The following is a 56,096-nucleotide window of genomic DNA, read 5'->3' as shown; positions in this document are numbered from 1 at the left end:
TGTCAGGCCACGAGTCGCTCCTACCTTTCAGGGGATTGACTAGAATTTTTTTATTTTCGCACTACAGAAGCAGCGCGAAGATCGTTTTCGCTGACGCAGACCCGTCGGCAAGCTGCGAAACGGACGGATCGGGCTCTACCGCTCGCTCTCCGCACTGTCAAGTGACGTGTGGCAGCAACTCACTCGTCCAGTGGGGCGCCTTGCCAGCGCCAACCTGTCTGGAGTGAGCGGCCAGGGACCTCTGCGCGGTCCGTCGCCCACAGCAGCGCCGTCCATGGGTCCAAGTCCGCGACGTCACCCACGTGCGGGAACAGCCTTGCCACCGTTCGGGCGCAAATCTCGCGGGGTGGGTCCAGCGCCAAGCCGAGGCCGCGGGCTATGTCCTCGCCGTGGACCAGCACCTCCGCGCAGCCCATTGCCGCGAAACCGGCTGGGTCCGCCATGCCCGTCGGGTGGTATGCGCGGGCTTCCGGAGGCGCCGAACGGACCACCGCCGCGAGGATTGCGCTGCCCGCCAACGCGAACTCCAGCGCGTCGGCCGATGATGCGTCCTTCTCCAACGCTGCCAGGAAAGGCACGTAACCGCTGGGACGGCGTGAGACCAGTTGCGCCGCGTACGACAACAAACAGTCGCCGATGTGCTCCGCCGTGCGGAAACCGTCCAGGTCGCCGGTGCCGGGCACCGTGGTCCAGTCTTTCGCGACCGCCGGACGTAAAGCGTCGGCCAGGCAAGCTATGGCCGCGTCGAGGTCCGCGGCGGAAACCGGCTTCATGATCGCGACCCTAGCCGGTAGGTTCCCGGGGCGACACCGAACTGGCGCTTGAACGCATGCGACAACGCGAAAGGCGAGCCATAGCCGACTTTCGAAGCGATCGACGGCAGCGGAAGGTCGGTGTCCTGCAACAGCCCCGCCGCCGTGGTGAGGCGCCACCACGTCAGATACGCCATCGGTGACTGGCCCGTCAACGCCGTGAATTTGCGGGCGAGCGTCGCGCGGGACAGGCCCGCCCGGGACGCCAGATCCTCGATCCGCCACGGTGCCTCGGGATTCTCGTGCAGGGCCTCCAGCGCCGCCGCGATCGAGGGGTCGCGCAACGCCTGGGGCCAGCCCGCGCCCGGCGTCCCCGTCAGCCACGCGCGGATCAGGTAGACCAGCACCAGATCCAGCAGGCCCGTCAGGACCGTGGCCGAGCCCGGACGGTGGGACGTCACCTCGGCTCCGAGCAGGTCGATCGCCGCCCGGAGCTCCGACGAGCCGCCGACCTGGGCCGGGATGTGCACCACCTCCGGCAGGCTCGCCAGCACCGGGTGGCGGCGCGCGCGGGACAGGCGGTACTTGCCGCACAGGAACTCCGTCCGGCCGGCCGGCTCGGGCACCGCCGTCTCGAACGGCACCGCGCCCGACGCGTCCGGGCGCGACGACAACGTGTGCGCGCTGCCGTGCGGGACCAGGACCACGTCACCCGCTCCCAGGGGCACCGGCTCGCCGCCGGGTGGGATCAGCCAGCCGCTGCCGCGCAGCAGCACGTGGAAGCCCGCGCCCTCGTACGGCGCGAAGCCGTAACACCACTCGGTGCCGGCGCACAGCCGGTTCGACGTCGGCTGCCCGATCCGTACCGCGGCGATCGCGTCACTCAGCAGGTCCACATCGAAACCCTAGTCTCTGAGACGTCCAAGCATCAAATTGAGCTACCAGAGCATTGGAAAGCTCAGACAAGAGCTTCAGAGTGGAGGCATGCACATCGGTGACGTCGAAGTCGTGAAGGTCCTCGAGTGGCAGGGCGAGATCGCCCCCGCGCGGACCATCGTCCCCAGCCCGCCCGAGCTCTGGCAGGACAACGCCCACTGGCTCGCACCCGACCACTGGAACCCCGGCACCGGCGGCTACCGCGGCACGGTCCAGACCTGGGTGCTGCGCAGCGAGGGCCGGGTCATCCTCGTGGACACCGGCGTCGGCAACGACCGGGACCGCCCGCAGATCCCGCTGTTCGACCACCTGGCGACGGACTTCCTCGGCCGGCTCGCCGAAGCCGGAGTCCGGCCCGAAGACGTCGACGTCGTCGTCAACACCCACATCCACTACGACCACGTCGGCTGGAACACCTTGCTGCGCAACGGCGAATGGGTGCCGGCCTTCCCCAACGCCACCTACCTGATCCCCCGCGCCGACCAGACGTACTTCGACCCGCGCAACGCCCACCGGCGGCCCACCCCGCGCACCGAGCACGAGCACCTGCGCCGCGAAGGCAGTCTGCTCGTCTACGCCGACAGCATCGCCCCCGTGCTCGGCAAAGCCGTGCTGTGGGAGGGAAACCACCGCATCGACCGCAACCTGACCCTCGAACCCGCGCCCGGCCACACGCCCGGGTCGTCCGTCGTCCGCCTGGCCTCCGGCGGGGACCGCGCCGTGTTCGTCGGCGACCTGCTGCACAGCCCCGTCCAGATCCTCGAGCCTCAGCACAGCAGCTGCTTCTGCGAAGACCCGCAGCAAGCCGCCATAACTCGGCGCCGCGTCCTCGAACGCGCCGCGGACGACCACGAGCTCGTCGTCCCGGCCCACTTCGCCGGCCCCGGCGCCGCCGAAGTCGAGCGCGACGGCAGCCGGTTCGCCATCCGTCGCTGGGCCGGCGATCCTGTCGAAAAGCTGTGAACCGGACGGATCCGGCACTGCCAGGCACCTCCGCGCGTTGTCAGGGGGACAAGGAGGAACCATGGGTGCACTTGGGACGCTGCTCGGCCTCTTGCTGAGCCTGTACCTGCTCGTGCTGATCGCGCGGATGGTGCTGGACTGGGTCGGGATGCTGGCCGACAGCCCGCCGTGGGCGCGGCGGGCGCGGAGCCTGGCCTACTCGGCCACCGAGCCGGTCATCGGGCCGGTGCGGCGGGTCGTGCGGCCGGTGCGGATCGGCGGGATTTCGCTCGACCTCGCCTTCACGCTGGTGTTCATCGGGGTGATCGTGCTGCGGGGAATCGTCTTCGCCCTCTAGAGACTGCCGCGGAAGCCCGCGGCGAGCCGGTCGATGCTGCGCTCCAGCTCGGTGCGGACCCCGCGCAGGTCGATGCCGTCGGGGTCGATCAGGGCCTGCATCGAGATCCCGCGCAGCTGCGCCAGCATCGCCGACGCGTACGCGTCCGCGTCGCGGACGCCGGTGATGGTCCCGTCCGCGACGCCGCTGGCCAGGGTCTGGGCGATGGCGAAGCGGAACCGGCGGTCGGCCTCGGTCAGCGCGCCGCGCAGGGCCGAGTACTCCGCCGCCGCGTCCCCCCAGCACGCCAGGAACGCCTGGTTGAGCGTCGGCATCGTGCGGATCAGCTCGAAGATGATGTCGACGAGCGCGCGGAGCATGTCCATGGGCGTCGCGGTGGCCGACCCGGTCCGGGCCGCGACGGCCTCGCTGTAGGCGGTGGTGAACTCCTCGACGGCGTACTCGACCAGCCGCTGCCCGAGCCCGTCCTTGTCGCCGAAGTGCTGGAAGATGACGGACCGCGCGTAGCCGGACCGGGCGCAGACGGCCCCGATCTTGAGCCGCCCGAACCCCTCGTCGGCGATGAGGTGCGCGGCGGCGTTCAGGATGCGCGCCTCGACGGCGGCTTCCTCGCCGTCCTGCGGGATCCGGTCTGCGGCGGAGCGGTCCACGCGCGTCATGCTAGCCACTCGAACCGGACGCCACCGGCCGAACCGTCAGCGGATCGTGCGCGAACCGTCAGCGCGAGGGAGCAGCTTGGGGTCATCACCACCGACCCGAGAGGAACCTCCGATGACCGCCAAGACCGTGCTCGTGTCCGGGGCCAGCATCGCCGGCCCGTCCGCGGCCTACTGGCTGCGCCGCCACGGCTACCGCGTGACCGTCGTCGAGACCGCGCCCGCCCTGCGGCCCGGCGGGCAGGCCGTCGACTTCCGCGGTGAGCAGGTGAAGCTCCTGAAGGCCATGGGCATCCTCGACGACGTCCGCCGCCAGGAGACCGCCATGGGCGACCAGACCGTGCTCGGCCTCGACGCGCGGCCCCAGCTCACCGTGCCCGGCGCCGCCTGGAGCGGGGAGGTCGAGATCCTGCGCGGCGACCTCGCGCGGATCCTCTACGACCACACGAAGGACTACACCGAGTACGTCTTCGGCGACCGCGTCACGAGTCTCACCGAGACCGCGGACGGCGTCGACGTCACCTTCCGCCACGGTGCGCCGCGGAGGTTCGACCTCGTCGTCGGGGCCGACGGCGTGCACTCCGGGGTGCGGGCCGCCGCGTTCGGGCCCGAGCAGGATTTCCGGCACGACCTCGGGTTCGGGATCGCCGGGTTCACCGCGCCCAACCACCTCGGCCTCGACCACACGAGCGTGATGTACAACGAGCCCGGTCGCGGCCTGACCGTCGGGAGCCACCGGCTGCCGGACAAGCTGCACGTCGGCCTGGTCTTCGCCGCCGACGGCGTCGAGTTCGGCCGCCGCACCCCCGACGAGCAGCGCACCCTCGTCGCGCGGCTCTTCGCGGACACCGGCTGGGAGACGCCGAAGCTGCTCGAAGCTCTGCCGGAAGCGGACGACCTGTACGTCGATTCGATCAGCCAGATCCACCTCGACCACTGGTCGAAGGGCCGGATCGTGCTGCTCGGCGACGCCGCCTGGTGCGCCGGGCCCGGCGGGTCCGGCACCGGGCTCGCCATGATGGGCGCCCAGGTGCTGGCCGGCGAGCTCGCGGCGGCCGGCGGCGACCACGTGACCGCGTTCGCGAAGTACGAGGAGCGCCTCCGCAAGCCGGCCACGGTCGGGCAGAAGAACGGCAAGGGCTCGGGCAACTTCCTCGCGCCGCGCACCGCCGCGAAGATCCGCAGCCGCAACCGCGCCTACCGGATGCTGAGCACGCGGTTGTTCGGCAAGGTGTTCACCTGGATGACGGACCGCGCGGCCAACGCGCTGGAATATCGTGAGTACCCCGCGCTCACGTCCGCGTGAGGCGACGATCTTCGTCTCATCGGGCGACTCGGCTGGCGACCCGGCGTGGCGTGCGTCACTCTTGACGCCATGTCAATACGTCGGGCCGCCGACGCCCCGGTCCGGACGGCGCTCGTCGGCCTGACCGTGCTCGCCCTGGGGGTGCTCACGGCGCTCAACGCGCGCTCCCTGCCCGTCATCGGCGACGGCACGACCTACTCCGCCGAATTCAGCGAGGCGGCCGGCCTGTTCGAAGGCAACGACGTCCGCATCGCCGGCGTTGAAGTCGGCCGCGTTTCGGACATCGAGCTGCGCGGCGACCGCGTAGTGGTTTCCTTCCAGGTCAAGGGCGCGTGGCTGGGCGACACGACGGGCGCGGCGATCCGGCTGAAGACCCTACTCGGCCAGAAGTTCCTCGCCCTCGACCCGCGGGGCGACGGGACGCTCGACCCCGGACGGCCGATCCCGCGGTCCCGCACCAGCGTTCCCTACGACATCCTCGCGGCGTTCGGGAAGCTGTCGTCCACTGTGGACAGGATCGACACCACCCGGCTGGCGAAGAGCTTCGACACCCTGTCGGCGACGCTCGCGAACACGCCGCAGAGCGTCCGGGCCGCGCTCACCGGGCTGTCGCGGCTTTCGGACACGCTCGCCACGCGCGACCAGCAGCTCGCCACCCTCCTGGGCAACACGCGGGTCGTCTCGCAGACGCTCGTCGACCGCGACACCGCCGTGCGGCAGCTCCTGGACGACGGGAACCAGCTGCTCGCCGAGGTGAGCGACCGCGAACAGGCGATCAGCTCCCTGCTCGACGGCTCGCGCCGGCTCGCCACCGAGCTGTCCGGGCTGATCAGCGAGAACGACGCCCAGTTCGGCCCGCTGCTCACCCAGCTCGACCAGCTGACGTCGATGCTGCAGCGCAACCAGGACGCGCTCGCCGCCGGCATCAGGGGGTTCGCGCCGCTGGTCCGGCTCGGCACCAACCTCTCCGGGAACGGCCGGTGGATCGACGGCTACCTCTGCGGGCTGATCCTGCCGTCGTTCGGCCCGCTGAACGAGGAAGGCTGCCACGGCTGAGCGCGCGTGGCATGCTGGCGCCGTGCGATACCTGCTCCTGCTGTGCGGTGACGAAAGCGCCGCGGAGGCGGCCGGCCCGGAGATGGCGCGGCGCTGCCACGAATGGGCCGCCGAGGCCGAACGGCGTGGCGTCCGGCAGGGCGGCACGGGCCTGCACCCGCCGGCCGAGGCGAAGACGATCCGGGTGCGCGACGGCGAAGTGCTGCTGACCGACGGCCCGTTCGCCGAGACCAAAGAACAGGTCGGCGGCTACAACATCCTCGAGTGCGCGGACCGGTCGACGGCCCTCGAAGTGGCGTCGCGGCATCCGTGGGCCGAGGTCGGCACGCTGGAGCTGCGCGAAATCCTCGACGGGCCGCCTACGGCTTAGTGATCTTCACCGTCACCTGGTTGTCGCTGTAGGTGTAGGCGACGTACTCGAACTCGACGCCGGTGCGCTCGACGTACTCCGTCCAGGCGCGGTACTCGTGCCGCTTCCAGCCGGGGAAGTTGAAGAACTCGTCGAAGTGGACGATGCTGCCCGCGCGCAGCCGCGGCCCGCACAGGTCGAGCACGGTCTTGGCCGAGCTGTAGAGGTCGCCGTCGACGTGCAGGAAGTCGACGTGCGTTTCGTGCTTCTCGAGGAAGCCCGGGAGGCTGTCGGCGAACAGGCCGACGACCAGCTCGGCACCCGGGACGTCCGGCAGGTCGTCGCGGGCGAAGGCGCCGGCGGGCATGCCGTTCAGCCACGCTTCGGGCAGCCCGTCGAAGGAGTCGAAGCCGTAGACCTCCCGGCCGCCCCGGGCGGCGGCGATCGTCCGCAGCGTGTTGCCGGACGCGACACCGAACTCCAGCGCCATCCCGCCTTGCGGCGCCAAGGACAACGCGTACTCGAGGGTTTCCTTCGGCCGGCCGAAGTGCTGCGCGCCGACCAGGTTCTCCCGGGCGAAGACGTTGCTCTCCAGCGCGGCGTCCTGATCGCCCGCGTAGACGATGTCGCGCCGGCTGCGGATCTCGAACTCCACCACCCGATCGAGGACTCGATCACCCTGACGGACGATCTCCTCGCGGAGCTCCGCGGTCATCCGGTTCAGTCGATCGGTGTACGGGTCGTGCACTTTCGAGGCCGCCCGGTAAAGCACCTTACCCAGGGTGCGCCGCAGGGTTTTCGTTACGGGCGAACGGTTGTCCGTGTCGTTCATCTCGGGACGGTACCCCAGCTCACCCGACGACGAGCCGGAACCCCGCGTCCCACTCCGGCAGGTCCAGCAGCGCCGCGTGCTCTTCGTGCCAGCGCCCGGATTCCAGGTCGGCCCGCAATCGGGCAATGCCCCGGGACACCGCCTCGGGCGACGTCTGCGCGAGCGCCGAGCACGACCGCCGCACCGCCGGGTCGAGGTAGGCCTCCGGGCGGCGCCAGTACGCCGGGAAGACGCCGTCGGTGAAGTCCCACGGCACCGGCAGCTCGAGCACCGAAGACGCCCCAGCGCGTCCGCGATCTCCGGCGCCGACGGGCGCGAAAGCTCCAGCGCGGCGACCTCCGGCACGTACTCCCGCACGAGCCAGAAGTCGTTGTGCAGCGCGGTGTCGTAGGCCAAGACGACCCGACGACGCGCGACCCGGCGAAGCTCGGCGAGACCCCGTCGCCAGTCCGGCCAGTGGTGCACGGTCAGCACCGCCAAAGCCGCGTCGAACGCGCCGTCGGCGAACGGCAACGCCTCCGCGACCGCGCGCACGACCGGCGCGGCGCCGGACGGACGTTGCCGGATCATCTCCGCCGACGGCTCCACCGCGGTGACACGGCGCCCGGGCGGCTCGTACGACCCCGTCCCGGAACCAACGTCGAGCACGGAAGCGGCCGAGCCCAGCGCGTGGAGCACCGGCGTCAGCCATCGCGGGTCGGTACGCCTCCCCCGTGCGTAGCCGACGCCGATCTCGTCGTAGCGCGTCATCAGCGCTCGGGTCCGTCGCCGCCGTTCTGCTCGGCCAGGAACCGCTCGAACTGGGACCCGAGCTCCTCGGCGGTCGGCATGTGCTCGACCGACTCCGCGAGCAGTGATCCCCGCTCCGACGCCTCGATGAACGTGTCGTACTGCCGCTCCAGCGCGCGGACGACGTCGGCGACCTCGTCGGACTCCGCGACCTGGCGGTTGATCTCGGCGTCGGCGAGCTCCGCCGCCGCGCGCAGCTCGCCCTCGGCCAGGCTCAGCCCGGTCGAGCGGCCCAGCGCGTCGAGCACGACCAGCGACGAAGCCGGGTACGTCGACTGCGCCAGGTAGTGCGGCACGTGCGCGGCGAACCCGACAGCGTCGTGGCCCCACTCGCCGAGCCGGTACTCCAGCAGCGCGGCCAGGCTGCCCGGCACCTGCAGCCGGTTCGGCAGCGGCTGGTGCTCGCCGACCAGGTCCTTGCGGGTCGCGTGCGCGGTGACGCCCAGCGGGCGGGTGTGCGGCGCGCCCATCGGGATGCCGTGGAAGCCGGCGGTGAGCCGGACGCCCCAGCGTTCGATCAGGTTCCGGACCGCGCGGCAGAACCGCTCCCAGTCGTGGTCGGGCTCCGGGCCGGACAGCAGCAGGAACGGCGTCTCATCGGCGTCGTGGAGCAGGTGGACGACCAGTTCCGGCGCGTCGTAGTCCTCCCAGTGGTCCACGGCGTAGGTCATCGTCGGACGGCGCGAGCGGTAGTCGATGAGCCGGTCGACGTCGAAGCGCGCGACCACCCGGTGCTCGCCGCCGAGCAGGTGCTCCGCCAGCAGACGGCCCGCCGAGCCGGCGTCCATGAACCCCTCGAAGTGGTGCATCAGCACCGCCCCGGTCAGGTCCGGGACGTCCGAATCCACCTCGTACAGGTCGTCGGGATCGAGTCCCACCGGGTCCTCCTGCTCGCTGCCACAGCCGACATGTCAATCCTTCAAGCACAACACACCCCGGCGGCCAATCCATTCCTCCGACGGTGTGGCCGATCGTAACGGCACGCGATCGAAGCCGGACCGGATCGGCATCGTGACACTTGTCGTGGGCACGCAAGGCGCCGATCGGGCACGCTTGACCTGTGAGCGAACACAGTACGAACACAGCGGCAGTGCGGCTACGGCCGCCCGCGCACCGCGTCAGCCGCCGGGCCATCGGCTACTGGACGGCGACCGCGGCGATCCTCTGGATCGTGCTGATCGGGGTGCAGACCGCCATCGTGGTGACCAGCGACGACCCGCCGACGTTCCTCGACGTCACGCTGGTGATCTCGTGCGTGCTCGCCCCGCTGCACCTCATCGTGATGCCGCAGTGGCGCTACCGCGTGCACCGGTGGGAGGTCACCGGCGAGGCCGTCTACACGCAGGCCGGCTGGCTGAAGCAGGAGTGGCGGATCGCCCCGGTGTCGCGGATCCAGACCGTCGACATCGAGCGAGACCCCTTCGAGCAGCTCTTCGGGCTGGCGAAGATCACCGTGACGACGGCGTCCGCGGCCGGCCCGCTGCGCATCGCGGGCCTGGCGCACGGCCGCGCGCTGGAGCTGGCCGACGAACTCACGAAGACGACCCAGGCGGTCCGGGGCGACGCGACGTGACCCCCGCCGACGCCCTCTCCCCCGTGACGGAAGCCGCCGTGCCGCCGCCCGCCGAAGGCACGCAGGAGGCGCCTTGGCACCGCCTCGACCGGCGCATGCTGCTCATCCGGCCGGTGCTGGACCTGGTGCGGTCGCTGCCGGTGCTGCTGGGCGCGCTGCTCGTCGGCCACGGCGAGCCGTGGCAGTGGATCGGTCTCGTCTTCACCGCGATCGCCGTGTTCACCGGCGTCTCGCATGTGCTGACTTCGCGCTACCGGGTCACCGAGACGCAGGTCGAGTGGCACACCGGGCTGCTGCTGCGCAAGCAGCGGGCCATCCCCCGCGACCGGATCCGCACGGTCGACGTCACCTCCGAGCCGAAGCACCGGCTGTTCAAGCTGGCCGCGGCCCGGATCGGCACCGGGCGGCACTCGGGCGGCAAGGGGCCGGGCAAGGACGACCTCGTCCTCGACGCCGTCACGATCGCGGAAGCCCAGCGGCTGCGGACGCTCCTGCTGCACCGCAAGGCCGTGGAGACGACGACCGAAGAGTCCGCCGCGCCGCCTGAGCAGCTGGTGGCCGCCGTCGACAAGAAGTGGCTGCGCTACGCGCCGTTCACGCTGTCCGGGCTGGCGGTGGTCGGCGCCGCCGTCGGCACCGTCTACCACTTCGCGCACGAACTGCACTTCGACCCGATCCAGTTCTCGCTGGTCCAGACGGTCGTCGGGCACTTCGCCGACACCCCGACGTGGGTGAGCCTGGTGCTCGCCGCGGCCGGGCTGCTGGTGCTCGTCTCGCTGCTGTCGATCGGCGGGTACGTGCTGTCGTTCTGGAACTTCCGGCTCACCCGCGAACCCGCCGGCACGCTGCACATCCGCCGCGGCCTGATCACGACGCGCTCGGTGTCGATCGAGGAGGACCGCCTGCGGGGCGTGGAAATCCGCGAGCCGCTGCCGCTGCGGCTGGCCGGCGGCGCCCGCTGCGTGGCCATCGCCGGCGGCCTGCGCGAGGGCAAGGGCGCGGACAAGAGCGGCGGGCTGCTGCTCCCGCCCGCGCCGCTCGCGAAAGCGCACGAGGTCGTCGCGGAGGTGCTCGGCGAGGACCCGGCCGCGACGCCGCTGGTGCGCCACCCGCGCCGGGCGCTGTACCGGCGGCTCTCGCGGGCCGTCGTCAGCGTGCTGCTGCTCGCCGCGGCGCTGTACGGCCTCGCGTGGCTCGGCGCGCTGCCGGACTGGCCGTGGCAGGCCGCGCTCGTGCTGCTGCCGTTCGCCGCGCTGGTCGGCTGGGACCGCTACCGCGGGCTCGGGCACGCCTTCACCGGCCGCTACCTGGTGACGCGCTCGGGTTCGCTGGACCGCGGCACCGCGGCGGTCCGCTGCGACGGCATGACCGGCGTCGTCGTCGAGCGCTCGTACTTCCAGCGCCGGGCCGGGCTGGTCACGATCATCGCGCCGGTCGCCGCGGGCAAGGGGCACTACCGCGTTCTCGACGTCGCCGAGGCCGACGGGCTCGCGCTCGCCGACCGGGCCGTTCCCGGTCTGCTGACACCGTTCTTGACCGATCAGCGGGATCGAGGTTGACGCTTCACCCGCGCCGCTCGTAGCGTGAAATCCGCCGTCCGACACTCGATCGCAGTTCGCGTTCACGAGAGGACGGCAGGATGTTCCGCAAGCTCCTTGGCGTGCTGGCCGCGGGAATCGTCGTGGGTTCGGCGCTGGCGCCGGCCGCAGCGGCCACCGAAAACCCCTACGGCGACCCGAACCTGGTGCCGATGTTCGACGGTACGGATCTGAGCGCCTGGACATCGTCGAAAGCCGGCCTGTGGTCGGCGAAGAACGGCGTCATCCACGGTAATGGCACCGCGCGCGGCTGGTTGTACTACAACAAAACGCAGGTCGGCACGTTTCGGTGGATATTCAATGTCCGGCAGGTCAAGGGCAACCACAAACCGACCGTGCTGATCTGGGGCACCACCGATCCGATCCGCGACGCGCTGAGCGCCATCCAGTTCCAGCCGCCGAACGGCGGCCACTGGGACTACCGGCCGGGCCACAACGACGGCGGCGGCAAACTGTTCACGCAGCTGCCGCACACCACCATCGACATCAAGAAGTGGGCCCAGTGCGAGCTGATCGGGGACGCGACCACCGGCGTGGCCCGGATGGCCTGCTGCCCGCTCACCGGGACGGCCGTGACCTGCAAGGGCGTCGAAGTGCTGCGCTTCACCGACAAGACCGCCGGGCGCACCGGTCCGCTCGCGCTGCAGGTGCACAACTCCGGGATCCAGGACGAGTACCGCGGCCTCTACGTCGAGTCACCGGTGGTGACGAAACCGGGCGAGTTCCTCACGCTCTGACCCGCGGTTTTTCCCTGGTGCCGAACCGTCGGCGGAATACTGGCCTTCGTTTAACACTACGTGCTAATTTATTCACCCCGTGTGATAGTGAAGGTCGTTTTTGTCCCACCGAGAGGTCATGATGACGCCTGCCGTCAGTGCCGCCAGTGCCGTTGACGGTTCCGCCACCACCGCACCGCGCCGCACCCCCGGCGCCAGCAGTTCCCGGAAGGTCCTCCAGCTGCTGCTCGCCTTTTCCGAAAGCCGCTGGGAGGCCAGCGTCGCCGAGCTCGCCGCGACGATCGGCACCCCGGTCGCGACGACCTACCGCTACGTCGCGCTGCTCAAGGAGCTGCAGCTGCTCGAGGAGGGCCGGGCCGGGCACTACCACCTCACCAGCCAGGTGATGCCGCTCGCGCGCGCCGCGCAGCTGGCGAACGACCTCGTGCGGCTGGCGAAGCCGTCGATGGAGGAAGCCGCGCGCGAGCTCGGCGAGACGGTGATGCTCTTCCAGCAGTTCGGCGACGCCGCCGTGTGCGCGGACCGCGTCGAGTGCGACCGCGCCATGCGGTTCACGTTCGAGCCGGGGCATTCGCTGCCGCTCGGCCTGGGCGCGTCCGGGAAGATGCTGCTCGCGCTCCTGCCGGAGATCGAGCGCGACCGCCGGCTGGCGCCGATCGTCGAGCAGCGCGGCAGCTTCGTGCGCGACGAGCTCAAGCACGCGCTGGAGAACCGGTTTTCGGTCAGCTCAGGGGAAATCGACGAAGGCGTTTGGGCGTGTTCGGTGCCGGTGCAGGCTTACGGGCGGCGGCCGACCGTGCTGAGCCTGGCCGGTCCGGCCGCGCGGATCACCGAGGAGGCCCGGCGCACCGCGATCACCGCCCTGCAGGGGTACGCGACCCGCATCCAACGCACGATTTCGTCTTATTCGCTGTGAAAATCCCGGCCGGGCGGGTACGAATGCCTTCGTGATCCGGCTCGCGCGCCCCGACGACCTGCCCGCGTTGATCGACATCGAACGCGAGGCGGGCAGCCTGTTCCGTGCCCTCGACATGGCCGCGATCGCCGACGACGACCCGGGCTCGGTGGCGGAGCTGGCGGTGTACCAATCCGACGGCCGCGCGTGGGTGAGCGTGGACGACGGCGACCGGCCGGTGGCGTACCTCATCGCCGAGGTCATCGACGGGCACGCGCACGTCGAGCAGGTCTCGGTCCGGCCCTCGCACGCGCGGCGCGGGCTCGGCAGCGCGCTGATCGAGACGCTCGCCGAGTGGGCGGCTTCTCGCGGGTTGCCGGCGCTGACGCTCACGACGTTCTCCGCCGTGCCGTGGAACGCGCCCTACTACGAGCGGCTGCGGTTCCGGGTGCTGGCGGACGTCGAAATCACCGACGGGCTGCGCGCGATCCGCCGCGCGGAGGCGGCCCGCGGCCTGGACGCCTGGCCGCGCGTGGCGATGATCCGACCACTCTGACCTGCAGTTTTGCCTTTTTCTCCCCTAGCTGGGGGATCCACTGGCGCACCGGGTCGAACATGTGTTCTACTGTGCTCGCCGGCCTCGGAGGGGGAAGCTCCTGGGCCGGCTCACAGACTTCGGAGGTTGTCATGGCGGTCAAGATCACCCACCTGACGAACGGCCAGCAGGTGCGGTTCGCCAACGCCGACGGCGCCCGCCGCTACGCCGAGATCATGGGCGGCGGCGTCGACAAGTGGCGCTTCACGGTCGTGCCCGAGGACTCGATGCTCCGGAAAATGTCGGACTCGGTCGTTAACGTGCCCGTATGGCGCATGACTTCCAGGTAGTGGTGGATACGGCCGACCCGCACGCGCTCGCCGAGTGGTGGGCCGAGACGCTCGGCTGGCCCGTGGAACCGACCGACGCGGACTTCATCCGCGAGATGATCGCGAAGGGGTACGCGAAGGAAGAGGAAACCCGGACGTACAACGGGGCATTGGTGTGGCGGACCGGGGCGGCGATCCGCCATCCGGACTCTCCACCCGACGGTCCACCTCGCCGGATCCTGTTCCAGGAGGTACCGGAACCGAAGACGGTGAAGAACCGGCTCCACATCGACGTGTGGGTGGGCGCGGACAACGTCGAGGCGACGCTGGAGAAACTGGCGGCGCGCGGGGCGAAGTTCCTGCACCGGGGGCGGCAGGGGCCGCACAGCTGGGTGACGATGGCGGACCCGGAGGGCAACGAGTTCTGCATTTCGTAAGGGTGCCCGGCGCTGGACATTCGGTGCCGGTGCTCGTTGCTGGTGCTCGCGGTCGGCGGGTTGGAGGGCAACCCGCCGCCCACTTCAGCTCCGCACCGAGCTACGCGGGGGCGGGCTACCGCAGGACTGGCGAGTTCCGGCTCAAATCACGCGAGTTCCGGCCCCAGTCACGCGAGTTACGGCTTCAATCACGCGAGATCCGGTCTCGATCACGCGAGAACCGGCCTGAGTCACACCAGCACCGGCCCCAGTCACGCCGACCCCGGTGCCGGTGCCGGTGCCGGTGCACGAATGTCATGAACGACTCTTTCCTGCCGTCGGAGGACAGGAAGAGTCGTTCATGACCCCGGCGTGAGCCGACCAGGGTGAGCCGGTGTCAGACCTGCGCCGCGAGGCGGTCCAGCGCCTTCGGGAGCGCAGAAGCCAGCAAATCCAGCTCCGTCTCCCCCGCGACCAGCGGCGGCGACACCGCGATACCCCGCCCGAGGTTCCGCACGATCACGCCCTCGTCCCGGCATGCGCGCTGCAGCTTGACCGGTGCGCCCGGGTCGGCGTCCATGACCTCCGCCGTCAGCTCGACCGCGGCCAGGAAACCCAGACCCGCCCGGATTTCCGCGACCAGCGAGTGGTCGAGAACCCCGGACACCGCGTCGGCCAACGGCTTTTCCAGCTCGCGGCCGCGGGCAATCAGGCCGTCGCGCTCGTAGATGTCCAGCGTTGCCAAGCCCGCCGCGCAGGCCACCGGGTGGCCCGCGTACGTCGCGCCGTGGCGGAAGATCGGGGCGCCCGGCGCGCCCGTGAAGAACGGCTCCGCCACCCCCGGCGCCACGACCAGCGCACCCAGCGGGATCGTGCCGCCGGTGATGCCCTTCGCCGTCGTGATCATGTCCGGTTGCACCGCCCAGCGGTCGATGCCGAACCACGTCCCGAGCCGGCCCCACGCCGCGATCACGCAGTCCGCGACGAACAGCACGTCGTGCCGGCGGCAGATCGCGGCCACCTCCTCGAGGTAGCCCTCCGGCGGGAGCAGCACGCCGCCCGCGCCGATCACCGGCTCGCAGAAGAACGCCGCGACCCGGGACGCGCCTACGCGGGAAATCTCGGCCTCCAGCGCCGGGGCGCTGTCGAACGGGACGTGCGAGAACTCCGGCGGCTGCGGCCCGACGCCGGCCGCGTTGGCCGGGATGCCGCCGACGGCCGTGCCGAAGCCGTGCGTTCCGTGGTAGCCCTGCGCACGGCCGATGACGTGCGTCTTCTCCGGCCGCCCGGTCTGCGCGAAGTACGCCCGCGCGAGCTTCACAGCGGTGTCGATGACGTCCCCGCCGCCCGAGCCGAAGAAGACCTTCGACCCCGGGGTCGGCGCCAGCCCGGCGACGCGGTCGGCCAGCTCGATCGCCGGCTCGTTCGCGTTGTAGCCGAACAGGTTGTACGAGTCGAGCTTCTGAAGCTGCTTGCTGACGGCCTCGGTGATCTCGGGGCGCCCGTGGCCGAAGTTCGCGTACCAGAGCGACGCGGTGGCGTCGAAGTACCGGCGGCCGGCGTCGTCCCAGACGTAGGAGCCCTCACCGCGGGTGATGACCATCCGGTCGCCGTCGACGGCGCCCATGTCGGCGAACGGGTGCCAAAGGGCGTGCTGTGCTGACATCGGTCCTCCTCAATCCTCCCCCATCCCTACCAGGGCGACGCCGAGAGCGCGAACACTCCATCGTGCACACTTCGGGCCGCCGGACTGGACCGGATGGCAGCGCAACCGGTAACGGCCACGCCGCCCGGCCGACCTCGGGGACGCGAACCAGCACGGTCACCGACTACCTGCACTGGAAACCCGTCACGCGCCAACCTCACAGAAACTCCGCGATCTCCTCCGCCGAGTACCCCAGCTCCGCCAGCACCTCCGCGGTGTGCTGCCCCAACGTCGGCGGTGCCGAAGTCGGACGCGCCGGCGTATCCGAGGCCTTCACCGGGAAGCCTGTCCCCACATACGTCCCCACCGTCGGGTGCGGGAGGCGAACCACCTGGTCGCGCGCGGCCGTCCACGGGTCCGCGTACACGTCGTCGATCTCGTTGATCGGGGCCGCCGGGATGCCCGCCGCGTCGAAGGACTTCATCCAGTCCGCCGCCGTGCGCGTCAGCAGCACCGGCTCCAAAAGCGCATTCAGCTCGTCACGGTGAGCGGCCCGAAGAGCGTTCGAAGAGAACCGCGAGTCCGAAGCGATGTCCAAACCGAGCACCCCGCAGAACGCGTGCCACAGCTTTTCGCTGCCCACCGCGATGATCAGCCAGCCGTCCGAAACGTGGTACGCCTGGTACGGGACGATGCTCGGGTGCGCCGACCCCATCCGGCGCGGGCGTGGCGCGTCGTAGAACACAGCGCCTGCCGCGTACACATGCCACGCCAGCTGACTGTCCAAAAGGGACACGTCGAGGTACTGGCCGCGGCCAGTCGTGTGCCGGGCCTGCAGGGCCATCAGCACCGCGATGATCGCCCACGTCCCCGCGTTCAGGTCCGCCACCGGCAGCCCGACCTTCGCCGGCGCGCCGTCGGGCTCGCCGGTCAGCGACATCACGCCGCCGAGAGCCTGCGCCACCAGGTCGTAGCCCGCGCGGTCGCGGTACGGGCCCGTCTGCCCGAACCCGGTGATCGACACGTGGATCAGCCGCGGGTTCAGCTCCGACAAAGCCGCGTACCCGAGACCCCACTTCTCCAACGTCCCCGGGCGGAAGTTCTCGACGAGCACGTCCGCGTCGGCCACCAGACGTCGGAGGGCTTCGCGGCCGCGGTCGCTCTTGAGGTCGAGCACGATCCCGCGCTTGTTCCGGTTCGCCGCGAGGTAGTACACGGCTTCGTCGCTCTCGCCGACGAACGGCGGCCCCCAGCCGCGGGTGTCGTCGCCGTGGCCGGGCGGCTCGACCTTCACCACGTCCGCGCCCATCTCGCCGAGGTACTGCGTGCAGTACGGCCCGGCGAGGATGCGGGACAGGTCGACGACCTTGATCCCGTCCAGCGGGCGGAAACCGTCGCGGTCAGCAGGCATCGAAGTCACGGCCCTTTCTCTCCCACGGCCCGGGATTCCGCAAGGTGTTCCTCCTAACGGCCGTAGACATCCGACCTCTCCATGGTGTTTGTTGTTGAGTGAGTTTGTGCAGAGTTGCGCACTCCTGGAGGGATCATGCGTCTTCTTGTCGGGCTCGCGGCCGCCGTCGTGGCCGCCGCGATCGTGTCTCCCACCCCGGCCCGAGCAGCCGAATCGCCACCGGCGCAGCAATTGGGCGAGCGTCCGCCGATGGGCTGGAACAGCTGGAACAAGTTCCACTGCGACATCAACGAAGAGCTCATCCGCGAGACGGCGGACGCCATGGTGAGCTCCGGACTGAAGGCGGCCGGCTACCAGTACGTCAACATCGACGACTGCTGGGCCGAACAGAACCGCACCGCCGACGGCAAGCTCGAGGCCAGCCACGCGCGCTTCCCCAGCGGCATCAAGGCGCTGGCCGACTACGTCCACGACCGCGGCCTCAAGCTCGGCATCTACACCAGCGCCGGCACGCTGACCTGCCAGAAGACCATGCCCGGCGGCCTCGACCATGAGGACGTCGACGCGCAGACGTTCGCCGACTGGGGTGTCGACTACCTCAAGTACGACAACTGCAACAACCAGGACCGCCCGGCGATCGAGCGCTACACGAAGATGGGCGAAGCGATCAAGAAGACCGGCCGCCCGATCCTCTACGCGCTCTGCGAGTGGGGCCAGAACCAGCCGTGGCTCTGGGGCAAGGACGCCGGCGCGCAGCTGTGGCGCACGACCGGCGACATCAGCGACAGCTGGAGCAGCATGACCGGGATCCTCGACAAGCAGGTCCCGCTGGCCGGGTACGCCGGCCCGGGCGGCTGGAACGACCCGGACATGCTGGAGGTCGGCAACGGCAAGATGACGACCACCGAGTACCAGGCGCACTTCGCGTTGTGGGCACTGATGAACGCGCCGCTGCTCGCCGGCAACGACCTGCGATCGATGTCCGACACCACGAAGAAGATCCTGGAGAACAAGGACATCGTCGCGCTCGACCAGGACTGGGCGGGTAAACAGGGTTACAAGCTCCGCGACGACGGCGACACCGAGGTCTGGACCAAGCCGATGTCGGACGGCTCGGCGGCGGTCGTGCTCTTCAACCGCGGCCTGACCGCGGCGCCGATGTCCGCCACGACGGCTGAACTCGGCCTCGGCAAGGCCCGCGACTACCGCGTCCGCGACCTGTGGACCGGCGCCGAAACCGAGTCCACCGGCACGCTCCGGGCGTCGGTGCCGAGCCACGGCGCCGCCGTGTTCCGCGTCTGGCCGGCGAAGTTCCCGAACGCGGCCCCGCTGTCGACGCTCACCGTGCAGGCGCCCGACTTCGCCGACGCCGCCAAACCGTTCACGGCCACGCTGAAGCTGGCCAACGACGGCAGCACTCCGCTCGTCGCCGCGCAGGTCAAGCTGACCGCCCCGGCCGGCTGGCAGCTCGACGGCCGCGGTGACGCCCTCGTCCCGGCGGTGGCGCCCGGCCGGTCCTGGCAGAAGTCCTGGACCGTGCGGCCGGACACCCCCAGCGGCGACCGCGTCGCCCTGACCGCGACGGCGAACTACTGGACGGCCTGGGGTAAACGCTCGCTGACAGCCGACGGCGGCGCGCCGATCGTGGTACCGCCGGCGAAAGGCGTGACACCGCTGTCGAAGGCGACCTGGCTGTCCGCCGAGAACGGTTACGGCCCGGTCGAACGCGGCACGAGCAACGGCGAGTCGAAAGCCGGTGACGGACACAAGATCACCATCGGCGGCGTGCCCTACGACGACGGCCTCGGCGTGCACGCGCCGTCGCGCGTCCGGTTCTACCTGGGCGGCGGTTGCACGGCGTTCGGCGCGTCCGTCGGCCACGACGACGAAAAGGCCAAGGGCAGCGTCGCGTTCCAGGTCCTCGGCGACGGCAAGGAGTTGGCCGCAACCGGCGTCATGACGGCCGGCCTGCCCGCGCAACAACTCGCCGCGAACCTGAGCGGGGTGCAGGTGCTCGACCTCGTCGTCACCGACGGCGGGGACACGAACGACTCCGACCACGCCGACTGGGCGGACGCCACGATCACCTGCTGAGAGCGGGGAAATCACCCACACCGCGCCGTCCCCGGCCACTCGTCCGGGTGCGGCGTTTTCTCCCTTGTGCCGGTTTACCCTGGAGATCTTGTCCGTGGCCCCGGGGAGGGACCCATGCGCCGGTTCTGCGTTCTGCTGCTCAGCCTGCTCGGCCTCGCCGCCGCGGTCACCGCTCCCGCGAACGCCGCCGCCGAAGAGCCCGTCATCGCCGCGACCCCGCCGATGGGGATCTCGTGGTCGCGCGGCTGGAACCAGTGCCCGCGGATCGACGACGCGAAGGTCCGGGCCGCCGTCGACATGCTGGTGAGCTCCGGACTGCGGGACGCGGGCTACACCTACGTCAACATCAGCAGCTGCTGGGCGGCGAAGACGCGCGCCGCCGACGGGAAGCTGCAATCGGACACCGCGAAGTACCCGGACCTGCCCGGCCTGATCGCGTACGCGCACGCCAACGGGCTGAAGTTCGGCCTGCACAGCGGCACCGGCGCGCTGATCTGCGGCAGCTCGATGCCCGGCTCGCGCGACCACGAAGTCGTCGACGCGCAAACGTTCGCGGACTGGGGTGTCGACTACCTCGAGTACGACACGTGCGGCGGCGAGAACGGCGCCGCGGCGGCCGTCGGGAAGATGAGCGACGCGCTGAAGGCGACCGGCCGCCCGATCACGCTCGCGACGCTCGACATGCTGCCGCCCGGCTACCGCCAGTGGGAGTGGGCGCCCGGCGCCGGCGCGCACACGTGGCAGCTCAACGCCGCCCTCACCGAACCGCTCGCGGCCGTGATGAACGAGGTCGACAAGCAGCCCGCGCTCGCCGGCCACACCGGCCCGGGCGGCTGGAGCGACCCCGGTCAGCTCAACTTCAGCTTTCTCGACCTGCCGGTGCGGCGCGCGCAGTTCTCGTTGTGGGCGCTGCTGAACGCGCCGCTCATGCCGAACGAGTCGTTCCCGCTGGACACGATCGGCAACTGGGACGTCATCGCGGTCGACCAGGACTGGTCCGGGACGCCGGGCCGCAAGGTCCGCGACCTGAGCGACGGCGAGGTCTGGGCGAAACCGATGACCGACGGCTCGGTCGCCGTGCTGCTGCTCAACCGCGGCGGGTACGCGCGCACGATCCCCTTCGACCTCGCCGAGTCCGGCATCGCGGCGGCGCCGGCGTACCGCGTCCAGAACCTCTGGACCGGCGCCGAACTGACCAGCACCGGGACGCTGCGCGCGTCCGTGCCCGGGCTGTCCGGGGTCTTCCTGCGCGTCTGGCCGGGGCTGCCCGCCCCCGCCGAACCGCTGGTGACGCTGGGCGTGCAGCTGCCGGAGGGCTTACTGGCCGGTCAGCCGGTCGACGGCACCGTGGCGCTGACCAACGACGGCGACACCCCGATCACCGACGCGCAGTACACGATCACCGCGCCGGCCGGCTGGCAGCTGGACGGGCCCGCGCAGGTCACCGTCCCGCGCGTCTCGCCGGGCAGCACGGTGACGCGGGACATCACGCTCCGGCCGGCCGCGGCGCCGGCCGCGAAGACGCTGGTCACGGCGAACGGCACCTACACCACCGAAGCCGGCCCGCGCACCGCCGCGGGCTCGGCCGAAGTGCCGCTGGTGAGCGCGCCGTCGACCGGCACGACGTACGTGTCCACGCGGCCGTGGCTGTACTCGGAAAACGGGCTCGGCGTGGTCGAACGCGGCAGCGTGGCCAACGGGCGGGCGATGTCCGTCGGTGGCGTCGGCTACCAGCCGAACAGCGGCATCGGCGTGCACGCGCCGTCGGTGATCCGGCTCTACCCCGGCGGTAAGTGCAAGACGTTCTCGACGCAGTACGGCGTCGACGACGCGGCGAGCCCGCAGGCCACCGTGTCCTTCCGCGTCCTGGGCGACGGCCGCGAGCTGTTCGCGACGGGACTGGTCCGTCCCGGCACCAAGGCCCAGAAGGTGACGGTGCCGGTCACCGGCGTCCAGCAGCTGGCGATCGCGGTCGACGACGGCGGTGACGGAGCGGCCGGCGAGTTCGCCGACTGGATCGCGCCGAACGTCACCTGCTGAACGCTCAGGCGCCTTCCAGCAGGACGACGGCCTGCGGGGTCCGCCGGTACAGCACGTAACGGCCGTCCCGGACCTTGCTGACGAGACCCGCGCGGTGCAGCGCGGCGAGGTGGTAGGAGATGGTGCCCGCGGCGTACCCGGTCCGGGTGGCGAGCTCCGCCGTCGACCGTGCGGTTTCGAGGTCGGTCAGCAGCGCCGCCCGGGCGGCGCCGACCACCGGTGCGATGCGGCCCGGCTCGTGCGCCCCGCCGGTGCCGATCCCGTGCGCGGGGTAGCAGAGCACGACCTGGCCGGGCACGTCGACCTGGATGCTGGTGCCGGGCCAGCTGAGCACGCCGGGGGCGAGGACCAGCTCCCGGCCGGCGACGTCGACCTCGCCGTCGAACGGCATGGCGAGGGTGATCGCGTCGCCCGCCCAGCCGATGGAGGGGTGCAGGGACCCGAGCACCGCCCCGACACCGTGGCCGGCGATGGTCCGCGCGCGGTGGGTGATGTCCCGGTCGAGCACCGCCTGCAGTCCCGCCCAGTCCTCGGCCAGCGCGTCGCGCCAGAACCGGGCGAGGCCGTTGGCCAGGCGTCGCGGCATCGACCCCGACTCCGCGACGCGGCGGGCCTTGACCGGCAGCGGCCGGCTCCAGTGGACCTGCGTGTGGGAGAGCACCTGCTCCTCGAGGTCGTCCTGCGGGGTCGCCTCGATCCGCGCGATCTGCTCGTCGAGCAGGTCGCGGTGCCGGGTGGCCGTGCCGGGCTGCGGGGTGAGCAGGTCGGGGGTGTAGACCTCGCCGGTGCGCGGCAGCAGGTCCAGGAGCAGGGCGACGTCCGGGTGGGTGAGGGACGCCCGGGCGAGCGGGCCGGGATCCCCGAACACGGGGTGACGCGCCGAGCCGGCGACGAGCTTCAGCCAGGCCAGGGACTCCGCCGCGAGCGACGGCGAAAACCGGGTCCTGGCCACTGTCTCCGCGTCGACGCGCAGCGTGAACACCCGATCGACGGTAACAGCCGCCGCGGTGGATTTGAACCGGCTCGAATCCTTTCCGGTCGGCGGCTCCGGCGGGGTTGACTTGTGCCGTGCCCTCAGGACGCGCGACAACCCTGGCCGCCGTGGCCGCCGTGCTCCTCGCCTCGGCACCGCCCGCCGCGGCCCAGCCCGCCCCGGCGTACGCCGAGTCGTCCGTCGTCCGGACCATCGCCTGGTACAGCTGGTCGGCCGGCCCCGATGGGAGGTACCGGGTCACCGTCTTGCTGCGGCCGTACGCGTTCAAGGTCGTGTTCCCGACGGTCCTGTCCCCTACGTCGCGGGGGTACTGAGCGCCAGCAGCCGGGCTTCGGCGTCGCGGAGGTAGCGGTCCAACGCGGCCTCGGCGACGCCGAACCGGCCGTACCGCAGGTCGCGCAGGATCTGTTCGTGGCAGCCGAGGAACGGCTCGTAGAACTCGCGCGTGTTCTCGTTGAGGACGAAGAACAACCGCGTCTCGGCGAGCACCTGGCGCATCGTCGCGGAGATCCGCTCGCTGCCCGCCAGGTCGGCGAGCGCCTGGTGGAAGTGGATGCTGGCGGTGCCGACCGCCGGCCAGTCCTCGGCCGCTGCCGCCGTACGACCGTCGCGCAGGGCCTGCTCGACCGGCCCCAGGTCCACAGTGGACAACTCCGCCGCCCGCCGCAGGGCACCGCATTCGGTGGCGCGGCGGACGACGTAGAGGTCTTCGATGTCCTCGATGGTCAGTTCACGCACGAACACGCCGCGGTTCAGCTCGTGCACCGCCAGCCGTTCGTGGGCCAGCAGCTGGAACGACTCGCGCAGCGTGTTGCGCGAAACGCCGAGCGCCGAGCTGATCACCGGCTCGGACAGCCGTTCACCGGGAGCGAAGACGCCGTCGGTGATGTACTGCCGCAGGATCGCGGCGACCCGTTCGGCCGTGCCGCTGCGCTCGAGCAGGTGCCGCTCGCTCTCCAGCCCCGAGGGATCGACGGACACGGCGCTACCTGACGCCGAGTTCGAAGTCGAGGCTGTAGCGGTTGCCCGGCATCGCGCCCGCGGCCTTCGCGCCGTCGATCGGCAGCACGACGCCGTTGATGAACCGCGACTCGTCGCTCGCCAGGAACACGATGGCCTTCGCGACTTCCCACGCCTCGCCGACGCGCGCCGCGGGCGTGCTCGCGACCAGCTGGTGCTGCTTGGTCTCGAACTCCTCGGGCGAATTCAGCGTGCTGCGCAGCATGTCGGTGTCGATCGCGCCGGGGTTCACCGTGTTCGCTCGGATGCCCTGGTGGGCGTGGGCGACGGCGATCGACTTCGTCAGCCCGACCAGCGCGTGCTTGGTGGCGTTGTACACCGGGTCGCCGGGGCGGCCCATCACGCCGCCGTTCGACGACGTCGTGATGATGCTGCCGGCCTTCCGCTCGATCATGTGCGGCAGCACCGCGCGCGTGCCGAGGAAGGCAGCACGCACGTTGAGCGCGAAGATGTTGTCGAACTCGGCCAGCGTCGTGTCCGCGAGGGTCTTGCCGAGGTGGATGCCGACGTTGTTGACCAACACGTCGATGTGGCCGGCTTCGGCGAGCACGCCGTCGACGAATGCCGCCACGGCGTCCTCGTCGGTGGCGTCCACTATGGAGTGGCGGTAGCCGTCGACGGCTACCGCGGGCTCGCGGATGTCGGAAGCGAACACCGTCGCGCCCTCGGCGAGGAACTCCTTCACCGTGGCGAGGCCGATGCCCCGCGCGCCGCCGAAGACGACCGCCACCTTGCCGGCCAACCGACTCATGTCACTTCCCCGCTCTCAGTCGTGCTGTCTGCTCTTCGTCCACCGCGTAGTCCCCGGGCAGCCGGACGAGCGCGGCCGGGTCGCCGAGGTACCGCACCTCGACGCCGTACACCTCGCGCGCCGCCTCCACCGAGACGTACCCCTCGACGACGTCGTCGAGGACCGCCGCCACCGGCCGCGCGAACGGCGACCCGTGGCCACCGCCACCGGGCAGCGTGATGTCCACAACGGACTCACGCGTCAGCGCTACCCGGCTCTTCGCCGGCAGGTCATCCCCGTCACGCAAGCCGAAGCGCCCGGCCGCGCCGGCCTCTCCGCCGTCCACCCCGGACGCCGCGGCGCGCAGGCGGTCGACGTTCCCGTTGACGCTCCAGGAGTCCTGGCCGCGCGCGGCCATCGTCGTCACCTGGCCGAGGCCGCCGCGCCACCGTCCGGCACCGCCGGAGTCCACCCGCAACTCGCGGGTGTACTGGACGAGCGGCGCCATGGTCTCGATGACTTCGGTCGGCGTCGAGCGCAGGCCGCTGGGAAACCCGGTGGTGTTCAGCCCGTCCTTGCCGGCGCGCGCGCCCATGCCGCCGGTCTGGAAGACGTTGAGCATGAACCCCGGACCACGCCAGATCGTCATCCACAACGCGTCCGCGCTCGGCGCGATCGCGGCGCCGGGCAGCGCGCCGATCAGCAGCGACGGCAGGAAGTGCCCGATCAGGTGCCGGGACGCGACCGGGGCGGGCGGCAGGCAGTTCAGCACCGAACCTTCCGGCGCGGTGACGTGCACCGGCCGGAACGACCCGGCGTTGTGCGGCACCTCCGGCGAGATCGCCGCCTTGACCGCGAAGGACGCGTACGCCCGCGTGTAGTTCAGGACGACGTTGATCCCGCGACGGCTCTGCGGCGACGACCCCGCGAAGTCGAGGTGGATCTCGTCACGGTCCACAGTGGCCGTCACGCGCAGGACGATCTCTTCGTCCCCGAAGCCGTCGGTGACGATCTCGTTGGTGTAGACGCCGTCCGGCAGCTCCCGCAGCGCGTCGCGCAAGGCCTTCTCGGAGCGGTTCATGATCTCGGCGGCGACGTCGTCGAGGGAGTCGAGCCCGAACTCGTCCAGCAGCCGCAACAGGCTGGCTGCACCGACCTCGTTGCCGGTGACCTGCGCGTACAGGTCGCCGATGGTCTCCTCCGGCGTCCGGACGTTGGCCCGGATCAGCCGTTCCAGATCGGCGTTGACGATGCCCGCGTTCAAGAACTTCAGGATCGGCAGCCGCAGGCCTTCCTCGAAGACCTCGTGGGCTTCGGCCGAGACGAGCCGGCCGCCGATGTCCGGCGCGTGGCAGCAGGACGCGAACCACGCGACCAGCTTGCCCCGCAGGAACACCGGCGTCGCGACGGTGATGTCGTTGATCTGCCCGGCCGTCTGCCACGGGTCGTTGGTCAGCAGCACGTCCCCGGGTTCGAGCTGCTCCGGCGGGTAAGCGGCGACGAAGTGGTGCATGCCGGTCGCCATCGCGTTGATGTGCCCGGGCGTGCCGCCGACGGACTGGCCGATCATCTCGCCGCGCGAGTCGAACACCGCGCAGGCCAGGTCGAGCGATTCGCGGACCACGGCGGAGAAGGCCGTGTTGACCAGCGCGTTCTGCTGCTCGGCGAGGATGGAGTGCAGCCGGTTGCCGAACAGCCCGACGAGGATCGGGTCGACGCTCACACCGTCACCTCCAGCGCCGCGTCCTCCCGGACGACGCAGTGCGCGCCCGGTGGCACGACCACTGTGGACTCGCGTTCCTCCACGATGGCCGGTCCGTCGACGCGCTCACCCGGTGTCAGGAGGTACCGGTCGAACACCGCCGTGTCGACAAATCCCCCTGCCGACGGGAAGTAGGCCTGACGCGTGCCCTTCCGCGCGTCTCCGGCAGTGTTCGACGAGGTCAGCCGTAGTGTCACGGCCGGCACGGGGCCGCTTGAGACGACCCGCCAGTTCAGCACCTCGACGCCGACCTCGGGCCCGGTTCGCCGGTACAGCGCGCGGTAGGTGGCGGTGAACTCGTCGATCAAGGCGTCCGGCCAACTGCCGCCGTGGACCGGGACGCGGATCTCGTACCCCTGCCCGGCGTAGCGCATCTCGGCGATCCGCCGGTGGGTCACCTCGGAAGCACCGGACTTCGCGAGCAGCGCCGCGCCCTCGGCTTCCATCTCGGCGAAGAGCGCGTCGACCTGCTCCCACACGAGATCGTGCACGGCCGCGCGCGCCGACCGGACGAAGTCGAACGCCAGCGGCGCGGTGAGGAACCCCGCCGCGCTCAGCACGCCCGCGGCGGGCGGCGCGACGACCGACGGCGCCCCGAGCGCGCGGGCGACACCGACGCCGTGCACCGGGCCCGCGCCGCCGAACGTGTACATCGGCAGCTTCGCCGGATCCTGGCCGCGCTCGACGGCGTGCACGCGGGCGGCGTTCGCCATGTCCTCGTTGACGCTCGTGTGGATGCCCCACGCAGCCTCTTCGACGCTGACACCGAGCGGCTCGGCGATGCGGCTGATCGCTTCGCGCGCTGCCGCGGCATCGAGCGTCATCCCGCCGCCGAGGAAATAGCCCGGGTCGAGGTAGCCGAGGACCAGATCGGCGTCGGTCACGGTGGGCTCGGTGCCACCGCGGCCGTAGCAGACCGGGCCGGGCTCGGACCCGGCCGAATCGGGGCCGACAGTCAATAGGCCGAGCGCGTCGATCCGGGCGATCGAGCCGCCGCCGACGCCGATCTCGATCATGTCGGTGACCGGCACCTGCACCGGCAGCCCGGACCCGGGCAGCAGCCGGTACTTGCGGTCCACTTCGAACTGGTGCGTGACGAGCGGCGCGCCGCCGGCGATCAGGCACAGCTTCGCCGTCGTACCGCCCATGTCGAAGGCCAGCAGATCGTCCGGCCCGATCGACGCGGCCGCCAGCGCTCCACCCGCCGGGCCGGACTCGAGGATCCGGATCGGGTGCCGGGCCGCGGTGTCCACAGTGGCCAGTCCGCCGTTGGACAGCATGATGTGCGGCGCGCCGGCGATCCCGAGCCGCCGCAGCCGCTGTTCGAGGTCGCGCAGGTAGCACTCGGTCAGGTCCTGGACGTAGACGTTCGCGACCGTGGTCGACGTCCGCTCGAACTCGCGGATCTCGGGGACGACGTCCGAGGAGAGTGCCACGCGCAGTCCGGGCGCCACCTCGGCCAGGACCTCGGCCGCGCGCCGCTCGTGCACCGGGTTCGTGAACGCGTGCAGGAAGCAGACGGCGACCGCTTCGATGCCGCGTGAAGCCAGCTCACGACCGAGCCGGGCTACGTGCTCCTCATCGAGTCCAGTGTGGACGGATCCGTCGGCGAGGATCCGCTCCGGGACGTCGAACCGCAGGTGCCGTGGGACCAGCGGCGCGGGCAGCTCGATCTGGAGGTCGTACAGTTCGTACCGGTGCTCGCGGCGCATCTCCAGGACGTCCCGGAAGCCGGCGGTGGCGAGCAACGCGGTCCGCGAACCCTTGCGCTCGATCAGCGCGTTGGTCACCAGAGTCGTCCCGTGCACGACCTGTTCGACCGCGGAAGCGGCGATCCCGGACTCCGCGAGCAGCGCGTCGAGGCCCTCCTCGACCGCCCGCGCGGGTTCGTCATGCGTCGTCAGTACCTTGCCGACCGCGACGATCCCGGTCTCGTCCACCGCGCAGAGGTCGGTGAACGTGCCACCGATGTCGACGCCGATCCTCATGTGCGATACCACCGCGGCGAGGTGTTCAGCGGCGGCTTGAGCTTGGCCTTCACGACCAGGACGTTCGGCTCGTCCGACTCGACGAACTCGCCGAGCAGCCGCCGGAACGCGCGCCCGAACCCGGACACGCGGTCGGCGTGCACGCCGAAGGACCGGGCCAGGCCGACGAAGTCGGGGCTGTCCCAGTCGACCCCGCGGTGCGGCAGGCCCTCGCGATCCTGGTCGTAGCGCAGCATCCCGTAGCCGCCGTCGTCGACCAGGACGACCGTGACCGGCAGCTGTTCCTGCGCGAGCGTCGCCAGATCGCCGCAGCCGTAGAGGAAACCTCCGTCGCCGGTGATACAGATGGCGCGCCCGACACCCGCCGCGGCGGCGCCGAGCGACGCCGGGAAGCCGTAGCCGAGGGTGCCCCAGCCCATCGGGTAGGCGAGCTTGCGCGGCGCCCGCACCCGGTGGAAGCCGCCGACCCAGTAGCCGGCGACGCACATGTCGGACACCAGCACGGCGTCCATCGGCAGCACTTCGTCCAAAGTGGACAGCAAGTCGTAGGCCTGCGGCTCTTCGTCACGGATCCGCTGGCGGACCCGGCGGCCGATGCCGGCCAGCCGCAACGTGATGTCGTTCAGCCCCGGCCGCTGCTTCGGCAGCAGCCGCTCGACGATCGCGCGCGCGTCGCCGACCAGAGTCAGGTCGGGCGGGTAGTTCTTGGCGGCGTCGTCGGCGTCGACGTTGATCGCGACCAGCTTGCGCGGCTTCGGCATCCGCCAGTTCTGCGTCATCAGGCCGTCGAAGTCGGTGCCGATGGCGAGCACGACGTCGGCCTCGTCCCACAGCTCGCCGACCTCCGGCGTGTGCACCGGGTTCGGGGCGAGGCACGGGTGGTCGAGCGGGAGCAGGCCGCGGGCGCCGAACGTCGTGATGACCGGCGCGGCGATCTTCTCGGCGAGCGCGCCGATGGCGTCCCCGGCCCCGGATCGCAACGCGCCGCCGCCGGCCCAGATCAGCGGGTACTTCGCATCGGACAGCATCGCTTCCGCGCGGGCGAGGTCGGGGACGTCGCCGTCGGGCTTGCGGTGCGGAGCGGGCGGACGCCGGTGCGGCACGGTCTCGCGCAGGTAGTCGGTCGGCACGCCGAGGTAGACGGGGCCGCTCTGGGGTTCCAGCGCGAGCCGCGCCGCGCGGTGCACGGTGGTGCCGATCTGGTCGGCGGCCCGCACGGTGAAGACACCCTTGGTCACCGGCGCGAACATCGCCTGCTGGTCGGACGTCTCGTGCAGCACGCCGCGGACGACGCCGGGGCGCCGCAGCGTCGAGGGGATGTCGGTGGCGATGATCAGCACCGAAGCGGCCGATGCCATGGCTTCGCCTACCGCGCCGAGGGTGTTCGCCGCGCCCGGCCCGGTCGTGACGAGGGCGACGCCGAGCTTGCCGGTCGCGCGCGCGTACCCGTCGGCCGCGTAGCCCGCGGTCTGTTCGTGGCGGACCCCGACGAGCTTGATGCGGGTCTCGGCGAGCGCCTCCCACAACGGCAGGTTGTGCACCCCCGGAAGCCCGAAGACGATCTCGGTCCCCAGCGATTCGAGCGCGTCCACCAGTTCCCGAGCACCACTCACAGCCACGGCTCGGATACTGCCAGATCGTTGAACGATCTGGCAATCAACCCCTAGACGATGTTGTGCTCGACCGGTGCGCTATCGGCGCCTTCGAACCGCCGGACGTCGAGCTCCGCGATGTCCACGGCCGGCTCTTGTCCGAGGTAGAGGTCCCGGATCAGCTCGCCGGCCGCCGGTCCCATCTGGAACCCGTGCCCGGAGAAGCCGGTCGCGTAGAAGAACCGCGACAACAGGACGCTTTCCCCCACGATCTGGTTGCGGTCGGGCGTCACTTCGTACAACCCGGCCCAAGCCGTCCGGATGCCGGCGTCGAGGACGGCCGGGATGCGACGCCCCGCCAGCTCGGCGAGCCGCGGCAGCCACTCGCCCGCCTCGTAGTGGGTGCCGAAGCCCGGGAAGCCGTCGTCCTCGCAGAACGACATGGCCAGGCCGGGGCCCTCGCGGTGGAAGTAGAACGCCGACGGCATCTCGATGGTCAGCGGCACCGCGTCCGGCAGCCCGGGCACCGGCCCGGTGAACACGACCTGGCGCCGGAACGGGCGCACCGGGAGGTCGAGCCCGGCCAGCTCGCCGACCCGTCCCGACCACGCGCCCGCCGCGCACACGACCGCGCCGGTCCGGACGAACCCGGCCGTCGTGTTAACGCCGGTTAACGTGTCGTCATCACGCTCGATCCCGGTGACCTCGACGCCGGTCCGGAGCGTCGCGCCACACGCGCGGGCCGCCTTCGCATAACCCTGGACGACGGCGTCCGGCGTGGCCTTCGCGTCGTCCGGGGACCACAGCGCGGCGACGAGCCCGTCCGTCTCGAGCAGCGGGAGGAGGTGCTTCGCCTCCGCGGGATCCAGCAGGTGACTGCGAACGCCGTACTCGCGCTGCAGCTCCGAGCAATGTCCGATTGCGGCAACATCCGCCGGGTCGGTGAGCAGGTAGAGGTAGCCGTCGCGGCGGAAGTCGATCTCGACGCCGAAGTCGCGGGAGAAAGCGCTGTACGCGGCGAGCCCGCGCAGGCCGAGCTCGACGTTCACGCGGCTGGTGAACGACGACCGGATGCCGCCCGCGGCCTTCGCCGTCGAGCCTTCGCCGAGCCCGCCGCGCTCCAGCAGCAGGACGTCGACGCCGGCCTCCGCCAAGCGGAACGCGCAGCTCACACCGATCACACCGCCGCCGATCACGACGCACTCGGCCATCGGTGGCAAGGACGTTTCCCCGGTGCCGCGGACGGTCATACTCGCCAATGTAGAACGTGATCCACCCACGGCCGCCGAGCGCGTAGAGTCCGGCGTGCCGAGTGCGGAAGGTGATGTCCCATGGCGATGATGCCCGTGACCGACTCGATGTTCCTCCTGGTCGAAACGCGCGAGCATCCGATGCACGTGGGCGGTCTGCAGCTGTTCAAGAAACCTGACGGAGCCGGGCCGGAGTACCTCCGCGACATCCGCCGTTCGCTGCTGGAATCCGAAAATCTGCGCCCGGTGTTCCGGCGCCGCCCGGCCCGGCCGGTGAACACGATGGGTCACGTCGCCTGGCGCGCCGAAACCGACCTCGAGCTCGACTACCACTTCCGGCACTCGGCGCTGCCGCAGCCGGGCCGCATCCGCGAGCTGCTGGAACTGACGTCACGCTGGCACAGCACGCTGCTCGACCGGCACCGCCCGCTGTGGGAGACGCACCTCATCGAGGGGCTGTCCGACGGCCGGTTCGCCGTCTACACCAAGGTCCACCACGCGCTGATGGACGGCGTCTCGGCGCTGCGCCAGCTGCAGGGCACGCTGTCGGACGACCCCGCGGACATGGACTGCCCGCCGTGGTGGGGCACCCGGCGCGAACCGGGCGAAGGCCGCGTCAAGCGCCCGCGGTCGTTCCTGCAGACCGCCGGCAAGACCGCCAACCAGCTCGCCGGGCTGGCGCCGGCCGCGATCAAGGTGGCGCGCGAGGCGTTCGGCGAGCACACCGTGACCCTGCCGGGGCAGGCCCCGCGGACGATGTTCAACGTGCCGATCGGCGGCGCGCGGCGGTTCGCGGCGCAGTCGTGGTCGCTCGACCGCGTGCGTCAGGTGGCCACCGCCGCCGGGGTGTCGCGCAACGACGTCGTGCTCGCGATGTGCTCGGGCGCGCTGCGGGACTACCTCATCGAGCAGCGCGCACTGCCGGACGCGCCGCTCGTCGCGATGGTCCCGGTGTCGCTGCGCCGCCAGAACGACCCGGGCGAGGCGGCGGGCAACAACATCGGCGCGCTGCTGTGCAACCTCGCCACCGACCTGCCGGACGCGGGCAAGCGGCTCGTCACCATCCACCAGTCGATGCGCAACGGCAAGCGGCTGTTCTCGGAGCTGACGCCGCTGCAGACGCTGTTGTTATCGGCCGTTAACGTCGCGCAGCTCGGTGTTTCGCCGATCCCGGGCATCGTCAACAACACGCGGCCGCCGTTCAACCTGGTGATCTCGAACGTGCCGGGGCCGCGCCGGCAAATGTACTGGAACGGCGCGCAGCTCGACGGCATCTACCCGGCGTCGGTGCTGCTCGACGGCCAAGCCGTGAACATCACGCTGACCAGCAACGGCGACAACCTCGACTTCGGCGTCACGGGCTGCCGCCGCAGCGTGCCGCACCTGCAGCGGATCCTGACCCATTTGGACACGGCGCTCGTGGAGCTGGAGGCGGCGGTCAAGTAGCCCCGCTGATCGGCACCCCGCTGCGCCATCGGAAGGAAACTTTCCGAACTGCTCTGGCCAGTCCGGTCGTCCCCTCCTACCGTGGCGACGACCAGTCCGGGAGAGGAGCAGGAAATGACCGAATCCGTTGAGGTGTGGACGACCCCCGACTTCGTCGAGTACGAAACTCCCATGGAGGTGACCGCCTACGCGGCCCGCATGGCGGACTGACCGATGCCCGTCGAGCCGCTCGCGGAAAGCGCATTCATCGCGGCCCTGCGCGGTCTTTCGGACCGGTACTGGGGCACGCACCCGTTCCACCGCCGCCTGCACGCGGGCGAGCTCGACGAGCGCGGGCTGCGCGTCTGGGCGGCCAACCGCTGGTACTACCAGTGTCAGCTGCCGCGGAAGGACGCGGCGATCATCAGCAACTGCCCCCTGCCGGAGATCCGGCGCCAGTGGCTCGACCGGATCGTCTACCACGACGGCCCGCACGCCGGCACCGGCGGAATCGAGCGGTGGCTGCGACTGTGCGAGGCCGTCGGCCTGTCGCGGGACGAGGTGCTCGACGAGCGGCACGTCGCTCCCGGCGTCCGGTTCGCCGTCGACGCCTACGTGACGTTCGCACGGACGAAGCCGTGGTGGGAGGCCGTCGCTTCCGGACTCACCGAGATGTTCGCCGGGCACCTGATGCAGCAGCGCGTCGCGGACATGCTCGCGCACTACCCGTGGATCGCGCGCGCGGACCTCGACTACTTCACCAACCGCATCGACAAGGTCTCCGGCGAGGGCAAGGACACGCTCGACATCGTCGTCCGCCACTGCGTCACGCGCGAGCAGCAGGACCGCGCGATCGCGGCCCTGTCGTTCAAGTGCGACGTGCTGTGGTCAATGCTCGACGCGATCGAGCGCGCATGATCGCCGCCGGCTCCGTTCCCGAGCTGCGCCGCGGCGTGCGGCTGTCCTTCGACCACGTCCGGGAGACGCACGTCCTGCTGTTCCCCGAAGGTGTGTTGGTCCCGAACGTCACCGCGGCCGCGGTGCTCGAACTCTGCGACGGCGCCCGGACCGTCACCGCCATCGCCGCGGTGCTGGGAAAGCGCTTCACCGGCGTCCGGGAACAGGACGTCCTCGACGTGCTGGCGCGGCTGGGCGAACGGCGGGTCGTCGCATGGACGTGACCCCGCCGCTCGGCCTGCTGGCCGAGCTGACCCACCGGTGCCCACTGCACTGTCCTTATTGCTCCAACCCCGTCGAACTCGTTTCGCGCGCCGCGGAGTTGTCCACTTCGGACTGGATTTCGGTCCTCTCGCAGGCGCGCGAGCTGGGCGTGCTGCAGGTGCACATGTCGGGCGGCGAGCCGCTGGCCCGGCCGGACCTGCCTTCGCTGGTGGCGCACGCGAGCTCGCTCGGGTGCTACGTCAACCTCGTCACCTCCGGCCTCGGCCTGACATCCGCGCGGCTCGACGACCTGGTCTCACGCGGGCTCGCGCACGTCCAGCTGTCGGCGCAGGGCGCGACGCGGGAGCGTTCCGATCAGCTGGCCGGTGCGCGGGCGTTCGACCACAAGCTCGCCGCGGCCGCGGCGGTGAAGTCGTCCGGGCTGCCGTTGTCCTTGAACGTCGTGCTGCACCGGCGCAACCACGACCAGCTGGCCAGGATCATCGCGCTGGCCGAGCGGATGGGCGCGGACCGTCTCGAACTGGCGAACACCCAGTACTACGGCTGGGCGCTGCGCAACCGCGAGGCGTTGATGCCGACGCCGGCGCAGCTCGCCGCGGCGGAACCGGTGGTGCGCGCGGCTGTGTCGCGGTTGCGGGGCACGATGGAGATCGTCTACGTCGTCGCCGACTACTACGAGCCGTATCCGAAGCCGTGCATGTACGGCTGGGGCGCGCGGCAGCTGACCGTGGCGCCGGACGGGACCGTGCTGCCGTGCCCGGCGGCGTCGGCGATTTCGACGCTCACCCTGGACAACGTGAGAGAGACGCCGTTGGCCGACATCTGGTACCGCTCCTCGTCGTTCAACGCCTACCGCGGCGAGGACTGGATGTCCGAGCCGTGCCGGACGTGCGACCGCCGCGGCGTCGACTTCGGCGGCTGCCGTTGCCAGGCGTTCCTGCTCACCGGCGATGCCGCGGCCACCGACCCGGTGTGCTCGCGGTCGTCTCGGCGTTCCGTCGTCGATCTCGTTTTGGCCCGGCCCGCGGAGTCCGAACCGGTCATGCGCCGGTGAAGGTGATCCTGCTCGGTACCGCGGCGGGCGGCGGGTGTCCACAGTGGAACTGCGCGTGCCGCCTGTGCACGGCCGGGCTGCCCCCGCGTACCCAGGACTGCGTCGCGATCAGCGCGGACGGCGCCGGCTGGTACCTGCTCAACTGTTCACCGGACATCCGTTCCCAGATCCTCTCCACGCCGGCGTTGCTCGCGGGGCCGGGCGCGCGCGAGACCCCGTTGCGCGGGGTGCTGCTGACCGACGCCGAACTCGACCACTCGCTGGGCCTGCTGATGCTGCGCGAGGCCGGCGGACTCCCGGTATACGCGCCGGACACGGTACTGGACGCACTGTCACCGGTTCGCGCGATCACCGACGGCTACGGCGGCTGGACGTCTCTTGTGGACCTTCCCGGACTGCGGGTCGACGTACTGCCGGTGAGCGACAAGAAGCCGAAGTACGTTTCCTCCACCGGGCACGGTCCGTGGGCGTTCGCTTACCGGATCTCGGACGTCCTGACCGGCGGTGTGCTGGTGTACGCGCCGTGCTTGAAGAGCTGGCCGCCGGGGTTCGACTCCTTTGTCGGAGATGCCTCTTTGGTACTGCTGGACGGAACGTTCTACGCGCCGGACGAGATGGCCGGCGTCGGCGGGCCGGACCAACTCGCGATGGGACACCTGCCGATCACCGCGAGCCTGGCCCGCATCGCCGGGCGGCCCGGGCGCTGGGCGTTCACGCACCTCAACAACACGAACCCGGTGCTGGACCCGGTGTCGGAAGAACACGCCGCCGTGCTGTCCGCGGGCGCTCTGCTCCCGGCGGACGGCACGGAGTTCACTGTGTGACCGCGCGACTCCTTTCCGCACACCGTCACGATTGCGTCGCGGACGTAAACCTTTTGGATCCCTCCGGCGACTACCTCTCATGAGTACTTCGCTTTGAAGTTCCTGGGGAGGAAATGTTCATGAGCACCGAACTCGCCCAAAGCGCGGCAACCGCCCTCACCCTGCAGCCGGGGTCCGGCGCACCGACGGCGGTCCGGCGGTACTGGCACCCGACGGACAAGGACTGGCTGTCGGTGCCGGCGCACGGCAACCAGCCCACCGCCGCGCAGCTGCAGGGCTACGGGTACCAGACCCCGACCGGCCCGCAGTTCTACGTCAGCCTGGTCGGCAACAGCGACATGGTCGAGGTCTCCCGCTGGTGGCACCCGGCCGACAAGGACTGGATCGACATGCCCGCCGGGATGGCCTCCGACACGCAGATGGCCAACTGGGGTTACCAGAACAAGACGTTCCAGTACTACGCGTTTCCGACGCAGCGCACGGGAACCGTGGCGGTGTACCGCTGGTGGCACCCCACGGACAAGGACTGGCTCACGGTCCGGGACGGCGAGTTCACCGACGCCCAGCTGCAGTCGTTCGGCTACCAGAACAAGACCCTGCTGTTCTACGCCTTCGCCCAGCAGTCCCCGACGACGGACCTCGGCTACTTCGCCTTGGGCACACCGCAGAAGTCGGTGCTCAGCCCGGTGTCCTGGAGCGGTTCCGGCGATCACCCGCACACCTTCAGCGTGCTGGAGGTCAACCCCACGCAGTCGCCGTCGATCAACCAGGGCTTCCGGTACATCGGCTACTACGGCCACCACAACTGCTCGGGTCTGGGCATCGCGCGGACGAACGACCTGAACACCACCGCGTGGACGCAGGAATCCACCCCGCTGTTCTCCGGCACGGGTGAGCGCTGGGGGAACGCGCTGCTGAACCCCGACAACACGATCGGGCTGGTGCACAACGTGTACTGGTGCGGCGGCAACCCCGACGGCGGCGCGTACTACATCGTCGGGCGCAAGAGCACGGACGGGATCAACGGCACGCAGTTCACCTCGTTCGTGCCACTGGTCAAGGAAATGACCGTGATCAACGGCAACCCGACCCTGTTCCGCGACCCGGACACGCAGACCGTCTACCTGTACTGGTTCCGCGACGCCAACGGCCGCAAGGAGATCCGCGTCAAGAGCGCCGCCACGTTCGACGCGCTGCTGCAGACCAGTCCGTCGGATCTCGGCACGCTCATCGCGTACTCCCACGACGTCGTGGCCTCGCCCCAGGTGATCAAGGTGGGTTCCCTGTACTACCTGGCGGTGGAGACTCTCGAGCAGAACAACGTCTGGAAGACGCGGGTGCTCACCGCGGCGGCCCCGACGGCGCAGTTCTTCGAGATCCCCGCCGGGCCGCTCTACGGCAACGGGTCGGCGTGCGTCTTCCAGCACGTCTTCGGCAGCACCCTGCACACCTACTTCGGCAACGAAGGCACACCGGGCGTGAGCAACTGGACGCTCGACCACGTGAGCGCGCCCCTGCCGTGACACCGGCGGCGCCGGAGGGCTGCAATGCCCTCCGGCGCGGCCCCGGCACCCTGGCCGGCGAGACCCCCAAATAACTCTTTGACGGTCGTGGCAGACTGACGTCATGCCCCACGACAACCTGCGCGTACTGGCGCACCCGCTCCGCATGCGGATCCTGTCGCTCCTGACGGGAACGGCGATGAGCGCAGCCGAGGCGGCGCGCGAGCTGGGCGACACGCAGGCGAACATCAGTTATCACTTCCGCCGCCTGCACGAGGCAGGCCTGCTGGACGTGGCAGAAGAGGTCACGATCCGCGGCGGGCGGGCGAAGCGGTACCGCCACGACCCGGACTCGGGCCGTCGCCTGACCACCCGCAACCCGGCGGAGCAGCAGCTCCTGACGAAGGCGGTCGCTAGCGAACTCCTGCGGCGCGCCGGATCGCGGGCACCCGGTCGGCGAGCATCGTTGACGGACGCGGAGCTGTGGGTGGACCCCGCCATCTGGGCGCGCCTGCTGGAGCGGGCATCGGAGCTGAGCCAGGAACTCCACGCGGCGGCCCAGCCACCGCGGTCACCGGGGACGGTGCGGGTCAGCGCGAGTGTGGCGCTGTTCGAGCTCGCGGAGGCGGGTCCGGAGGAAGCTCCGTGAGTGCTTTCCTGGGGGAAGGTTCGCTGTACGGGGGTCGTGTGCGGGCTCGCCGTGCTCCGCGACGTCGGCTCCGCTGCCGCAGGCCGCGCCTGCCTCCGGGTGTGTGGCGGCGCCTGGCAACAGCGGCTCACCTGTGGCGCGGACTCGGCTCCGCAGCCGCGCCGGCGTTGCCGGGCCGCGCGTTCGCCTCGCGAGGCGAACGCGGCGCCGCCCCGCCAAGTCGGCGGCTCACGCCGCCACGCCAATTCAGCTCCGCAGCCACCCTGTCGAGCCATCAGTCCACCCCGCCACGCCACTCGATGCCGCAGCCGCCCCGCCAAAGCCGTCGGTCCACCCCGCCACGCCAACTCGACTACGCCGCCACCCCGCCAAGCCTGCGGCCCACCTCACCACGCCAACTCGACTACGTCGCCGCGCCGCCAAGCCAGCGCCCCACCCCGCCACCCCAACTCGACTCCGCCGCCGCGCCGCCAAACCTGCGGCCCACCCCGCCACCCCAACTCGACTCCGCGGCCACCCCGCTGAGCCGTCGGTCCACCCCATGCCAACTCGACTTCGCAGCCTTGCCGACGTTGCCGAGCCGCAAGCCCGCCCCGTGAAGCGACCACGCGAACCCGGCTCCTCGCCCGTGTCCGACCGCCGCCATCGCGTCCACTCGCTCTCCCTCACCGTCCCGCCGGAGCCGCTCCCATGACCACCCCGCTCCTCACCCCGCTTCGCGAACCTCGCTTTCGCGCCCTCGTCACCGGGCGGACGTTCGCCGACTTCGCCAATGCCGTCGCTCCCTTCGCGCTGGCCTTCGCCGTCGTCGATCTGACCGGGTCGGCCGTGGATCTCGGGATCGTCGTCGGGGCGCGATCGATCGCCAATGTGCTGCTCGTGCTCTTCGGCGGGATGCTGGCCGACCGGCTGCCGCGGTCGGTGATCCTGCAGGGCACCGAAACCGCCGCCGCGCTCACCCAGGCCGCCATCGCCGCGAGCGTTCTCTGTGGATTCGCCTCCATCCCGCTGCTGGTCGGGCTCAGCCTCGTCAACGGCGCCGTCTCGGCCATCTCGCTGCCCGCGGCCGCGTCGCTCACGCCGTTGACCGTGCCCACGCCGCTGCTCGCCCAGGCGAACGCGCTGGTCAGGCTGCTGTCCAACGTCGGCCGCATCGCCGGGGCCGGGCTCGCCGGAATCCTCGTCGCGTTCGCCGGCTCCGGGTGGGCGCTCGCCGGCAACGCCGTCCTGTTCCTCGCCGCCGCGCTCTCCTACCGCCGGATCCGCCTCCCGCGCGGCGAACGGATCCCGGGCAGCCGCCCCCTCGCCGAGCTCGCCGAGGGCTGGCGCGAGTTCCGCGCCAGGTCCTGGGTGTGGCTGGTGGTGCTGCAGTTCATGATCGTCAACGCAGTCAACGCCGGCGCGCTGCGGGTCATCGGCCCGCTGGTCGCCGACGACACGTTCGGCCGCACCGGCTGGGGCCTCGCGCTGGCGATGCAGACCGCCGGGGCGCTGCTCGGCGGCGTCGTCGCCGCACACTGGCAGCCACGACGGATGCTGCTGTTCGGCGTCGCGCTGGTCACGGTCGACGCGCTGCCGATGCTCGCCCTCGGCAAGACGCCTTACCTGCTGCCGCTGCTGCTCGCGATGTTCCTTTCCGGGGTCGCGATCGAGCAGTTCGGGGTCGCCTGGGACGTGTCGCTGCAGGAGAACGTGCCGCCCGAGAAGCTCGCCCGCGTCTACTCCTACGACATGCTCGGCTCGTTCGTCGCGATGCCCCTCGGCCAGATCGCCGCCGGTCCGCTGGCCGAACACGCAGGCCGTTCGGCGACGCTCTTCGGCGGCGCGATTCTGATCGTCGGCGCGACGGCGGTCGTGCTGCTCAACCCGCAGGTGCGCGGACTGGTCCGCCGCGCGCCGGTCAGCCCGGGCGCACCAGGCTGAGATCCGGCGGGCTCGCGCTGAAGACGACGCCCTCGACGCGCGTCCCCACCGGTTTCGATGGCCGTCGCCCGGTCACCGGTTTCAGCGGCCGGCGCGGGGCTCCGGGGTCAGGTCGCGGTGGCCGTCGAGGCGCCACCAGCTCTCCAGCGTCTCCCTCAGCGCCTTCAGCAGCTCGCCACCCATCTCCAAGGGGACAAGGGCCGCCTTGCCGTCGTCCACCCGGAGTGCCGCCGTCAGGCGGTCGCCGTGTTCGATCAGGCCCACCACCACCCGGGTCGGCTCGCCTGCGACGTCCACGGTCGGAATGGCGCGCTCGTACCGCCAGCCTTCAGCGTTCACCCGGCCGACAGTGGCACAGCTTCCCCCGCCCCGGCCCGGCGTTCACCCTCACGTGTGGTCAGGCCGGTGCCCAGGGCCGCACTTCCTCCAGGAGCTTCGCCACCGCCAGCACGAGGTCGTCCGAGTGCCGCGGCCCGATGATCTGCAGGCCCACCGGCAGCCCCGCCGACGTGTGGCCGGCCGGCACGCTGATCGCCGGCTGCTGGGTCATGTTGAACGGGTACGTGAACGGCGTCCACTCCGGCCACTCGCTCAGCCCGCTGCCCGGCGGCACGTCGTGCCCGGCTTCGAACGCGGCGATCGGGACGGTCGGGGTGATCAGCACGTCGTAGCGCGTGTGGAACTCGCCCATGAGGATGCCCAGCGCGGCCCGCTCGGCGGTCGCGTCGAGGTAGTCGCTCGCCGACCACGTCCGGCCGAGCTCCCAGACCTTGCGCAGGCCCGGGTCCGTGCGCTCCTCGGACCCGGGCGGGAACGAGTCGAGCAGCTTCGCCGCCCCGGACGACCACAGGATGTCGAACGCCGGCTTGGGATCGGCGAACCCGGGGTCGGTCTCCTCGATCCGCAGGCCCGCGTCACCGAGGGCGCGCACCGCCGCCGCGACGACCGCCGCGATCTCCGGGTCGACGTCGACGTACCCGAGCGTCGGCGAGAACGCCGCGATCAGGCCGCGCACGTCCCGGCGGACGGCCTCGCGGAACGACGCAACCGGCGGCGCCAGAGCGGCCGGGTCGCGGGGGTCGGGCAGCGACAGGACGTCCAGCAGCAGCGCGGTGTCGTCCACCGACCGCGCCATCGGGCCGGCGTGCGACAGCGGGCCGAACGGGCTCGCCGGGAACAGCGGGATCCGGCCGTGGGTCGGCTTGAGCCCGACGATCCCGCAGAACGACGCCGGGATCCGCACCGAGCCGCCGCCGTCGGTGCCGACGGACAGCTCGCCCATCCCCGCCGCGACGGCCGCGGCGCTGCCGCCGCTCGACCCGCCCGCCGTCTTCGACGGGTCGACGGGGTTGCGCGTGATGCCCCGCAGCGGGCTGTCGGTGACGCCCTTCCACGCGATCTCCGGTGTGGTCGTCTTGCCCAGCACCACCAGACCGGCTTCGCGCATCCGCGCGGCGACCGGGCTGTCGACGTCCCACGGCTGGTCGGGGTCGATGCTCTTCGAGCCCCGGACGGTCGGCCAGCCCTGGGTCAGGAACATGTCCTTGATCGAGGACGGCACGCCGTCGAGCCACCCGATCGGGTTGCCGTCCCGCCAGCGGACCTCCGACGCCTTGGCCTGTTCCAGCGCCCCGTCGGCGTCGACGAGGCAGTACGCGTTGCACTCGCCGTCGCGGTCTTCGATGGCCTGCAGCGCGTTCTGCGTCGCCTCGACCGGTGAAAGTTCACAGGTCGCGTAGGCGGCGACGAGCTCGCTGGCGGTCAGCATCCTGTCGTTCATCCGGCTCCCTGGTTCCCCGACGGCACGTAGCCGAGCGTCTTGTCGACGACATTGCGCAGCGGCTCCCCAGCCTGCCAGCGGCGGAAGTTCTCGGTGAACACCTCGACGAGCGTGTTCCGCCAGCCGATGAAGTCGCCGGACATGTGCGGCGAGACCAGCACGTCCGGCATGGTCCACAACGGGTTGTCCGGCGGGAGCGGCTCGGTGTCGAACACGTCGAGCGCGGCGCCGGCGATGGCCCGGCTCTCGAGCGCGGCGACCAGGTCGGAGGTGACCACCAGCTCGCCCCGGCCCACGTTGACGAACCGCGCCGACGGCTTCATCGCGGCGAACGCGCGCGCGTCGAACATGCCCTTGGTGTGCTCGGTCAGCGGCGCGACGGCGACGACGTAGTCGGCGTGCGGCAAGAACGCGTCGAGCTGCGAAGACTCGTGCACGACACCGAAGTCCGGGTCGCCCGTGCGCTCCCGGCGGCCGGCCCCGCTCACCCGCATCCCGGCCGCGCGCAACAGCCGCGCGATGGCCCGGCCGATCGGCCCGGTGCCGACGACCACCACCTCACGCCCGGCGATCCGCTCGCTCTCGCGGTGCAGCCAGCGACCCTCGCGCTGCAGGTCGTGCGACCGCGCGAAGTCCTTCGCGAAGGAGAGGACGACGCCCAGCACGTACTCCGCGATGGCGTCGTCGAAGACACCTCGCGAGTTGGTCAGGACCACGTCGCTCTCCACCAGCCCGGGGAACAGCACCGGGTCGACGCCCGCGCTCGCGATGTGCAGCCAGCGCAGGCGATCGGCCGCGTGCCAGGCACCCGGCACGGCCGTGGAGAGGAAGTCGTAGACGAAGAGCGCGTCGGCTCCGGACAGGGCTTCGGGCAGGCCTGCCGCGTCCGTGTAACGCACGACGGCCCCGGACTCGACAGCACGCATGTCCGGTGGGCGGGACTCGCCACAGAGCACCGCCAGGACCGGGGTTTCCTGGGTTTCCGAGGCGATCACGTTGACACGGTAAAAGTCACTCGTATGATTGTCAACAATCCGAGGAACGACCCCCGGAGCACCGGACGTGTCATCAAGTGCAGACGTATTCCGGAGGCTGAGCCTTGGATTTCGACTTCCTGGCGTTCGACGGCCCGCTGGCGCAACGCGGCATCGGCGTCATCGCGCCGTTCGACCTCGCACTGGAGCGCGAGCTCTGGCGCTGGGTGCCGATGGAGGTGTCCCTCCACCTCGCCCGGACGCCGTACGAGCCGGTGCCGGTCAGCATGGAGATGGCCCGCCTCGTCAGCGACAGCCACCACCTGGCCAGCGCGACCCGCGACGTGCTGCACGTCGAGCCCGAGGTCGTCGCCTACCTCTGCACGTCGGGCAGCTTCGTCAACGGCGTCGACTACGAGCGCTCCCTGACGAAGGCGATCTGCGACGCCGGCGCGCCGGACGCCGTCACCACCTCGGGCGCGCTGGCCGAGGTGCTGCACCAGCTCGACCTGCACCGCATCTCGGTGCTGACGCCGTACGACGCCGACCTCACCCACGCCCTGCACGACTTCCTCGGCGAGCTGAACGTCGAGACCGTCGCCAGCGACCACCTCGGGCTGGGCGGCGGCATCTGGAAGGTCAGCTACCGCACCATCGCCGAACGCATCCTCGCCGCCGACCACGGCGAAGCCGAAGCGATCTTCGTCAGCTGCACGAACCTGCCGACGTACGACCTGATCGAGCCCCTGGAGGCCGCGCTCGGCAAGCCGGTGCTCACCGCCAACCAGCTGACCATGTGGGCGTGCCTGCGCCGGATGAACCTGCCCATCGTCGGACCCGGGAAGTGGCTTCGTGACGTGTCGTGAAGGTATTCCTTGACCATCCCTCTAGGATTGTCGACAATTTGCGTCTCTCCGGAGGTTTCGTGACCACCATCGGCTTCATCTACCCCGACCACGCGGCCGAAGACGACTACCCGCTGGCCGAGCAGCTGCTCGGCGGCGCGGCCGCCGACGAGGGCGACATCCGCCTCGCGGTCGAGCACATCTACGGCACCGACAAGCACGCGGTCGCCGAACTGCTGGACCTCGGCAGCGAGACCCGCCTCGCCGACGGCGCCGCCCTGCTCAAGAAGCACGAGCCGGACGCGGTCGTCTGGGCCTGCACCAGCGGCAGCTTCGTCTACGGCTGGGACGGCGCCCGCGACCAGGCCGACCGCCTCGCCGCCGTCGCCGGGGTCCCGGCCTCCAGTACCTCCTTCGCGTTCGTGCACGCCGCGCGCGCCCTCGGCGTCAAGCGGGTCGCCGTCGCCGCCAGCTACCCGGACGACATCGCCCGGCTGTTCGTGGACTTCCTCAAGGCCGGCGGCATCGAGGTCGTCTCGATGGCCAGTGCCGACATCGTCACGGCCGCCGAGGTCGGCGCGATGACGTCGGAAGCCGTCGTCGAGCTCGCCGTGCGCCACGACCACCCGGACGCCGACGCGGTGCTCGTGCCGGACACCGCGATGCGGACGCTCCAGGAGATCAACATCGTCGAAGCCGCACTGAAGAAGCCCGTGCTGACCGCCAACCAGGTCACCGTCTGGGAAGGCTTGCGCCTGACCGGGCGGCACCGGCTCGTCCGCTCCCTCGGCGCGTTGTTCCGGCACCTGCCGGACGGGAGCGCCTGACATGGCCCTACCACCGGGCATGCTGCCCGAGATCGAACCGGTCAGCCGCGAGTCGACGGCCGCGGTCATCGCGCGTCAGCTGCGCGACGCGATCATGACCGGCGCCCTCCCGCCAGGGACCCAGCTCGGCGAGACCGAGCTGGCCTCCCGGTTCCAGGTGTCACGGGGGCCACTCCGGGAGGCCATGCAGCATCTCGTGTCCGAAGGGCTCCTCCGCAGCGAACGGCACCGCGGGCTGTTCGTGATCGATCTCGAGCCCGGCGACGTCTACGACATCTATGCAGCTCGATCTGCCATCGAACGCGCGGCGATGATCCGCGCCGTGCGGGGCGGGGACCGCGACCGGATCGCCGACCTGCTCGAACAGACCGTCACCGAGATGGCCACGGCCGCCAGTGAGGACGACCCCGGCGCGCTCTCCACCGCGGACCTCAGGTTCCACGAGGCCCTCATCAACGCATCCGGCAGCAAGCGGCTCGTCCGGATGGCCCGGACCCTCCTCATCGAGACGCGGATGTGCCTGACCGCGCTGCAGAGCACCTATCAGCGGGTCGAGGAACGAGTCGAGGAGCACACGAAACTCATCCAGGCCCTTCGCGACGGCGACGAGGAAACGGCGCTGGCGCTGCTCGACTCGCACATGGAGGACGCGGTGCAGCGGCTCGCGCCGGGGACGAGCCTCATCGAGGGACACGTCCCGCCGGTGCCGGGCAACGCGTGAGCGGAGCGTCGGCAGCCGTGGCCTGAAGGCCGACACACGTGATCGGAAAACCGGCGCGTGTCGTCGCCGCGTCGACACGTGCACGCGAACGACCGGCTCGGGTTCCGGGGAAACCGGCAGGCGTACGTGGACGGCCCGCACGGGTACCGGGAAGCAGTTGGCCGGCGGAGAGCACCCGCAACTAAGCGCCATCGCGCACCCCCAGGACCGGCTGGCCACCGCGGCCGTCGCGGTAGTCCGGGGACCACGGGAAGCGGCCCTGCGAGTCCGCGTGGACAAGCTGAAGCGCGCGGATTCCCGTGCCGTACAACGCCACCGCGAAGACCAGGTGTGCCGACGGCTCCGCCAAGGGGACCGCTTCGATCACCGAGCCGTCACGCAACGGGACGCGCTCACCCGGCGAGGGTGGCGACGCGTGCAGGGAGTGCCCGGCCAGGTCGTTCAGCAGCCCGGCGGCCTCCAGCGTGGGCAAACCCGTCACGACCAGCTCGGGCAAGCCGTACCCGCTCAGGCCTATCGTGTAGGCCCAGGGCGGGTACGACCCGCTGCTCTCGACTCCTTGCACCAGCCAGCCCCGCTCGGCCACGCCGTCGCGAAGCCGTTCCAGGTAACCGGATCTCTCCGGGTTCTCGCATTCGAAGCACATCGGTGACTCCTCCCCCTCGGTGGACTTGCGACCACCGTGCCGGAGGGCACCGACAAAAACTCAGCCCAGCGCTTCGGCCACTGCCGTGCCGAGCCGTTCCGTGGTATTCGTGCCGCCGAGGTCCGGGGTGCGCACCCGGCCCTCGTCGAGCACCCGGTCCACCGCGGCACGGATCGCTTGTGCGGCAACGGTTTCGCCCAGATGTTCGACCAACATCGCGGCCGCCAGGATCTGCGCCACGGGGTTGGCGATCCCCTGCCCGGCGATGTCCGGAGCGCTCCCGTGGACCGCCTCGAACATCGACGGATGTTCACCCGATGGGTTGATGTTGCCGGACGGCGCCATGCCGAGTCCGCCGGTGATCGCGGCCGCGAGGTCGCTCAGGATGTCGCCGAAGAGGTTCGACCCCACGATGACGTCGAGCCGGTCCGGCGCCTGGACCATCCGCGCCGCCAACGCATCCACGTGCATCTGCTCACTGTGGACATCGGGGTACTCGGCGGCGACCTCGGCGAAGATCTCGTCCCAGAACGGCATCGAGTGGATGAGCCCGTTGGACTTCGTCGCCGAGCACACGCGCGAAGACCGCGTCCGCGCCAGTTCGAAGGCGTACCGGATGATCCGCGAAACGCCGACGCGCGTGAAGACCGACTCCTGCAGCACGAATTCGTCGGGCCGCCCGGCGTTGTGCCGGCCGCCGATCGCCGAGTACTCCCCTTCGGAGTTCTCGCGGACGATGACCAGCTCCAGTTCCTCGGCCTTCCGCCCGGCCAGCACGGACGTCGTGCCCGGCAACAGCCGCACCGGGCGCAGGTTCACGTACTGCTGGAACGCGCGCCGCAGCGGGATCAGCAAGCCCCACAACGAAACGTGGTCCGGAACGCCGGGGAAGCCGACCGCGCCGAGCAGGATCCCGTCGAACGCGGAGAGCTGCGCGACGCCGTCGTCCGGCATCATCGACCCGGCCTGCGCGTACCGCTCACAGCTCCAGTCGAACTCCGTCCACTCCAGCGAAAAGCCGAACCGCGAAGAAGCCCGGTCGAGGACCTTGCGGGCCTCGACCGTGACGTCCACGCCGATCCCGTCGCCGGGGATGCTCGCGATGCGGTAGGCCGTCACAGGGCCACCGCGATGTACTTGGTCTCGAGGAACTCGTCGATGCCGACCGAGCCGCCCTCGCGGCCGAGCCCGGACTGCTTGATCCCGCCGAACGGCGCCGCCGGGTTCGAGACGATGCCCTGGTTCAGCCCGATCATCCCGGCTTCGAGGGCTTCGGAGACCCGCAGCGCGCGCTTGAGGTCGCTGGTGAAGACGTAGGAAACCAAGCCGAACTCGGTGTCGTTCGCCTTCGCCACCGCCTCTTCCTCGGTGTCGAACGGCGTGATCGGGGCGACCGGCCCGAAGATCTCCTCGTGCGTCAGCCGCGCTTCCTGTGGGACGTCGGTGAGCACGGTGGCCTGGTAGAAGTGGCCCGGCCCGTCGACGCCGGAGCCGCCGGTGAGCACCTTCGCGCCGCGGTCGGTGGCGTCCTTGACCAGCTCCGTCACCTTGTCGACGGCCTTGTCGTCGATCAGCGGGCCGACCACGACGTCCTTCTCGGTGCCGCGACCCATCGGCAGCGCCTGCATCCGCTCGGTCAGCCGCCGCGAGAACTCCTCGACGACGCCGCGCTGCACGTAGAAGCGGTTCGCCGCGGTGCACGCCTCGCCGATGTTGCGCATCTTCGCCTGCATCGCGCCTTCGATGGCGGCGTCCATGTCGGCGTCGTCGAAGACCAGGAACGGCGCGTTGCCCCCCAGCTCCATCGACGTCCGCAGCACCTTGTCGGCGCACTGCTCCAGGAGCTTGCGGCCGACGCCGGTGGAGCCGGTGAAGGAGAGCTTGCGGGCGCGGCCGTCGCGGATAAGCGGCTCCATCACACCACCGGAGTCGCTGGTCGTGAGGACGTTGAGTACGCCCTCGGGCAGCCCTGCCTCGGCGAGGATGCCGGCCAGCGCGAGCATCGACAGCGGCGTCTGTGCGGCAGGCTTGATCACCATCGTGCAGCCGGCGGCGACGGCGGGGCCGATCTTGCGGGTGCCCATCGCCATCGGGAAGTTCCACGGCGTGATCAGGATCGTCGGCCCGACCGGCTGCTTCGTGATGAGGAAGCGGCCCGCGCCGTTCGGGGCGGTAGCGAAACCGCCGTCGATCCGGACGGCCTCTTCGGCGAACCAGCGGAAGAACTCGGCGGCGTAGGCGATCTCGCCCTTCGACTCGGCGAGCGGCTTGCCCATCTCCAGGGTCATGAGCAGAGCCAGCTCGTCCTGGCGCTTCATCAGCAGCTCGTACGCGCGGCGCAGGATCTCGCCGCGTTCGCGGGGCGCCATCTTCGCGAAGTCCGATTGCGCGGCGACCGCGGCGTCCAACGCCGTGACGCCGTCCGCCGGCGAGGCGTCGGCGACCTGGCACAGCTCCTTGCCGGTGGCCGGGTCCACCACCGGGAACGTCTTCCCTGACTCGGCGGCGACCCACTTGCCGCCGATGAACAGTTCCTTGCCGACCGCGTCGACGACGCCGGACTCGGTGCTCGCGCTCATCCCGACTGCTCCTCACGTGTTGTCCCGAGGGCCATGCTATGGATATTGTCAACAATCGACAACCCGCTCAACCGACCAAGGAGCACGCTGCCATGGCCCAGCTATCTCCGCTGCTCAAGCAGGCAACGCCCGTCGTGGTCGACCACGGTGAAGGGGTTTACCTCTACGACGTCGACGGCAAACGACACCTCGACTTCACCGCCGGCATCGGCGTCACGAGCACCGGGCACTGCCACCCGCACGTCGTGCGCGCGGCGCAGGAGCAGATCGGCAAGCTCGTCCACGGGCAGTACACGACGGTGATGCACCAGCCCCTGCTCGAGCTGACCAAGCGCCTCGGTGACGTCCTGCCCAGCGGGCTCGACTCGCTCTTCTACGCGAACTCGGGCAGCGAAGCCGTCGAAGCGGCGTTGCGGCTCGCGCGCCAGGCGACGAAGCGCCCGAACGTCGTCGTCATGCAGGGCGGCTTCCACGGCCGGACCGTCGCGGCGGCGAGCATGACGACGTCCGGGACGCGGTTCAGCGCCGGCATCGGCCCGCTGATGGCGGGCGTGCACGTCGCGCCCTTCCCCTACGCCTACCACTACGGCTGGGACGAGCAGACCGCGACGAAGTTCGCGCTGCGAGAGCTGGACTACCTGTTCCAGACGGTCAGCGCGCCCAACGAGACCGCCGCGATCTTCGTCGAGCCCGTGCTCGGCGAGGGCGGATACGTCCCGGCGAACACGGAGTTCATGGCGGGCCTGCGCGAGCGCGCGGACCGGCACGGCATCCTGCTCGTCCTCGACGAAATCCAGACCGGCTTCGGCCGCACCGGCAAGTTCTGGGGACACGATCACTTCGACGTTTCCCCCGACATCGTGCTCATCGCGAAGGGCCTGGCCAGCGGCTTCCCGCTGTCGGGCATCGCCGCTTCGCAGGAGCTGATGGCGAAGGCGCTCCCGGGTTCACAGGGCGGCACGTACGGCGGCAACGCCGTCTCGTGCGCCGCGGCGATCGCGACCCTGGAGGTCATCCAGCAGGAGAACCTGGTGGAGAACGCCGCCGAGCGCGGACGCCAGCTGCTCGAAGGCGCCCGGGTGATCGCGGACAAGACGCCGGCGATCGGCGAGGTGCGCGGGCTCGGGCTGCTGGTCGGCTCGGAGTTCACCACCGCCGACGGCGAGCCCGACGCCGCCACCGCGGCGGCCGCGCAGCAGACGGCGTCGAAGAGCGGCCTGCTGCTGCTCACCTGCGGCCCGTACATGAACGTCGTGCGCATGGTGCCGCCGCTGGTCGTCAACGCCGAGCAGGTCGACGACGCGCTGCGCATCTGGGGCGACGTCGTCGCGTCCGTGACGGGTAGCTGAGCATGGCGCGATACATCACGATCACCCTCGACAAGCGCGGGGTCACCTGCCGGGCCCGGCTGCTCGACGACGAGGCGCCGCGCACCTGCAAGGCGGTGTGGGACGCGTTGCCGCAGAGCGGTTCGGCCTACCACGCGAAGTACGCGCGCAACGAGGTCTACACGCTCGTGCCGCCCTTCGCGGAGCCGAAACCCGGACGGGAGAACCCGACGATCACACCGATTCCCGGCGACGTCGTGTATTTCGGCTTCGAAGCCTGGGAGATCGGCAACCCCGCGTACGGCTACGAGGACGACAGCGAGGCACACGGCGACCAGGGTGCGACCGACCTCGCGATCTTCTACGGGCGCAACAACCTGCTGATCAACGGCGACGCGGGTTGGGTGCCCGGCAACGTGTTCGCCACGATCGAGGAGGGCCTCGCCGAGATGGCGGCGGCCGCGCAGGACCTCTGGTTGCGGGGTGTCGAGGGCGAGACGCTCTCGTTCGCGCGAGCCTGAATCCCTTGTCCGGCAAGGGGACGCCGGGTGCGCTCACCGCACCCGGCGTCCCCTTTTTCCGGCGTTTGGCCACCCGAAAGGGTGATCATCGCGAGTTCACCTTTCGTGGCCGGTGATCACCAGATCGAGTTACGGGGCTGCCCAGGATGCCGGATCAAGGTCGGAATTACCGACAGTGAGATTCGCCCCTTCTGTTACCCACAGTGGTTGACCGCCGAAGCGGGCACCCCGGCGTCGAACACGAAGGGATTACGTGTTTAGCATGGGAAGATTCCGCGGCGCCCGGATCTCCCGGAAATGGCTCTTTGACAGCTCGCCAGCACGGTGAAAACCTGCTTTCGCTCCCCACCGGGAGCACTCCAGGGAAGTCAATGAGTTATTCATCAAGGAGTCATTCCATGCAGATGTTCGCCCAACACGCCCACTACTGCCACGACATCCTCACCGGCGCACTGGCGCACCTGGCGCACGTTCTCGGCTGGCTCGTCTGATTTAGCCGGGACTCCGGAGCCTGGCCGCGGGAAACCGCGGCCAGGCCGTTTCACCCCAGTTCTTCCAGCCGCGCGAAATCGTCTTCGGAAATCGTGATTCCGGCCGCCGCGCAGTTTTCTTCGAGGTGCTTGGCCGACGACGTGCCGGGAATCGGGATCACCACCGGCGACCGGCGCAGCAACCAGGCGAGGGACACCTGGGCGGGTGTCGCGCCGAGGCCGGCCGCGACCTTTCCGAGCACCCCGCCCGCCGTCGCGTGGTCACCGCGTGCGATCGGCAACCAGGGCACGAACGCGATCCCCTCGCGCTCGCAGTAGTCGAGGACGTCGTCCGACGCGCGGTCGGTCAGGTTGTACCGGTTCTGGACGCTCACGATCGGCGCGATGGCCCGCGCTTCGACCAGCTGCGCGACGCTGACCTCGGACAACCCGATCCGCGCGATCTTGCCCTCGTCCCGCAGCCGCGCGAGCGCGCCGACCTGGTCGGCGAGCGGCACCTGCGGATCGATCCGGTGCAGCTGCAGCAGGTCGAGACGCTCGACGCGCAGGCGCCGCAACGAGAGCTCCGCCTGCTGCCGCAGGTATTCGGGCCGGCCGAGCGGCACCCATTCGCCCCGGCTCGGACGCGCGTGCCCGCACTTCGTCGCGATGAACAGCCCTCGGTACGGGCGCAGCGCGTCGGCGAGCAGTTCCTCGTTCAGCCCCAGGTCATAGGCGTCGGCGGTGTCGAAGAACGTCACGCCGAGTTCGGCCGCCCGGCGGGCGATCGCGGCCGCGTCGTCGCGGACGTGGTCCCACTCGATGAGCCGCATCGCGCCGAAACCGAGCCGTCGCACGGAAACGCCGTCGTCGAAGGTGTACGTCGATGTCATGCCGGGAAGCTTCACCCGGCACGGAGTCACCCACCAGAGATTTAGTCTGGACTAAATCCTGCTCTGTAATCGGCTGATCACGGTCTTATCCAGATTCAGGGAGCGTAGCTGCGCGACGACTGAAGTAGCCGGCCGCGAAGTCGGACAGCCGTTGCGCCGCGACGGAGAAGTAGGCGTCCTCGCGCCAGACCAGGCTCAGGGTGCGGTGGCAGCCCGGCGCGTCCAGGTGCAGCCAGACGCCCGGGATGTGCGTGACACCGCGGGAGAACGCGGGCACCAGCCCGATGCCCAGACCCGCGCTGATGAGGTCGCCGGTGGCGCCCGGTTCGTCGCTCTCGCAGGTGTAATCGGGGTGGAGCCCGGCCTCCGCGAACAGCCGGTCGGCCAGTTCGCGCGGCCAGTAGCCGGGGCGCGTGGTGACGAACGGTTCGCCCGCGAGATCGGCCGGCCGCACCTGTTTCCGCCCGGCGAGCCGGTGGCCGACCGGCACGGCGAGCAGCACCTCCTCGCGCAGCAGCTCCCGCGTCCGGAAGTCCGCTCCGGGCAGCGGCTGCGAGGCCAGGCAGAGGTCGACCTCGCCGGCGCGCAGCTGGTTCGCCATCTCCGTCGCCGACGACTGGTACAGCCGGATGTCGACGCCGGCGTGCGCCGCGCGGAACTCGGTGACCACTCCGGTGAGCGTGAGCAGGGTTTCCGCCGCGACGGCGACGCTGCCGTGGTCGAGACCCGCGGCGTCGGCGAGTTCGCGGCGGGCGTCGTCCAGTTCGGCCAGCACCCGGTCCACGCGGCGGAGGAACCCGGCGCCGAACCGGTTGAGCCGCAGCCCGCGGCCCACCCGGTCGAACAACGGGACACCGAGATCGGCTTCGAGCCGGGCGATCGCGCGGCTCAGCGAAGGCTGCGCGACCCGGAGTTCGGCAGCGGCCTGGCTGAGGTGCTCTCGGCGGGCGACCGCCTGGAAGTAGCGCAGCTGGAGCAGGTCCATTCCATAGCCTCAGCGTCATGATTCGATGGCATTTTCGGTCTTGGACAGCATAGAAGCAGGTCCATACCGTCGATCAGGTGATCAGAACGAGACAGGTGGTGCGCGGGTTCGTCACCGTGCACGCCATCGCGATCTTCGGCCAGCCGGTCTTCGCGGGCCGCTACCTGACCGGCGACTACGACATGCTGGCGCTGCACCGGTTCGGCGCGGACCTGGTCTTCGCGCTCGGGCTGGCGCAGCTGGTGCCGACGGCGCTGCTCTGGCGGCGCGAAGGCTCGCGATGGCCGTTCTGGGCGAGCCTGCTGCTGGTCCTCGGCGAGACCGCGCAATACTTCGCCGGGCTGGCCGGCGTCCTCGACCTGCACGTTCCGCTGGGTGTCGCACTGGTCACCCTGGCCGTGGTCATCCTGATCGCGGTCTGGCGATGAGCGGGCTGTCCCGGCGCCGGTTCCTCGGCCTGACCGGCGGCGCGGGCCTCGTCTTGGCCGCCGGCCTCGCCGGTCCGCGGCTGCTCGGGCGCGCCGCCACCACCGGGGAACTGCTCGCCAGCGAGGTGCCGCTGCCCACGCCGTTCCGGGTCCCGCTGCCGATCCCCGCCGTGCTGACGCCGGTCGCGCGCGAAGCGGACGCGGACCGGTACGAGATCGTCCAGCGCACGGCCACCGCGGAGATCCTGCCCGGGCTGCGCACGCCGATTTGGGCCTACCAGGGCACTTTCCCCGGTCCGACCCTCGAGTCCCGCAGCGGCCGGACGGCGATCGTCCGGCACCGCAACGAGCTCCCGGTCCCGACCGTGGTCCACCTGCACGGCGGCCGCACGCCACCGGAGTCCGACGGCTACGCCACCGACCTGGTCCTACCGACGAGCGGCACTCATCAGGCGCACCAGCACGCGGGCATGCTCGACCCGGACGCGAAGGTCGTCCAGGGGGTGCGCGACTACGTGTACCCGTTGCGGCAACGGGCATCGACGCTCTGGTACCACGACCACCGGATGGACTTCACCGGCCCGGCCGTCTACCGCGGCCTGGCCGGGTTCCACCTCGTCCGGGACGCGGAAGAGGACGCGTTGCCGCTGCCGCGCGGCGAGCGGGAGCTGCCGCTGATGATCGCCGACCGCGCGTTCGCCGCGGACGGTTCGATGCGCTACCCGTCCCTCGACTCGACACTGGCCACCGTGCCCGGCGTCGAGGAGCCTTACGTCGCGGGGGTGCTCGGCGACGTGGTCCTGGTGAACGGCGCACCGTGGCCGGTGGCCGAGGTGTCCGCGACCCGGCACCGGTTGCGCCTGCTGAACGCGTCCAACGCCCGCCGCTACGACCTCGCGCTCGACCCGCCCCCGCCGGACGGCCCGGCGTTCACGCAGATCGGCTCGGACCAGGGCCTGCTCGACGCGCCACGAGAGCACGACCACCTGCCGATCGCGCCGGCCGAGCGGTACGACATGGTCGTCGACTTCGGCCGCTACCCCGTGGGCACCGAGGTCACGCTGGTCAACCGGGCGGGCACCGGCAGCACCGCGTACGTCATGCGGTTTCGCGTCGCGCGCCGCGGCATCGAGGACAGCGATATTCCGGACCGGCTGAGCACGATCGAACCGCTCAATCGGACACAGGCGAGAGTGACACGGGAGTTCTCCTTCCGCGGCGGCCCGACGGGTGGCCGGCACGGCTGGCTGATCGGCGGGGAGCCGTACTCGCCGTCGCGGATCGACGCCCGGCCCCGGCTCGGCGACGTCGAGATCTGGCGGTTCGTGGCGGACTTGCACCACCCGATCCACCTGCACCTCGTGAACTTCCGGGTGCTCTCCCGCGGCGGCCGGCCGCCCGGCCCGTTCGACGGCGGTTTGAAGGACACGGTCGATCTTCGGCCGGGCGAAGCGGTGGAGGTGATCGCCCGGTTCGACGGCTACCGGGGGCGGTACATGTTCCACTGCCACAACGCGGAGCACGAGGACATGGGCATGATGGCCAACTTCGAGACGACGTGAAGCGCGAACGTGAAAAACCTTCATAGCGGCGTACCGGCGGTACGTACTACGCTGCGGTAACCACAGCAACGGCGCGGAGGAGAAGCTGTCGATGGGCGACGTGGCGGCACGGCTGGCCGAGATAGTCGGGGACAAGAACGTGCTGATCGGCGAGGCGATCTCCGAGGACTACGCGCACGACGAAGCGTTGACCGCGGAGCCGCAGAAGCCGGCGTACGTCGCGAAGCCGGCAACCGCGGAAGAAGTCGCGGAGCTGCTGAAGGCCGCGACAGAACACAACGTGCCCGTGACCGCGCGAGGCTCCGGAAGCGGACTCTCCGGCGCCGCACGACCGCGAGAAGACGGACTCCTGATCTCCTTCGAGCGGATGAACCAGGTGCTCGAGGTCGACACCGGGAACCACGTCGCCGTCGTCCAGCCCGGCGTCACGCTCGCCGAACTCGACGCCAAGACCGCCGAAGCCGGGCTCAGCTACACCGTCTACCCCGGTGAGCTGAGCGCGAGCATCGGCGGGAACGTCGGGACCAACGCCGGCGGGATGCGCGCGGTGAAGTACGGCGTCACCCGCAACAACGTCCTCGGCCTGCAGGCCGTCCTGCCGACCGGCGAGATCCTCCGCACCGGCGGCAAGACGTCGAAGATCTCCACCGGCTACGACCTCACGCAGCTGATCATCGGCTCCGAAGGCACCCTCGCGCTGGCCACCGAGATCACCGTCAAGCTGCACCCGCGGCTCACCCACGGCGCCACCGTCCTCGCACCGTTCGGCGACTTCGGCCAGGTGATGGCCGCCGTGCCGGAGATCCTCTCCAGCGGGCTCGCGCCGCACATCCTCGAGTACATCGACAACCTGACGATGGCCGCCATCGTCTACAACGAGAAGCTCGAACTCGGCGTCCCGGACAAGATCCGCGAGACCAGCGAGGCGTACCTCGTGGTGGCGTTGGAAAACCGGGAGAACGGACGCCTGCACGAGGACGTCGAGACCGTCGGTGAGCTGCTCGGGGAACTCGGCGCCACCGACGTCTACGTCCTCGAAGGCCCCGCCGCGCGCAAGCTGATCGAAGCCCGCGAGAAGGCTTTCTGGACGGCGAAGGCGGCCGGCGCCGACGACGTGATCGACGTCGTCGTGCCGCGGACCGCGATGCCGCAGTTCATCACCAAGGCGCGTGAGCTGGCGATGGCCGCGGGTGGCGGCGCGCTCGGTTGCGGGCACGCCGGCGACGGCAACGTCCACCTCGCGATCTTCTGCAAGGACGCGGACCAGCGGACGCAGCTGCTGACCGACATCTTCGCCTTCGCCATGGAACTCGGCGGCGCGATCTCCGGCGAACACGGCCTCGGCCGCACCAAAGCGCACTACCACCAGGAACTCGAAGACCCGGCGAAGATCGAGCTGATGCGCCGGATCAAGCAGAGCTTCGACCCCGCCGGGATCCTCAACCCCGGCGTTCTCTTCCCCGAAGGAACCGCATGAGCGAGATGAACGGCGCCCAGTCCCTGATCCGCACGCTGGTCGACGCCGGCGTCGAGGTGTGCTTCGCGAACCCCGGCACGTCGGAGATGCACTTCGTCGCCGCGCTCGACACCGTGCCCGAGATGCGGGGCGTGCTCGCGCTGTTCGAAGGCGTCGTCACCGGTGCCGCCGACGGGTACGCGCGGATCGCCGGCAAGCCCGCCGCGACGCTGCTGCACCTCGGCCCCGGCCTGGGCAACGGCCTGGCGAACCTGCACAACGCGCGGCGCGCGCACACGCCGATCGTCAACGTCGTCGGCGACCACGCGACCTACCACAAGCAGTACGACGCGCCGCTGGAGTCGGACATCGAGGCCCTCGCGGGCTCGCTGGAAGGCTGGGTGCGCCGCTCGGAGCACACCAAGGACGTCGGAGCGGACGCTGCCGCCGCGGTCGCCGCCGCGCAGGACGCACCCGGCCGCGTCGCGACGCTGATCCTGCCCGCCGACGCCTCGTGGGGTGACGGTGGCGAGACGTGCGCGCCGGTCCCGCCGCGCGTGCCGCAGGCCGTGGACGCGACCGCCGTCAAGGACGTCGCCGCGGTGTTCGGCACCGGCGAATCGGTGGCGCTGCTCATCGGCGGGGCCGCGTGCCGCGAAGAAGGACTGCGCGCGGCGAGCCGGATCGGCGCCGCGACCGGCGCGAAGGTGTTCGTCGAGACGTTCCCGTCCCGTCTCGAGCGTGGCGCCGGGCTGCCGACGATCGAGCGGCTCGGGTACCTCGCCGAGCAGGTCACCTACCAGCTCGACGGCGTCAAGCACCTGGTCGTCGCGGGCACGAAGGCGCCGGTGTCGTTCTTCGCCTACCCGGGCAAGCCGAGCGACCTGGTGCCCGAGGGCGCCCAGGTGCACACGCTTGCGGCGGTCGGCCAGGACGT

At 70.7% G+C, this 56,096-nt stretch carries 55 protein-coding genes and 1 pseudogene (1 of these 56 running past the window's edge); 33 read left to right on the top strand and 23 right to left on the bottom strand.

All coding sequences use genetic code 11. The features are described from left to right. Positions 1–179: 179 nt before the first annotated feature. Positions 180–773, bottom strand: a complete 594-nt coding sequence (locus AB0M59_RS09630) for a hypothetical protein (protein WP_364611403.1) — start codon at positions 771–773, stop codon at positions 180–182. Then, positions 770–1,648, bottom strand: coding sequence for an AraC family transcriptional regulator (locus tag AB0M59_RS09625; RefSeq protein ID WP_364611400.1), 879 nt, complete (start codon positions 1,646–1,648; stop codon positions 770–772). The genes AB0M59_RS09630 and AB0M59_RS09625 overlap by 4 nt, the downstream gene beginning before the upstream one ends. A gap of 88 nt (positions 1,649–1,736) precedes the next feature. On the opposite strand from AB0M59_RS09625, the gene AB0M59_RS09620 reads away from it, so the two are divergent. Together AB0M59_RS09620 and AB0M59_RS09615 are read left to right on the top strand one after the other, a co-directional pair. Further along, positions 1,737–2,651 carry an MBL fold metallo-hydrolase gene (locus AB0M59_RS09620; protein ID WP_364611397.1) on the top strand — a complete coding sequence of 305 codons (915 nt, stop codon included), beginning with the start codon at positions 1,737–1,739 and terminating at the stop codon, positions 2,649–2,651. Positions 2,652–2,712: 61 nt separating this feature from the next. Continuing rightward, positions 2,713–2,988, top strand: coding sequence for a YggT family protein (locus AB0M59_RS09615; protein WP_364611394.1), 276 nt, complete (start codon positions 2,713–2,715; stop codon positions 2,986–2,988). Here AB0M59_RS09615 and AB0M59_RS09610 read toward each other — a convergent pair. Further along, a complete protein-coding gene (locus tag AB0M59_RS09610) occupies positions 2,985–3,647 on the bottom strand; it encodes a TetR/AcrR family transcriptional regulator (protein ID WP_364611391.1) in 663 nt (220 codons plus the stop codon). The genes AB0M59_RS09615 and AB0M59_RS09610 overlap by 4 nt on opposite strands. A gap of 112 nt (positions 3,648–3,759) precedes the next feature. Between AB0M59_RS09610 and AB0M59_RS09605 the strand changes: the two genes are divergently transcribed. From AB0M59_RS09605 to AB0M59_RS09595, 3 genes are all read left to right on the top strand, one after another. Then, positions 3,760–4,950: an FAD-dependent monooxygenase gene (locus AB0M59_RS09605; protein ID WP_364611388.1), complete on the top strand. Its 1,191-nt coding sequence runs from the start codon at positions 3,760–3,762 to the stop codon at positions 4,948–4,950. A 69-nt stretch (positions 4,951–5,019) separates the two neighbouring features. Then, positions 5,020–6,006, top strand: coding sequence for an MCE family protein (locus tag AB0M59_RS09600; protein ID WP_364611385.1), 987 nt, complete (start codon positions 5,020–5,022; stop codon positions 6,004–6,006). 22 nt (positions 6,007–6,028) lie between these two features. Beyond that, the gene (locus tag AB0M59_RS09595) at positions 6,029–6,376 is read left to right on the top strand and encodes a YciI family protein (RefSeq protein ID WP_364611382.1); all 348 of its coding nucleotides are present in this window, start codon (positions 6,029–6,031) and stop codon (positions 6,374–6,376) included. On the opposite strand, the gene AB0M59_RS09590 is transcribed toward AB0M59_RS09595, so the two are convergent. From AB0M59_RS09590 to AB0M59_RS09580, 3 genes and pseudogenes are all read right to left on the bottom strand, one after another. After that, entirely contained in the window at positions 6,366–7,187 is an 822-nt protein-coding gene (locus AB0M59_RS09590) for a class I SAM-dependent methyltransferase (RefSeq protein ID WP_364611379.1), read from the bottom strand. The two genes, AB0M59_RS09595 and AB0M59_RS09590, sit on opposite strands and share 11 nt — an antisense overlap. A gap of 19 nt (positions 7,188–7,206) precedes the next feature. Continuing rightward, a pseudogene (locus tag AB0M59_RS09585) lies at positions 7,207–7,937 on the bottom strand (class I SAM-dependent methyltransferase). Beyond that, positions 7,937–8,854, bottom strand: a complete 918-nt coding sequence (locus AB0M59_RS09580; RefSeq protein ID WP_364611376.1) for a PAC2 family protein — start codon at positions 8,852–8,854, stop codon at positions 7,937–7,939. The pseudogene AB0M59_RS09585 and the gene AB0M59_RS09580 overlap by 1 nt, the downstream one beginning before the upstream one ends. A gap of 182 nt (positions 8,855–9,036) precedes the next feature. On the opposite strand from AB0M59_RS09580, the gene AB0M59_RS09575 reads away from it, so the two are divergent. From AB0M59_RS09575 to AB0M59_RS09545, 7 genes are all read left to right on the top strand, one after another. Then, positions 9,037–9,549 (top strand): PH domain-containing protein, encoded by a 513-nt coding sequence (locus tag AB0M59_RS09575; RefSeq protein WP_364611373.1) that lies wholly within the window; start codon positions 9,037–9,039, stop codon positions 9,547–9,549. Continuing rightward, a complete protein-coding gene (locus AB0M59_RS09570) occupies positions 9,546–11,108 on the top strand; it encodes a PH domain-containing protein (protein ID WP_364611370.1) in 1,563 nt (520 codons plus the stop codon). Before AB0M59_RS09575 ends, AB0M59_RS09570 begins: the two co-directional genes overlap by 4 nt. Before the next feature lie 80 nt (positions 11,109–11,188). After that, positions 11,189–11,884 (top strand): family 16 glycoside hydrolase, encoded by a 696-nt coding sequence (locus AB0M59_RS09565; RefSeq protein ID WP_364611367.1) that lies wholly within the window; start codon positions 11,189–11,191, stop codon positions 11,882–11,884. Between the two features lie 121 nt (positions 11,885–12,005). Next, positions 12,006–12,800 carry an IclR family transcriptional regulator C-terminal domain-containing protein gene (locus tag AB0M59_RS09560; RefSeq protein ID WP_364611480.1) on the top strand — a complete coding sequence of 265 codons (795 nt, stop codon included), beginning with the start codon at positions 12,006–12,008 and terminating at the stop codon, positions 12,798–12,800. A 31-nt stretch (positions 12,801–12,831) separates the two neighbouring features. Beyond that, the gene (locus tag AB0M59_RS09555; RefSeq protein WP_364611364.1) at positions 12,832–13,335 is read left to right on the top strand and encodes a GNAT family N-acetyltransferase; all 504 of its coding nucleotides are present in this window, start codon (positions 12,832–12,834) and stop codon (positions 13,333–13,335) included. Positions 13,336–13,466: 131 nt separating this feature from the next. Further along, complete coding sequence (locus AB0M59_RS09550) at positions 13,467–13,664, top strand: hypothetical protein (protein ID WP_364363167.1); 198 nt, start codon at positions 13,467–13,469, stop codon at positions 13,662–13,664. Continuing rightward, positions 13,643–14,080: a VOC family protein gene (locus tag AB0M59_RS09545; RefSeq protein WP_364611361.1), complete on the top strand. Its 438-nt coding sequence runs from the start codon at positions 13,643–13,645 to the stop codon at positions 14,078–14,080. Before AB0M59_RS09550 ends, AB0M59_RS09545 begins: the two co-directional genes overlap by 22 nt. A gap of 376 nt (positions 14,081–14,456) precedes the next feature. On the opposite strand, the gene AB0M59_RS09540 is transcribed toward AB0M59_RS09545, so the two are convergent. Beyond that, entirely contained in the window at positions 14,457–15,725 is a 1,269-nt protein-coding gene (locus AB0M59_RS09540; protein ID WP_364611358.1) for an aspartate aminotransferase family protein, read from the bottom strand. A 196-nt stretch (positions 15,726–15,921) separates the two neighbouring features. Next, positions 15,922–17,115 carry a CoA transferase gene (locus AB0M59_RS09535; RefSeq protein ID WP_364611355.1) on the bottom strand — a complete coding sequence of 398 codons (1,194 nt, stop codon included), beginning with the start codon at positions 17,113–17,115 and terminating at the stop codon, positions 15,922–15,924. Positions 17,116–17,250: 135 nt separating this feature from the next. Here AB0M59_RS09535 and AB0M59_RS09530 point away from each other — a divergent pair, with 135 nt between their 5' ends. Beyond that, positions 17,251–19,209 carry an NPCBM/NEW2 domain-containing protein gene (locus AB0M59_RS09530; protein ID WP_364611352.1) on the top strand — a complete coding sequence of 653 codons (1,959 nt, stop codon included), beginning with the start codon at positions 17,251–17,253 and terminating at the stop codon, positions 19,207–19,209. A 114-nt stretch (positions 19,210–19,323) separates the two neighbouring features. After that, a complete protein-coding gene (locus AB0M59_RS09525) occupies positions 19,324–21,249 on the top strand; it encodes an NPCBM/NEW2 domain-containing protein (RefSeq protein ID WP_364611350.1) in 1,926 nt (641 codons plus the stop codon). 4 nt (positions 21,250–21,253) lie between these two features. Here the strand turns inward: AB0M59_RS09525 and AB0M59_RS09520 are convergent, their stop codons facing one another. Continuing rightward, complete coding sequence (locus tag AB0M59_RS09520; protein WP_364611347.1) at positions 21,254–22,231, bottom strand: helix-turn-helix domain-containing protein; 978 nt, start codon at positions 22,229–22,231, stop codon at positions 21,254–21,256. An 86-nt stretch (positions 22,232–22,317) separates the two neighbouring features. On the opposite strand from AB0M59_RS09520, the gene AB0M59_RS09515 reads away from it, so the two are divergent. Continuing rightward, positions 22,318–22,557: a hypothetical protein gene (locus AB0M59_RS09515; protein WP_364611344.1), complete on the top strand. Its 240-nt coding sequence runs from the start codon at positions 22,318–22,320 to the stop codon at positions 22,555–22,557. Here the strand turns inward: AB0M59_RS09515 and AB0M59_RS09510 are convergent. From AB0M59_RS09510 to AB0M59_RS09485, 6 genes are read right to left on the bottom strand one after another with little or no spacing between them, the layout of a single operon-like run. Next, the gene (locus AB0M59_RS09510) at positions 22,538–23,224 is read right to left on the bottom strand and encodes a GntR family transcriptional regulator (protein ID WP_364611341.1); all 687 of its coding nucleotides are present in this window, start codon (positions 23,222–23,224) and stop codon (positions 22,538–22,540) included. The genes AB0M59_RS09515 and AB0M59_RS09510 overlap by 20 nt on opposite strands. 4 nt (positions 23,225–23,228) lie before the next feature. Next, positions 23,229–24,014, bottom strand: coding sequence for an SDR family oxidoreductase (locus AB0M59_RS09505; RefSeq protein WP_364611338.1), 786 nt, complete (start codon positions 24,012–24,014; stop codon positions 23,229–23,231). A 1-nt stretch (position 24,015) separates the two neighbouring features. Then, positions 24,016–25,716, bottom strand: coding sequence for a hydantoinase B/oxoprolinase family protein (locus tag AB0M59_RS09500; protein WP_364611335.1), 1,701 nt, complete (start codon positions 25,714–25,716; stop codon positions 24,016–24,018). Next, positions 25,713–27,743, bottom strand: a complete 2,031-nt coding sequence (locus AB0M59_RS09495) for a hydantoinase/oxoprolinase family protein (protein ID WP_364611332.1) — start codon at positions 27,741–27,743, stop codon at positions 25,713–25,715. Before AB0M59_RS09495 ends, AB0M59_RS09500 begins: the two co-directional genes overlap by 4 nt. Next, positions 27,740–29,362: a thiamine pyrophosphate-binding protein gene (locus AB0M59_RS09490; protein ID WP_364611329.1), complete on the bottom strand. Its 1,623-nt coding sequence runs from the start codon at positions 29,360–29,362 to the stop codon at positions 27,740–27,742. The genes AB0M59_RS09495 and AB0M59_RS09490 overlap by 4 nt, the downstream gene beginning before the upstream one ends. 44 nt (positions 29,363–29,406) lie before the next feature. Continuing rightward, a complete protein-coding gene (locus AB0M59_RS09485; protein ID WP_364611326.1) occupies positions 29,407–30,585 on the bottom strand; it encodes an FAD-binding oxidoreductase in 1,179 nt (392 codons plus the stop codon). An 81-nt stretch (positions 30,586–30,666) separates the two neighbouring features. Here AB0M59_RS09485 and AB0M59_RS09480 point away from each other — a divergent pair, with 81 nt between their 5' ends. The 9 genes from AB0M59_RS09480 to AB0M59_RS09440 all read left to right on the top strand — a co-directional run bounded on the left by AB0M59_RS09480 (position 30,667) and on the right by AB0M59_RS09440 (position 39,144). Next, positions 30,667–32,031 carry a wax ester/triacylglycerol synthase family O-acyltransferase gene (locus AB0M59_RS09480; RefSeq protein ID WP_364611323.1) on the top strand — a complete coding sequence of 455 codons (1,365 nt, stop codon included), beginning with the start codon at positions 30,667–30,669 and terminating at the stop codon, positions 32,029–32,031. A 114-nt stretch (positions 32,032–32,145) separates the two neighbouring features. Beyond that, positions 32,146–32,241, top strand: a complete 96-nt coding sequence (gene pqqA, locus AB0M59_RS09475) for a pyrroloquinoline quinone precursor peptide PqqA (RefSeq protein ID WP_086670354.1) — start codon at positions 32,146–32,148, stop codon at positions 32,239–32,241. A gap of 3 nt (positions 32,242–32,244) precedes the next feature. After that, the gene (pqqC, locus tag AB0M59_RS09470) at positions 32,245–32,928 is read left to right on the top strand and encodes a pyrroloquinoline-quinone synthase PqqC (protein WP_364611320.1); all 684 of its coding nucleotides are present in this window, start codon (positions 32,245–32,247) and stop codon (positions 32,926–32,928) included. After that, entirely contained in the window at positions 32,925–33,191 is a 267-nt protein-coding gene (gene pqqD, locus AB0M59_RS09465; RefSeq protein WP_364611317.1) for a pyrroloquinoline quinone biosynthesis peptide chaperone PqqD, read from the top strand. Before pqqC ends, pqqD begins: the two co-directional genes overlap by 4 nt. Then, positions 33,182–34,246: a pyrroloquinoline quinone biosynthesis protein PqqE gene (gene pqqE / locus AB0M59_RS09460; RefSeq protein ID WP_364611314.1), complete on the top strand. Its 1,065-nt coding sequence runs from the start codon at positions 33,182–33,184 to the stop codon at positions 34,244–34,246. The genes pqqD and pqqE overlap by 10 nt, the downstream gene beginning before the upstream one ends. Next, positions 34,243–35,070 carry a pyrroloquinoline quinone biosynthesis protein PqqB gene (gene pqqB / locus AB0M59_RS09455; RefSeq protein ID WP_364611311.1) on the top strand — a complete coding sequence of 276 codons (828 nt, stop codon included), beginning with the start codon at positions 34,243–34,245 and terminating at the stop codon, positions 35,068–35,070. Before pqqE ends, pqqB begins: the two co-directional genes overlap by 4 nt. Before the next feature lie 119 nt (positions 35,071–35,189). Then, positions 35,190–36,593, top strand: a complete 1,404-nt coding sequence (locus tag AB0M59_RS09450; protein ID WP_364611308.1) for a hypothetical protein — start codon at positions 35,190–35,192, stop codon at positions 36,591–36,593. 103 nt (positions 36,594–36,696) lie between these two features. Beyond that, complete coding sequence (locus AB0M59_RS09445) at positions 36,697–37,221, top strand: helix-turn-helix domain-containing protein (RefSeq protein WP_364611305.1); 525 nt, start codon at positions 36,697–36,699, stop codon at positions 37,219–37,221. 690 nt (positions 37,222–37,911) lie between these two features. After that, positions 37,912–39,144: an MFS transporter gene (locus AB0M59_RS09440; RefSeq protein ID WP_364611302.1), complete on the top strand. Its 1,233-nt coding sequence runs from the start codon at positions 37,912–37,914 to the stop codon at positions 39,142–39,144. Positions 39,145–39,225: 81 nt separating this feature from the next. On the opposite strand, the gene AB0M59_RS09435 is transcribed toward AB0M59_RS09440, so the two are convergent. From AB0M59_RS09435 to AB0M59_RS09425, 3 genes are read right to left on the bottom strand one after another with little or no spacing between them, the layout of a single operon-like run. Further along, complete coding sequence (locus AB0M59_RS09435) at positions 39,226–39,483, bottom strand: hypothetical protein (RefSeq protein ID WP_364611299.1); 258 nt, start codon at positions 39,481–39,483, stop codon at positions 39,226–39,228. Between the two features lie 58 nt (positions 39,484–39,541). Next, complete coding sequence (locus AB0M59_RS09430; RefSeq protein WP_364611296.1) at positions 39,542–40,924, bottom strand: amidase; 1,383 nt, start codon at positions 40,922–40,924, stop codon at positions 39,542–39,544. Beyond that, entirely contained in the window at positions 40,921–41,919 is a 999-nt protein-coding gene (locus tag AB0M59_RS09425) for a D-2-hydroxyacid dehydrogenase (RefSeq protein WP_364611293.1), read from the bottom strand. Before AB0M59_RS09425 ends, AB0M59_RS09430 begins: the two co-directional genes overlap by 4 nt. A 104-nt stretch (positions 41,920–42,023) precedes the next feature. Between AB0M59_RS09425 and AB0M59_RS09420 the strand changes: the two genes are divergently transcribed. Genes AB0M59_RS09420 through AB0M59_RS09410 form a run of 3 tightly spaced genes read left to right on the top strand, consistent with a single transcriptional unit; the run spans position 42,024 to position 44,291 of the window. After that, entirely contained in the window at positions 42,024–42,764 is a 741-nt protein-coding gene (locus tag AB0M59_RS09420; RefSeq protein ID WP_364611290.1) for an Asp/Glu/hydantoin racemase, read from the top strand. A gap of 59 nt (positions 42,765–42,823) precedes the next feature. After that, the gene (locus AB0M59_RS09415) at positions 42,824–43,570 is read left to right on the top strand and encodes a maleate cis-trans isomerase (protein ID WP_364611287.1); all 747 of its coding nucleotides are present in this window, start codon (positions 42,824–42,826) and stop codon (positions 43,568–43,570) included. A 1-nt stretch (position 43,571) separates the two neighbouring features. After that, positions 43,572–44,291: a GntR family transcriptional regulator gene (locus tag AB0M59_RS09410; RefSeq protein WP_364611284.1), complete on the top strand. Its 720-nt coding sequence runs from the start codon at positions 43,572–43,574 to the stop codon at positions 44,289–44,291. 181 nt (positions 44,292–44,472) lie between these two features. Here the strand turns inward: AB0M59_RS09410 and AB0M59_RS09405 are convergent, their stop codons facing one another. Genes AB0M59_RS09405 through AB0M59_RS09395 form a run of 3 tightly spaced genes read right to left on the bottom strand, consistent with a single transcriptional unit; the run spans position 44,473 to position 47,516 of the window. Next, positions 44,473–44,937, bottom strand: a complete 465-nt coding sequence (locus AB0M59_RS09405) for a DUF4262 domain-containing protein (RefSeq protein ID WP_364611281.1) — start codon at positions 44,935–44,937, stop codon at positions 44,473–44,475. Between the two features lie 60 nt (positions 44,938–44,997). After that, positions 44,998–46,056, bottom strand: coding sequence for a tartrate dehydrogenase (locus AB0M59_RS09400; RefSeq protein WP_364611278.1), 1,059 nt, complete (start codon positions 46,054–46,056; stop codon positions 44,998–45,000). Continuing rightward, positions 46,053–47,516 (bottom strand): NAD-dependent succinate-semialdehyde dehydrogenase, encoded by a 1,464-nt coding sequence (locus tag AB0M59_RS09395; RefSeq protein ID WP_364611275.1) that lies wholly within the window; start codon positions 47,514–47,516, stop codon positions 46,053–46,055. The genes AB0M59_RS09400 and AB0M59_RS09395 overlap by 4 nt, the downstream gene beginning before the upstream one ends. A 92-nt stretch (positions 47,517–47,608) precedes the next feature. Here AB0M59_RS09395 and AB0M59_RS09390 point away from each other — a divergent pair, with 92 nt between their 5' ends. Beyond that, positions 47,609–48,865, top strand: coding sequence for an aminotransferase class III-fold pyridoxal phosphate-dependent enzyme (locus AB0M59_RS09390; protein ID WP_364611272.1), 1,257 nt, complete (start codon positions 47,609–47,611; stop codon positions 48,863–48,865). A 2-nt stretch (positions 48,866–48,867) separates the two neighbouring features. Continuing rightward, positions 48,868–49,365 carry a DUF3830 family protein gene (locus AB0M59_RS09385; protein ID WP_364611269.1) on the top strand — a complete coding sequence of 166 codons (498 nt, stop codon included), beginning with the start codon at positions 48,868–48,870 and terminating at the stop codon, positions 49,363–49,365. 541 nt (positions 49,366–49,906) lie between these two features. Here the strand turns inward: AB0M59_RS09385 and AB0M59_RS09380 are convergent. Continuing rightward, positions 49,907–50,728 (bottom strand): aldo/keto reductase, encoded by an 822-nt coding sequence (locus AB0M59_RS09380; RefSeq protein ID WP_364611266.1) that lies wholly within the window; start codon positions 50,726–50,728, stop codon positions 49,907–49,909. An 85-nt stretch (positions 50,729–50,813) separates the two neighbouring features. Then, positions 50,814–51,713, bottom strand: coding sequence for a LysR family transcriptional regulator (locus AB0M59_RS09375; protein ID WP_364611263.1), 900 nt, complete (start codon positions 51,711–51,713; stop codon positions 50,814–50,816). Positions 51,714–51,790: 77 nt separating this feature from the next. Here AB0M59_RS09375 and AB0M59_RS09370 point away from each other — a divergent pair, with 77 nt between their 5' ends. The 4 genes from AB0M59_RS09370 to AB0M59_RS09355 form a co-directional block, all read left to right on the top strand. After that, a complete protein-coding gene (locus AB0M59_RS09370; protein ID WP_364611260.1) occupies positions 51,791–52,141 on the top strand; it encodes a hypothetical protein in 351 nt (116 codons plus the stop codon). Further along, a complete protein-coding gene (locus AB0M59_RS09365) occupies positions 52,138–53,703 on the top strand; it encodes a multicopper oxidase family protein (protein ID WP_364611257.1) in 1,566 nt (521 codons plus the stop codon). Before AB0M59_RS09370 ends, AB0M59_RS09365 begins: the two co-directional genes overlap by 4 nt. A 91-nt stretch (positions 53,704–53,794) precedes the next feature. After that, positions 53,795–55,180 carry an FAD-binding oxidoreductase gene (locus AB0M59_RS09360; RefSeq protein WP_364611254.1) on the top strand — a complete coding sequence of 462 codons (1,386 nt, stop codon included), beginning with the start codon at positions 53,795–53,797 and terminating at the stop codon, positions 55,178–55,180. Between the two features lie 5 nt (positions 55,181–55,185). Then, on the top strand, positions 55,186–56,096 hold the 5' portion of the coding sequence (locus AB0M59_RS09355) for an acetolactate synthase large subunit (RefSeq protein ID WP_364611477.1). It continues 643 nt past the right edge of the window; 911 of the gene's 1,554 nt are visible here — the first part of the coding sequence; the start codon lies at positions 55,186–55,188; its stop codon lies off the right edge, out of view.

Source organism: Amycolatopsis sp. NPDC051371, assembly GCF_040682155.1.
Lineage (GTDB): Bacteria > Actinomycetota > Actinomycetes > Mycobacteriales > Pseudonocardiaceae > Amycolatopsis.
This window is presented reverse-complemented; position numbering and strand designations above follow the sequence as displayed.

Coding starts and splice junctions, on each gene's coding strand:
- AB0M59_RS09630 (WP_364611403.1), bottom strand. CDS start 773: ATGAAGCCGGTTTCCGCCGCGGACCTCGACGCGGCCATAGCTTGCCTG.
- AB0M59_RS09620 (WP_364611397.1), top strand. CDS start 1,737: ATGCACATCGGTGACGTCGAAGTCGTGAAGGTCCTCGAGTGGCAGGGC.
- AB0M59_RS09615 (WP_364611394.1), top strand. CDS start 2,713: ATGGGTGCACTTGGGACGCTGCTCGGCCTCTTGCTGAGCCTGTACCTG.
- AB0M59_RS09610 (WP_364611391.1), bottom strand. CDS start 3,647: ATGACGCGCGTGGACCGCTCCGCCGCAGACCGGATCCCGCAGGACGGC.
- AB0M59_RS09605 (WP_364611388.1), top strand. CDS start 3,760: ATGACCGCCAAGACCGTGCTCGTGTCCGGGGCCAGCATCGCCGGCCCG.
- AB0M59_RS09600 (WP_364611385.1), top strand. CDS start 5,020: ATGTCAATACGTCGGGCCGCCGACGCCCCGGTCCGGACGGCGCTCGTC.
- AB0M59_RS09590 (WP_364611379.1), bottom strand. CDS start 7,187: ATGAACGACACGGACAACCGTTCGCCCGTAACGAAAACCCTGCGGCGC.
- AB0M59_RS09565 (WP_364611367.1), top strand. CDS start 11,189: ATGTTCCGCAAGCTCCTTGGCGTGCTGGCCGCGGGAATCGTCGTGGGT.
- AB0M59_RS09560 (WP_364611480.1), top strand. CDS start 12,006: ATGACGCCTGCCGTCAGTGCCGCCAGTGCCGTTGACGGTTCCGCCACC.
- AB0M59_RS09550 (WP_364363167.1), top strand. CDS start 13,467: ATGGCGGTCAAGATCACCCACCTGACGAACGGCCAGCAGGTGCGGTTC.
- AB0M59_RS09545 (WP_364611361.1), top strand. CDS start 13,643: ATGGCGCATGACTTCCAGGTAGTGGTGGATACGGCCGACCCGCACGCG.
- AB0M59_RS09540 (WP_364611358.1), bottom strand. CDS start 15,725: ATGTCAGCACAGCACGCCCTTTGGCACCCGTTCGCCGACATGGGCGCC.
- AB0M59_RS09535 (WP_364611355.1), bottom strand. CDS start 17,115: ATGCCTGCTGACCGCGACGGTTTCCGCCCGCTGGACGGGATCAAGGTC.
- AB0M59_RS09530 (WP_364611352.1), top strand. CDS start 17,251: ATGCGTCTTCTTGTCGGGCTCGCGGCCGCCGTCGTGGCCGCCGCGATC.
- AB0M59_RS09525 (WP_364611350.1), top strand. CDS start 19,324: ATGCGCCGGTTCTGCGTTCTGCTGCTCAGCCTGCTCGGCCTCGCCGCC.
- AB0M59_RS09505 (WP_364611338.1), bottom strand. CDS start 24,014: ATGAGTCGGTTGGCCGGCAAGGTGGCGGTCGTCTTCGGCGGCGCGCGG.
- AB0M59_RS09495 (WP_364611332.1), bottom strand. CDS start 27,743: ATGAGGATCGGCGTCGACATCGGTGGCACGTTCACCGACCTCTGCGCG.
- AB0M59_RS09485 (WP_364611326.1), bottom strand. CDS start 30,585: ATGACCGTCCGCGGCACCGGGGAAACGTCCTTGCCACCGATGGCCGAG.
- AB0M59_RS09480 (WP_364611323.1), top strand. CDS start 30,667: ATGGCGATGATGCCCGTGACCGACTCGATGTTCCTCCTGGTCGAAACG.
- pqqA (WP_086670354.1), top strand. CDS start 32,146: ATGACCGAATCCGTTGAGGTGTGGACGACCCCCGACTTCGTCGAGTAC.
- pqqC (WP_364611320.1), top strand. CDS start 32,245: ATGCCCGTCGAGCCGCTCGCGGAAAGCGCATTCATCGCGGCCCTGCGC.
- pqqD (WP_364611317.1), top strand. CDS start 32,925: ATGATCGCCGCCGGCTCCGTTCCCGAGCTGCGCCGCGGCGTGCGGCTG.
- pqqE (WP_364611314.1), top strand. CDS start 33,182: ATGGACGTGACCCCGCCGCTCGGCCTGCTGGCCGAGCTGACCCACCGG.
- AB0M59_RS09450 (WP_364611308.1), top strand. CDS start 35,190: ATGAGCACCGAACTCGCCCAAAGCGCGGCAACCGCCCTCACCCTGCAG.
- AB0M59_RS09445 (WP_364611305.1), top strand. CDS start 36,697: ATGCCCCACGACAACCTGCGCGTACTGGCGCACCCGCTCCGCATGCGG.
- AB0M59_RS09440 (WP_364611302.1), top strand. CDS start 37,912: ATGACCACCCCGCTCCTCACCCCGCTTCGCGAACCTCGCTTTCGCGCC.
- AB0M59_RS09430 (WP_364611296.1), bottom strand. CDS start 40,924: ATGAACGACAGGATGCTGACCGCCAGCGAGCTCGTCGCCGCCTACGCG.
- AB0M59_RS09410 (WP_364611284.1), top strand. CDS start 43,572: ATGGCCCTACCACCGGGCATGCTGCCCGAGATCGAACCGGTCAGCCGC.
- AB0M59_RS09405 (WP_364611281.1), bottom strand. CDS start 44,937: ATGTGCTTCGAATGCGAGAACCCGGAGAGATCCGGTTACCTGGAACGG.
- AB0M59_RS09395 (WP_364611275.1), bottom strand. CDS start 47,516: ATGAGCGCGAGCACCGAGTCCGGCGTCGTCGACGCGGTCGGCAAGGAA.
- AB0M59_RS09390 (WP_364611272.1), top strand. CDS start 47,609: ATGGCCCAGCTATCTCCGCTGCTCAAGCAGGCAACGCCCGTCGTGGTC.
- AB0M59_RS09385 (WP_364611269.1), top strand. CDS start 48,868: ATGGCGCGATACATCACGATCACCCTCGACAAGCGCGGGGTCACCTGC.
- AB0M59_RS09380 (WP_364611266.1), bottom strand. CDS start 50,728: ATGACATCGACGTACACCTTCGACGACGGCGTTTCCGTGCGACGGCTC.
- AB0M59_RS09375 (WP_364611263.1), bottom strand. CDS start 51,713: ATGGACCTGCTCCAGCTGCGCTACTTCCAGGCGGTCGCCCGCCGAGAG.
- AB0M59_RS09365 (WP_364611257.1), top strand. CDS start 52,138: ATGAGCGGGCTGTCCCGGCGCCGGTTCCTCGGCCTGACCGGCGGCGCG.
- AB0M59_RS09360 (WP_364611254.1), top strand. CDS start 53,795: ATGGGCGACGTGGCGGCACGGCTGGCCGAGATAGTCGGGGACAAGAAC.